Annotated in this window: 48 protein-coding genes (1 of these 48 running past the window's edge); 19 read left to right on the top strand and 29 right to left on the bottom strand. The window is 41.1% G+C overall.

The genetic code is table 11. The features are described 5' to 3' along the window. The 4 genes from AWW72_RS19030 to AWW72_RS05425 form a co-directional block, all read right to left on the bottom strand. A partial coding sequence (locus tag AWW72_RS19030) for an Ig-like domain-containing protein (RefSeq protein ID WP_081410362.1) occupies positions 1-4882 on the bottom strand: 4882 nt, incomplete at its 3' end. A 466-nt stretch (positions 4883-5348) separates the two neighbouring features. After that, positions 5349-6848 (bottom strand): cation:proton antiporter, encoded by a 1500-nt coding sequence (locus tag AWW72_RS05415; protein ID WP_062846658.1) that lies wholly within the window; start codon positions 6846-6848, stop codon positions 5349-5351. A gap of 283 nt (positions 6849-7131) precedes the next feature. Continuing rightward, on the bottom strand, positions 7132-8025 hold the full coding sequence (gene ypfJ / locus AWW72_RS05420) for a KPN_02809 family neutral zinc metallopeptidase (RefSeq protein WP_062846659.1): 894 nt from the start codon (positions 8023-8025) through the stop codon (positions 7132-7134). A 37-nt stretch (positions 8026-8062) separates the two neighbouring features. After that, on the bottom strand, positions 8063-8986 hold the full coding sequence (locus tag AWW72_RS05425; protein ID WP_004775147.1) for a DUF808 domain-containing protein: 924 nt from the start codon (positions 8984-8986) through the stop codon (positions 8063-8065). A 165-nt stretch (positions 8987-9151) separates the two neighbouring features. On the opposite strand from AWW72_RS05425, the gene trpS reads away from it, so the two are divergent. The 3 genes from trpS (at position 9152) to AWW72_RS05440 (ending at position 12968) form a co-directional block, all read left to right on the top strand. Continuing rightward, positions 9152-10165 carry a tryptophan--tRNA ligase gene (trpS, locus tag AWW72_RS05430; protein WP_004775149.1) on the top strand — a complete coding sequence of 338 codons (1014 nt, stop codon included), beginning with the start codon at positions 9152-9154 and terminating at the stop codon, positions 10163-10165. Between the two features lie 415 nt (positions 10166-10580). Further along, positions 10581-11225: a YqiJ family protein gene (locus tag AWW72_RS05435; RefSeq protein WP_062846660.1), complete on the top strand. Its 645-nt coding sequence runs from the start codon at positions 10581-10583 to the stop codon at positions 11223-11225. Positions 11226-11255: 30 nt separating this feature from the next. Further along, a complete protein-coding gene (locus AWW72_RS05440; RefSeq protein WP_062846661.1) occupies positions 11256-12968 on the top strand; it encodes a flotillin family protein in 1713 nt (570 codons plus the stop codon). A 56-nt stretch (positions 12969-13024) separates the two neighbouring features. On the opposite strand, the gene AWW72_RS05445 is transcribed toward AWW72_RS05440, so the two are convergent. From AWW72_RS05445 to sdhC, 13 genes are all read right to left on the bottom strand, one after another. Continuing rightward, positions 13025-14083: a fimbrial protein gene (locus tag AWW72_RS05445; protein WP_062846662.1), complete on the bottom strand. Its 1059-nt coding sequence runs from the start codon at positions 14081-14083 to the stop codon at positions 13025-13027. 2 nt (positions 14084-14085) lie between these two features. Then, the gene (locus tag AWW72_RS05450; protein WP_062846663.1) at positions 14086-16641 is read right to left on the bottom strand and encodes a fimbria/pilus outer membrane usher protein; all 2556 of its coding nucleotides are present in this window, start codon (positions 16639-16641) and stop codon (positions 14086-14088) included. After that, positions 16642-17370, bottom strand: coding sequence for a fimbrial biogenesis chaperone (locus tag AWW72_RS05455; RefSeq protein WP_062846664.1), 729 nt, complete (start codon positions 17368-17370; stop codon positions 16642-16644). 41 nt (positions 17371-17411) lie between these two features. After that, positions 17412-17957, bottom strand: a complete 546-nt coding sequence (locus tag AWW72_RS05460; RefSeq protein ID WP_062846665.1) for a fimbrial protein — start codon at positions 17955-17957, stop codon at positions 17412-17414. Positions 17958-18484: 527 nt separating this feature from the next. Then, the gene (gene sucD / locus AWW72_RS05465) at positions 18485-19375 is read right to left on the bottom strand and encodes a succinate--CoA ligase subunit alpha (protein WP_003655479.1); all 891 of its coding nucleotides are present in this window, start codon (positions 19373-19375) and stop codon (positions 18485-18487) included. Positions 19376-19387: 12 nt separating this feature from the next. Then, on the bottom strand, positions 19388-20554 hold the full coding sequence (gene sucC / locus AWW72_RS05470) for an ADP-forming succinate--CoA ligase subunit beta (RefSeq protein WP_004640348.1): 1167 nt from the start codon (positions 20552-20554) through the stop codon (positions 19388-19390). Positions 20555-20688: 134 nt separating this feature from the next. Beyond that, positions 20689-22122, bottom strand: a complete 1434-nt coding sequence (gene lpdA / locus AWW72_RS05475; protein ID WP_004775161.1) for a dihydrolipoyl dehydrogenase — start codon at positions 22120-22122, stop codon at positions 20689-20691. Between the two features lie 132 nt (positions 22123-22254). Continuing rightward, on the bottom strand, positions 22255-23445 hold the full coding sequence (gene odhB, locus AWW72_RS05480; RefSeq protein WP_004775163.1) for a 2-oxoglutarate dehydrogenase complex dihydrolipoyllysine-residue succinyltransferase: 1191 nt from the start codon (positions 23443-23445) through the stop codon (positions 22255-22257). Continuing rightward, positions 23445-26285 (bottom strand): 2-oxoglutarate dehydrogenase E1 component, encoded by a 2841-nt coding sequence (locus AWW72_RS05485; protein WP_004775165.1) that lies wholly within the window; start codon positions 26283-26285, stop codon positions 23445-23447. Before AWW72_RS05485 ends, odhB begins: the two co-directional genes overlap by 1 nt. Before the next feature lie 743 nt (positions 26286-27028). After that, entirely contained in the window at positions 27029-27739 is a 711-nt protein-coding gene (locus AWW72_RS05495; protein ID WP_004664446.1) for a succinate dehydrogenase iron-sulfur subunit, read from the bottom strand. A 14-nt stretch (positions 27740-27753) separates the two neighbouring features. Continuing rightward, positions 27754-29649 (bottom strand): succinate dehydrogenase flavoprotein subunit, encoded by a 1896-nt coding sequence (gene sdhA, locus AWW72_RS05500; protein ID WP_004775167.1) that lies wholly within the window; start codon positions 29647-29649, stop codon positions 27754-27756. Positions 29650-29661: 12 nt separating this feature from the next. Beyond that, positions 29662-30027 (bottom strand): succinate dehydrogenase, hydrophobic membrane anchor protein, encoded by a 366-nt coding sequence (sdhD, locus tag AWW72_RS05505; protein ID WP_004775170.1) that lies wholly within the window; start codon positions 30025-30027, stop codon positions 29662-29664. Continuing rightward, entirely contained in the window at positions 30027-30428 is a 402-nt protein-coding gene (gene sdhC, locus AWW72_RS05510) for a succinate dehydrogenase, cytochrome b556 subunit (RefSeq protein WP_050560019.1), read from the bottom strand. Before sdhC ends, sdhD begins: the two co-directional genes overlap by 1 nt. An 896-nt stretch (positions 30429-31324) precedes the next feature. Here sdhC and gltA point away from each other — a divergent pair. Both gltA and AWW72_RS05520 read left to right on the top strand, forming a co-directional pair. Continuing rightward, positions 31325-32599: a citrate synthase gene (gene gltA, locus AWW72_RS05515; RefSeq protein WP_004775175.1), complete on the top strand. Its 1275-nt coding sequence runs from the start codon at positions 31325-31327 to the stop codon at positions 32597-32599. A 118-nt stretch (positions 32600-32717) separates the two neighbouring features. Continuing rightward, a complete protein-coding gene (locus AWW72_RS05520) occupies positions 32718-34481 on the top strand; it encodes a DKNYY domain-containing protein (protein ID WP_062846666.1) in 1764 nt (587 codons plus the stop codon). Positions 34482-34539: 58 nt separating this feature from the next. Here AWW72_RS05520 and AWW72_RS05525 read toward each other — a convergent pair whose 3' ends face one another. Further along, positions 34540-35037 (bottom strand): DUF1289 domain-containing protein, encoded by a 498-nt coding sequence (locus AWW72_RS05525; protein ID WP_004775178.1) that lies wholly within the window; start codon positions 35035-35037, stop codon positions 34540-34542. A 109-nt stretch (positions 35038-35146) separates the two neighbouring features. On the opposite strand from AWW72_RS05525, the gene trhO reads away from it, so the two are divergent. Together trhO and AWW72_RS05535 are read left to right on the top strand one after the other, a co-directional pair. Beyond that, on the top strand, positions 35147-36079 hold the full coding sequence (gene trhO / locus AWW72_RS05530; protein WP_062846667.1) for an oxygen-dependent tRNA uridine(34) hydroxylase TrhO: 933 nt from the start codon (positions 35147-35149) through the stop codon (positions 36077-36079). A gap of 146 nt (positions 36080-36225) precedes the next feature. Then, the gene (locus AWW72_RS05535; RefSeq protein WP_062846668.1) at positions 36226-36843 is read left to right on the top strand and encodes a DedA family protein; all 618 of its coding nucleotides are present in this window, start codon (positions 36226-36228) and stop codon (positions 36841-36843) included. Between the two features lie 40 nt (positions 36844-36883). Here AWW72_RS05535 and AWW72_RS05540 read toward each other — a convergent pair whose 3' ends face one another. Beyond that, complete coding sequence (locus AWW72_RS05540) at positions 36884-37762, bottom strand: LysR family transcriptional regulator (protein WP_062846669.1); 879 nt, start codon at positions 37760-37762, stop codon at positions 36884-36886. 102 nt (positions 37763-37864) lie between these two features. On the opposite strand from AWW72_RS05540, the gene AWW72_RS05545 reads away from it, so the two are divergent. Then, positions 37865-38470, top strand: a complete 606-nt coding sequence (locus AWW72_RS05545; RefSeq protein WP_062846670.1) for a LysE family translocator — start codon at positions 37865-37867, stop codon at positions 38468-38470. A 143-nt stretch (positions 38471-38613) separates the two neighbouring features. Here AWW72_RS05545 and AWW72_RS05550 read toward each other — a convergent pair whose 3' ends face one another. Continuing rightward, positions 38614-39138, bottom strand: coding sequence for a YecA/YgfB family protein (locus tag AWW72_RS05550; protein ID WP_005227080.1), 525 nt, complete (start codon positions 39136-39138; stop codon positions 38614-38616). Positions 39139-39214: 76 nt separating this feature from the next. Further along, entirely contained in the window at positions 39215-39421 is a 207-nt protein-coding gene (locus AWW72_RS05555; protein ID WP_004775189.1) for a PA3496 family putative envelope integrity protein, read from the bottom strand. Between the two features lie 347 nt (positions 39422-39768). Here AWW72_RS05555 and rpoD point away from each other — a divergent pair, with 347 nt between their 5' ends. The 6 genes from rpoD (at position 39769) to AWW72_RS05585 (ending at position 46329) form a co-directional block, all read left to right on the top strand. Then, entirely contained in the window at positions 39769-41655 is a 1887-nt protein-coding gene (gene rpoD / locus AWW72_RS05560; RefSeq protein WP_004775191.1) for an RNA polymerase sigma factor RpoD, read from the top strand. A gap of 129 nt (positions 41656-41784) precedes the next feature. Next, positions 41785-42072: a YbeD family protein gene (locus AWW72_RS05565; RefSeq protein ID WP_004775193.1), complete on the top strand. Its 288-nt coding sequence runs from the start codon at positions 41785-41787 to the stop codon at positions 42070-42072. Between the two features lie 148 nt (positions 42073-42220). Then, the gene (gene lipB, locus AWW72_RS05570) at positions 42221-42874 is read left to right on the top strand and encodes a lipoyl(octanoyl) transferase LipB (protein ID WP_062846671.1); all 654 of its coding nucleotides are present in this window, start codon (positions 42221-42223) and stop codon (positions 42872-42874) included. An 81-nt stretch (positions 42875-42955) separates the two neighbouring features. Then, entirely contained in the window at positions 42956-43489 is a 534-nt protein-coding gene (locus AWW72_RS05575; protein ID WP_004775197.1) for a hypothetical protein, read from the top strand. Position 43490: 1 nt separating this feature from the next. Beyond that, the gene (locus tag AWW72_RS05580; protein ID WP_005259214.1) at positions 43491-44675 is read left to right on the top strand and encodes an iron-containing alcohol dehydrogenase; all 1185 of its coding nucleotides are present in this window, start codon (positions 43491-43493) and stop codon (positions 44673-44675) included. A 256-nt stretch (positions 44676-44931) separates the two neighbouring features. After that, positions 44932-46329, top strand: coding sequence for an APC family permease (locus AWW72_RS05585; RefSeq protein WP_004775199.1), 1398 nt, complete (start codon positions 44932-44934; stop codon positions 46327-46329). A gap of 59 nt (positions 46330-46388) precedes the next feature. On the opposite strand, the gene AWW72_RS05590 is transcribed toward AWW72_RS05585, so the two are convergent. Further along, positions 46389-46943 (bottom strand): flavodoxin family protein, encoded by a 555-nt coding sequence (locus AWW72_RS05590; RefSeq protein ID WP_004775200.1) that lies wholly within the window; start codon positions 46941-46943, stop codon positions 46389-46391. A gap of 117 nt (positions 46944-47060) precedes the next feature. Between AWW72_RS05590 and AWW72_RS05595 the strand changes: the two genes are divergently transcribed. Both AWW72_RS05595 and AWW72_RS05600 read left to right on the top strand, forming a co-directional pair. Then, a complete protein-coding gene (locus tag AWW72_RS05595) occupies positions 47061-47444 on the top strand; it encodes a winged helix-turn-helix transcriptional regulator (RefSeq protein WP_005259219.1) in 384 nt (127 codons plus the stop codon). A gap of 17 nt (positions 47445-47461) precedes the next feature. Next, complete coding sequence (locus AWW72_RS05600) at positions 47462-47842, top strand: VOC family protein (RefSeq protein ID WP_062846672.1); 381 nt, start codon at positions 47462-47464, stop codon at positions 47840-47842. A gap of 9 nt (positions 47843-47851) precedes the next feature. Here the strand turns inward: AWW72_RS05600 and AWW72_RS05605 are convergent, their stop codons facing one another. From AWW72_RS05605 to rplU, 7 genes are all read right to left on the bottom strand, one after another. Beyond that, entirely contained in the window at positions 47852-48322 is a 471-nt protein-coding gene (locus AWW72_RS05605) for a tRNA (cytidine(34)-2'-O)-methyltransferase (protein ID WP_004669235.1), read from the bottom strand. A gap of 65 nt (positions 48323-48387) precedes the next feature. Further along, positions 48388-49779, bottom strand: a complete 1392-nt coding sequence (cysG, locus tag AWW72_RS05610) for a siroheme synthase CysG (protein WP_062846673.1) — start codon at positions 49777-49779, stop codon at positions 48388-48390. 67 nt (positions 49780-49846) lie between these two features. Next, the gene (serS, locus tag AWW72_RS05615) at positions 49847-51118 is read right to left on the bottom strand and encodes a serine--tRNA ligase (protein WP_005259226.1); all 1272 of its coding nucleotides are present in this window, start codon (positions 51116-51118) and stop codon (positions 49847-49849) included. A gap of 108 nt (positions 51119-51226) precedes the next feature. Then, positions 51227-51991: an RsiV family protein gene (locus AWW72_RS05620; RefSeq protein ID WP_032863965.1), complete on the bottom strand. Its 765-nt coding sequence runs from the start codon at positions 51989-51991 to the stop codon at positions 51227-51229. 123 nt (positions 51992-52114) lie between these two features. Next, positions 52115-52819 carry an outer membrane lipoprotein periplasmic chaperone LolA gene (lolA, locus tag AWW72_RS05625; protein ID WP_004775207.1) on the bottom strand — a complete coding sequence of 235 codons (705 nt, stop codon included), beginning with the start codon at positions 52817-52819 and terminating at the stop codon, positions 52115-52117. A 278-nt stretch (positions 52820-53097) separates the two neighbouring features. Further along, on the bottom strand, positions 53098-53352 hold the full coding sequence (gene rpmA, locus AWW72_RS05630) for a 50S ribosomal protein L27 (RefSeq protein WP_004640422.1): 255 nt from the start codon (positions 53350-53352) through the stop codon (positions 53098-53100). Positions 53353-53370: 18 nt separating this feature from the next. After that, positions 53371-53682, bottom strand: coding sequence for a 50S ribosomal protein L21 (gene rplU, locus AWW72_RS05635; protein WP_004652230.1), 312 nt, complete (start codon positions 53680-53682; stop codon positions 53371-53373). Between the two features lie 448 nt (positions 53683-54130). Here rplU and sdsA point away from each other — a divergent pair, with 448 nt between their 5' ends. The 3 genes from sdsA to AWW72_RS05650 form a co-directional block, all read left to right on the top strand. Continuing rightward, positions 54131-55108 (top strand): All-trans-nonaprenyl-diphosphate synthase, encoded by a 978-nt coding sequence (gene sdsA / locus AWW72_RS05640; protein ID WP_004775209.1) that lies wholly within the window; start codon positions 54131-54133, stop codon positions 55106-55108. 14 nt (positions 55109-55122) lie between these two features. Next, on the top strand, positions 55123-57171 hold the full coding sequence (locus AWW72_RS05645; RefSeq protein WP_062846674.1) for a site-specific recombinase: 2049 nt from the start codon (positions 55123-55125) through the stop codon (positions 57169-57171). A 496-nt stretch (positions 57172-57667) separates the two neighbouring features. Then, on the top strand, positions 57668-57671 hold the 5' portion of the coding sequence (locus AWW72_RS05650; protein WP_004775212.1) for a phosphatase PAP2 family protein. 647 nt of this gene lie beyond the right edge of the window; 4 of the gene's 651 nt are visible here — the first part of the coding sequence; the start codon lies at positions 57668-57670; the stop codon falls past the right edge of the window.

The following is a 57671-nucleotide window of genomic DNA, read 5'->3' on the forward strand; positions in this document are numbered from 1 at the left end:
CTGCAGTCACATCATCAATCGTTAAGGCGGCGCCAGTGTTATCTGGTGCTGTGATATCTACAGTATAAGTTTGTGTATCGGTGACTGTGCTACTGTTACCTGCTGCATCGGTGAAGGTTGCAGTCGCATCAATAGTCTTGTCACCATCAGCCACTAAATCACTACCTGCCACATCTGCAGTCCAGTTACCTGTCGCTGCATCAACAGTTGCGGTGTAAGTCACCCCATTAATAACGAGAGTCACCACCGTGGTTGCTGCATCTGCAGGGATACCGGTTAAGGTACCTGTCACAGTCACTGTGCCAGTTGATTCTGCGGCATTCAACACGTTGTCTGCAGTCACATCATCAATCGTTAAGGCAGCACCAGTATTATCTGGTGCTGTGGTATCTACAGTATAAGTTTGTGTATCGGTGACTGTGCTGCTGTTACCTGCTGCATCAGTGAAGGTTGCAGTCGCATCAATAGTCTTGTCACCATCAGCCACTAAATCACTACCAGCAACATCAGCAGTCCAGTTACCAGTTGCTGCATCGACAGTCGCGGTGTAAGTCACACCATTAATCAGTAAAGTGACAACAGTCGTTGCTGCATCGGCTGGGATATTCGTTAAAGTACCTGTGATGGTCACAGTGCTTTCTGATTCTGCTGCATTCAATACATTATCGGCAGTTACGTCATTAATGCTTAATACCGAACCTGTTGTATCTGGTGCATCCGTATCTACTGTATAGCTTTGATCAGCATTGATTGGTCCAACACCAGTAACTTCAACCGTTACATTGATTTTACTGTCCGTATCTGCTGTCAATTCACTACCTGGAACAGTCACACTCCAGACACCGCCTGTTTGTAAGGTAGTCGTGTAATCTGTGCCATTAACATTGACAGTGACTTTATCTCCAACAGTAAAGCTTCCAACTACTGAACCACTGATGGTTTGATCAACACCAGCTTCAGCTGCATTGACGACGTTATCCCCAGCAATCGGGTTAATCACTACAACTGGTGTGGTGATATCTACGGTGTAAGTAAGGTCTGCTGTAACATTACCAACGTTACCTGCTGCATCTGTTGCCTGAATAGTTACATTAATGGTTTTATCTGCATCAAGTGCCAGTTGACCACCGTCGACTGTAATACTCCATACACCACCAGTCTGAACTGTTGTAGTGATATCTACGCCATTGACATTGACAATAACGACATCACCAACTTTATATTCGCCTGTTACGCTACCACTAATCGTTTGATTTGTACCAGCTTCTGTTGAGTCCAGAATATTGTCACCAGCAACAGGATTAATCGTAATCGTTGTTGTACTGTTGTCAGGTGCTGTTGTATCAACCGTATAAGTATGATCTGCAGTAACTGTACCAACGCCTGTTACATTTACAGTTACATTAATGGTTTTATCTGCGTCCAATGTAAGCTCAGCGCCAGTAACCTCAATACTCCAGTTTCCGTTGTTATCTAGAGTAGTGGTGTAGTCTGTGCCATTGACATTGACAGTGACCTGATCTCCAACAGTAAAGCTACCAACCACTGAACCACTGATGGTTTGATTGACACCAGCTTCTGCTGCATTCAGAACGTTATCACCTGCAATTGGATTAATTACAACAACAGGTGTGGTGATATCGACAGTATATGTTGCATCAGCAGTTACATTACCTACATTACCTGCTGCATCTGTTGCCTGAATAGTCACATTAATGGTTTTATCAGCATCAAGAACCAACTGACCACCGGCAACTGTGATACTCCATAAACCACCCGTCTGAACAGTTGTCGTAATGTTTATGCCATTCACATTAACAGTGACTACATCACCAACACGATACTCCCCTGTGACTTTACCACTGATGACCTGATTAGCACCTGCTTCTGTTGAATCAACAACATTGTCACCCGCAATTGGGGCAATTGTAATTGTAGTCGTGCTGTTATTTGGTGGAGTTGTATCTACAGTTTCCGAGCCTGGTGCAGATGGGTTACCTGCTGGATCTGTAGCAATTGCTGTAACTGTATCACCATCTTTTAAACCGCCAGGATTAGGTACTGTCCATTCACCTGTAGTTGGATCTGTATCAACCTCAACAGTTGAACCGTTAGGGAAAGTGACTGTGACCGTTGAACCTGGTTCTGCTGTACCCTTAATTGGGTCAGTGCCGTTGATCGGATCAATCTCTGGCGCTGCCGGTGCAGTCACGTCAACAGTATAGCTTTGGGTATCGGTGACTGTGCTGCTATTACCTGCAGCATCTTTAAAGGTCACTGTTGCATCAATAGTTGTATCACTGTCAGCCTTTAAATCACTACCTGCAACATCCGCAGTCCAGTTACCTGTGGCGGCATCGACAGTCGCTGTATAAGTCACACCATTGATCACAAGTGTCACAACCGTGCTCGCAGCATCGGCTGGTACACCTGTTAATTTACCTGTAATTGTGACAGTCGAAGTCGATTCTGCAGCATTAAGAACATTATCTGCTGTGACTGGATCAACGCTAAATTCAACGTTATCCGTATTTGGAGGTGTGGTATCAATAACCACCGTTTCTGAACCTGGTGCAGATGGGTTACCCGCTGGGTCTGTGGCAATTGCTGTAACTGTATCGCCATCTTTTAAACCGCCCGGATTAGGTACTGTCCATTCACCTGTGGTTGAATCAGTAGGAACCTGAACGGTGCTACCATCAGGGAAAGTGACTGTGACCGTTGAACCTGGTTCTGCTGTACCCTTAATTGGGTCAGTGCCGTTGATCGGATCAATTTCTGGCGCTGCAGGTGCAGTCACGTCAACAGTATAACTTTGAGTATCGGTGACTGTGCTGCTGTTACCTGCCGCATCTTTAAAGGTGACTGTTGCATCAATGGTCGTATCACTGTCAGCCTTTAAATCACTTCCTGCGACATCAGCAGTCCAGTTACCTGTTGCTGCATCGACAGTCGCTGTGTAAGTCACACCATTAATGACGAGTGTCACAACCGTGCTCGCAGCATCAGCTGGTACACCTGTTAATTTACCTGTAATTGTGATAGTCGAAGTCGATTCTGCAGCATTAAGAACATTATCTGCTGTGACTGGATCAACGCTAAATTCAACGTTATCCGTATTTGGAGGTGTGGTATCAATAACCACCGTTTCTGAACCTGGTGCAGATGGGTTACCCGCTGGGTCTGTGGCAATTGCTGTAACTGTATCACCATCTTTTAAACCGCCCGGATTAGGTACTGTCCATTCACCTGTGGTTGGATCAGCAGGAACCTGAACGGTGCTACCATCAGGGAAAGTGACTGTAACAGTTGAACCTGGTTCTGCAGTACCCTTAATTGGATCGGTACCATTGATTGGATCAATTTCTGGCACCGCTGGTGCAGTCACGTCAACAGTATAACTTTGAGTATCGGTGACTGTGCTGCTATTACCCGCAGCATCTTTAAAGGTGACTGTTGCATCAATAGTCGTATCACTGTCAGCTTTTAAATCACTACCTGCAACATCAGCAGTCCATTTTCCTGTTGCTGGATCTACAGTTGCAGTATAAGTCTTACCATTAATGACGAGTGTCACAACCGTGCTCGCAGCATCGGCTGGAATACCAGTTAATGTACCTGTAACCTTAACTGTCGAAGTTGATTCTGCTGCATTGAGGACATTATCGGCAGTAACTGGATCTATATTAAATTGAACTCCATCCGTATCTGGAGGTGTTTTGTCAATAACAACTGTTTCCGTACCAGGTGCTGATGGGTTACCTGCTGGGTCTGTGGCAATAACTTTGATGGTATCGCCATCTTTTAAACCGCCTGGGTTAGGTACGGTCCATTCGCCTGTCGTTGGATCAGTCACAACATCAACGGTTGTGCCATCCGGGAAGGTTACAGTCACCGTTGAACCTGGTTCTGCTGTACCCGTGATTGGATCGGTACCATTGACCGGATCAATCTCTGGCGCTGCTGGTGCAGTCACATCCACGTTATAAGTTTGGGTATCAGTGACTGTGCTGCTGTTGCCTGCTGCATCGGTGAAGGTCGCTGTCGCATCGATAGTTTTATCACTATCAGCCAGTAAATCACTACCTGCGACATCAGCAGTCCATTTGCCTGTTGCTGGATCTACAGTTGCAGTATAAGTCTTACCATTAATAACGAGTGTCACAACCGTGCTTGCCGCATCGGCTGGAATACCAGTTAATGTACCTGTAACTTTGACGGTCGAAGTTGATTCTGCTGCATTAAGAACATTATCCGCTGTGACTGGATCTACATTAAATTTAACTGCACTCGTGTCTGGAGGTGTGGTGTCTGGATTATTATTTCCCCCATTATCACGCCCATGACCATCGCTGCCTCCGCTTGCTGCCGCAATGATACCGCCAGCGACTAAAGGAACCGCCCATAACCATGGATTCATTCCACCATCATGGTAAAGCAAAGGTTCTACAGATTGAATGGGTTGATAGACAACATCTGAAACTGGAACTTCTGGAGCAGCCTCTGGCACAACAGCTGGAGTCTCTTCTAAGTATACAGCCCCTTCAGTGTCAGCATCTGCATCCGCATCCGCGTCACTATCTGCATCCGCGTCATTTTCAGCATCTTTGAAACGTGCCCAAATGAGTTGACCATCTTCGCCCTGAAAAACAAGGCTATTATCTAAATTCGCTCCTTCATTAAAGAAGTTTTGAATAACAATCTGCTCGCCATTTTTCAGTAAAATAACGGCATTAGAACCATCTCTTTTTACTGCTGAGATGTCGTTTACTGGTATTTTCACCAAAACGACTGTGGCCTCAGATGGTAAGGACGCTGTTTTTCCCGTCGTATTTGCAAGGGTTTTATGGCTTTCCTTGGAAATAATTTGTATTTCAGACATGATTATATTCCTCAATTATATATTATTAATTTCAAATCAATTTCTAATTACGTTATTACTGAAGTTAAAATTATTTTTTCAAGTGATAGAGTTCACGACATTACTTTAAATCAAACCGAATAAATGTTAAATAGCTCACAAAACAAAGAAAATAAACTTACATTGAAATAATTTATGACACTTACACAACATTATGTTTTACAACAACAAAAAAAATAAAAATTACTTTACAAAATAAAAAAGTTACACTTTTAAACAAATAAATTTACAATGAAATAATGAGTTCCTAAAAAGTATTTTAATTAAATTAAACAAACTTTTTAAATATATTATTTAAATTAAAATAAAAACCATTCCCAATACTTTAATTAAATTAAACACACCATTTAACGATATTATTAATTTAAAAACAAAAAAGCCTTTTAAAATAAAAAGGCTTTTTTGAACAAATGAAAAAAATATACAATTAAAAGTTATCAGGATTTTCTAACCGTTTAACTTCTTCTCGTTTACTTGGATGATGCATCGTAGCCACCCCATCATCGGTTTTCTGATCCAATAGAATCTCAGGGTTATAGATGGTAATCGTTTCTCGCCCTAAAGCATCCTCACCAATAATATATTTAAAGCCACGACGGTTCATCTTGTTACACATGCGTTGATAGAGGCCTTTTAAACCTTCCTTCTCTTCATTTGGATTGTAGTAGAAAGCATTCATCACCGCAGGCAAACCGAGCCCACACACCACACCAGACAGCAATACACTAATAAAGGTATAACCAATCAGAATACTACTGTACTGGCTCAGCTCAGGAATGTTTGCAACAGCAAGGATCAAGGCAAGTGAAATACCACCACGCACCCCTCCCCAAGATAGAATCGCCAAGCTACCGTTATAGCTTTTATTACGGAACGATGGGAATAGAGCAAAAGCAGCAAAGTTGGCAGCAAAACGAGAAAGATGCAGGATAATAAAGGCAATAATCCCGCCAATAATCAGGTTAGCGCTAAGATCAAGAATAAAGAGTTCCAAACCAATTAATGTGAACAGGAAAGAGTTAATAATCCCTTCAACCGTATGCCAGAAGTGATTCACCTCACGTATTTCACGCTGTTCACGAATTTCTTGCCATTTATTACCGACAATCAGACCACCAATAACACAGGCAATTGGCGCTGACGCATGGGCAAATAGCGCAACCAGATAAGAACCACTGGCAAGCAAGGCTGTGGTTAAGATTAGCGATTCCATCTCATGTTTACCGCGTAATAAACGTAAGATTGCAAAACCGAATCCAAAACCGATAATCACCGCCACAAAGATTTCATAAAGTAAGGTTTCAACTGTTGCCAGTAAGGAAAAATGTTCACCTTGTAAAACTTTTAACAGCGTCATAAACAATGCAATACACATAGCATCATTAAATAAAGACTCACCTTCCAGCTTTACCATGAGATGGTGTGGTGCTCGAATTGAACTGAGCACCCCTTTAACCCCAATTGGATCTGTCGCCCCAAGTGCTGCGCCTAATAACAATAAAACGCCAATCGGGACTGGATAGCCAACCAACCATTGAAATAAATACAATAAACCTGCATAAAATCCTGCACATAACACCAGTGCAATGGTGGCTAAAATACCAATAGGTTTCCAGTAATTTCTTAAATCTGAAATTTTAAATTTGAGTGCGGAAGAGGTTAAAATAAAGCAGATAACACCATTAATTAAAAAATCATAAAAATCAATATTTCTTACAGCTGCTTCAATATTATGAATATTAATGGTAATAAACTGATTACCATTTAATAGACTTGCACCCCACTGTAAAATAAAGACAAAAATTGCTGAAACAATAGGAACACCAATCGCTTGAGGAAACCCAAGTATTCGCTTATTAAAAATGGTCGTGGCAATGGATAATGCAAAAATTACCGTTAATGCTTGTAAAAGAAAAAAATTACCCATACAACCTCTTTATTTATTTCAATTTTCAACACATATCATTTATTTAAACTTTAAAACTCAATGAGACATGAAGTTTAAAGTTCTTTGTTTTTGCAATTGAATAAAGAAGAAAGGTCTATGCTGCAGTTTTACTCACCGATTATTTATTTTTTATACACAAGTGATTTAGATGCAGTAATAAACCAATCATCCTCAATTCAGCATAGACATGTTATTTTACGTTAATTCTTCTTAGGCTTCGTATATCTTCCGTATAAAAATCAAGGACAAAAAACATCCACGCTTATGACTTAAACGTGTTGCATTGGTTGACATCACCTGATTTTAAACCAATCTGGAACCACTGCATGCGCTGCTCACTGGTACCATGAGTAAAACTATCGGGCACAACCTGTCCTGTTGCACGGCGCTGTAGATAGTCATCACCAATTTTTTCTGCCGCATCCATCGCTTCTTCAATATCCCCTTGCTCAAGGAATTGAGTACGCTGCTGATTTTGATGCGCCCAGATACCCGCAAAACAGTCAGCTTGTAATTCCAGACGCACAGAAAGTTGATTGCCCTGCGCTTGGCTCGCCTGAGCACGGGCTTGCTGTACCTGATCTGAAATACCTAACAGATTCTGGATATGATGTCCCACTTCATGCGCTATCACATAAGCTTGAGCAAAATCTCCTGCCTGATCCTGACGGGAAAGCTCTGTCTGGTTCTGCTCACCAGAAATGCCCATCTGCTGACGCATATCTTTAAAGAAAGAAGTATCAATATAAACCTTTTGATCTGCTGGACAATAGAAGGGTCCTATTGCAGCTTGTGCTGTACCGCAACCAGATCTGACCACGCCACTAAAGAGTACCAGACGAGGTGGCTTATAAGTCATTCCCAATTGCTGGAAAATCGGTGTCCAGCTATCTTCTGTATCTGCCAGCACCGTACCGACAAAATCACTCGCTTCTTTCTGCTCAGCCGTTAAGCTTTGCGGCGCACTACCTTGCTGAGAAGATTGTGCTGTCACAGCTTGCGTAGCCTGATATGCCTGTTGCGGATCGACGCCAAAGAATTTCCAGGCAACAAACGCCACAACCAGACCCAATATACTGATACCACCTGCTTTTGCTCCGCCACCACCACGACGGTCTTCAACATTGGTACTGACTCGACGACCTTTCCAGCGCATAACGACCTCACATAATTTTGATGATGACGATTCGGGTTTAAGTTGATGCCTTTGGCCAAACTTTCTGAATCAAGCTGACAATAAGCAATACAATTGCTCCAGCTACCAGTCCAATTCCAAGATTGATTAATGTTGGTGTCAATGCACCAATGATTGAACCTACACTTGGAATCAGCTCTAAATGATCAACTGTTTCTTCGGTAAAATGATGCAGTAATGGAATGGTATGCGAGATAATACCGCCACCGACTAAAAACATGGCAATTGTTCCAACAATTGAAAGTGTTTTCATCAAAATTGGAGCAAAACCAAGTAAACCACGTCCTATTTTATTCTTAAACTCAGAAGCCTGCTGGGTTAAATATAAACCTAAATCGTCAATTTTCACGATCATTGCAACCAGACCATACACCCCGACCGTCATGACAATTGCAATAATACTTAATACTGTCACTTTAGTCGTAAATGCTGCTGTTGCAACTGTACCTAACGAAATCACCACAATTTCAGCAGAGAGAATAAAGTCGGTACGAATCGCACCTTTTACTTTTTCCTTTTCAAATTTCGCCAGATCAACTTCGACTTCCTGTAAATCTTCACTTGCCTCTTCTGTTGTTTTGGCTTTTTTATGCTTCAAGGTATGAACGACCTTTTCGACACCTTCATAACATAGAAACAGACCACCGATCATCAGTAAGGGATTAATGAGCCACGGCGCAACCACACTGATGAGCAAGGCTAATGGCACCAGAATTAACTTATTAACAAATGACCCTTTGGCAACACTCCAGACAACAGGCAACTCACGATCTGCACGCACACCACTGACCTGTTGTGCATTCAGCGCCAAGTCATCGCCCAATACACCCGCAGTTTTTTTGGCTGCCATTTTGCTCATTACAGCAACGTCATCCAGAATCGTCGCGATATCATCCAGTAATAATAATAAACCACTCGCCATTTTTATTTCCTAATTTGTATTTATGTCGCTATTGTAGATTCCCTCAGTATATTCACAATATTATTTTTCAGAAAAAGTTAAAATTATCGCTGACGAAAAAAATTTATTTCTCGTACAATAATATCAATCTTATATCTATGAAATAACTGAATCTTGGAACATATCATGAGTAATATTGATCAACGTCCAATCATTTTGACAGGCGACCGTCCAACTGGACAACTTCATCTTGGACACTTTGTCGGTTCATTACGATCTCGTGTAGGTCTACAAGACAGTCATCATCAACACCTATTATTGGCTGATGCTCAGGCAATGACAGACAATGCCGATAATCCAGATAAAGTCCGCAACAACATTCTTCAAGTTGCACTAGATTATCTGGCAGTCGGCATTGACCCAACCAAAACCACAATTTGTGTGCAATCTTGCTTACCTGCACTGAATGAATTGACCATGCTTTACCTCAACTACGTGACTGTTGCACGTTTAGAGCGTAACCCAACCATCAAATCTGAGATCCAGATGCGTGGTTTTGAGCGTGATATTCCAGCGGGCTTCCTGTGCTACCCGATTGCGCAAGCGGCAGACATCACTGCATTTAAAGCAACTGTTGTGCCTGTGGGCGAAGATCAAATTCCAATGATCGAGCAAACTAACGAAGTGGTTCGTCGTGTCAATCGTCAAATCGGCCATGACCTGTTACCAGAATGTAAAGCACTCTTATCTAACATGGCGCGTTTACCAGGTTTTGACGGTAAAGCAAAAATGTCTAAATCATTAGGCAATACCATTGTGCTGAATGCTTCTGACAAAGACATCAAGAAAGCCGTCAATGCAATGTATACCGACCCGAATCACTTGCGTATTGAAGATCCTGGTCAGGTTGAAGGCAATATCGTATTTACCTATTTAGATGCTTTTGATCCAAATAAAGAAGAAGTGGAAGAATTAAAAGCGCATTATCGTCGTGGTGGTTTAGGTGACGGTACAGTGAAAAAACGTCTGGAAGGTGTATTGAAAGAGCTGATCACGCCAATCCGTGAACGTCGTGCCGAGTTAGAAAAAGATCCTGATTACATTATGGATGTACTCAAACAAGGCACTGAAAAATGTCGTATCATCACTCAACAGACCTTAGATGAAGTGAAAGATGGCTTAGGATTATTTAAATTCTAATTTATGTTATTTTTCACATAAAAAGCCCGATCACGGGCTTTTTTAATATAAGCATTTGATTTAAGTTTAATTTTAGAACTTCCCCATAAAATATAAAACTAACACTTTTTGTCACTTATTAACATGTATTAACAGTTATTAACATGAATACCTATGAACTTAGTCGGGATTTTAAATATTATTGCGTTGTAGATTAGCAAACACTAATCTCATGACATTTCTCCTTTCAACCGAAACTGTTTTAAACAGATTCGTTGTTCAACGCAATGACAACCCCAATCATTGCGTTTTTTTTCGTCTGTAAGAATGTGAACGATTTAGGTTGAAATTCAATCGCGTTAGATTTATTCTTATAACTGTTTTATTTTTATAAAAAATTTATTAATTATCTCTAAAAGAAATAAGAGAAACACTGATGATCTGGGATCTATTAACACACCCTTCTAATCTTATTTTTAGCACTGCCTTAATGCTATGTTTATTTATCGGTGTACTGGAATTCATCTTGCTGTTATTCGGTGGTAGTTCAAGTTTTCTGGAACAGTTTCTCCCTGATAGCCTGACCGATATTGACCATGCCGATGTTTCACTTGAACAGTCGGAAAATCTGTTCACCCAGCTTTTAGAATGGCTCTATCTGGGCAAAGTCCCTTTACTAATCTGGTTAATTATTTTCTTAACTCTTTATGCATTAACAGGCTTGATTATTCAGGACCTTTTTTTCCAGTTTACAGAACAATATGTATCGGCATGGATCATTGCACCTGCCAGCCTGTTTTTGGCCATGCCACTGGTACGTTATAGTGCAGCGCTGATTGCCAAGATTATTCCTAAAGATGAAACCACAGCAATTCAGCATGATGATCTGATTGGTCGTACCGCTCACATTATCTTAGGGGAAGCTAAGCCAAACTCCCCTGCACAAGCCAAAGTAAAAGACCAATTTGGTCAGACCCATTACGTCTTGGTTGAACCCGAATTTGATACGGTTTTCCATCAAGGTCAAGACGTTATTTTAACGCAAAGAACCAAAATTGGATTCCAAGCGATTGTTTCTTAGTTTTTATATTTATTACATGAGGGTGTTTAAATGTTGAGTTCAGCATTGACTGAAATTCTAATTATTACAGGTGTTATTTTTGCGGCACTGGTTTTCATCGGTATTGTTATCGCTCGTCTATATACGCGCTCAAGCAAAGAAGTCTCTTTCGTACGTACCGGTTTTGGTGGTGAAAAAGTCATTTTAAATGGGGGTGCAATCGTGCTGCCTGTTTTACATGAAATTATCCCAGTCAACATGAATACATTGCGTCTGGAAGTGAAACGTGCCGCGGATCAGGCACTGATTACCCGCGATCGTATGCGTGTCGATGTGATGGCAGAATTCTATGTGCGTGTTAAACCGATTGCAGAATCCATTGCAACGGCGGCACAAACCTTAGGTCGTAAAACTATGTCTCCACCAGAGTTAAAAGATCTGGTGGAAGGTAAATTTGTCGATTCACTTCGTGCCGTTGCCGCTGAAATGGCGATGGAAGAACTACACGAAAAGCGTGTCGATTTCGTACAGAAAGTTCAGCAAGTGGTCTCGGAAGATTTATCCAAGAATGGTTTAGAGCTTGAAACCGTTTCTTTAACGGGTCTCGATCAAACCAGCTTTAAATTTTTTAACCCGCAAAATGCGTTCGATGCAGAAGGTTTAACCAAACTGACTGAAACGATTGAAGATCGTCGTAAAAAGCGTAACGACATTGAACAAGATGCTGACTTGGCGATCCGTGCAAAAAATCTTGAAGCTGAACGTGCTCGTTTAGAAATTTCGCGTGAAGAAGAATATGCAAAGTTACAGCAAGAGCGTGAAATCTCGATTCGTAAAGCTGAACAAACCGCAGAAATCGCCTCTCAAGAAGCAGGTAAAAAACGTGAGGCTGAAGAAGCCCAAATTGCTGCTGAGCGTGAAGTGGAAATTAAACGGATTGCTTCGGCACGTGATGTAGAGAATGAAAATATCCAAAAAGCTCAGCTCATTCAAAAAGCACAGGTTGAACAGAAGAAAACTATTGAGCTGGCTGAGCAAGACCGCGCCATTGCCATTGCTGAAAAATCGCGTGCTGAATCAGAAGCCAAAGCGCAAGCTGACAAGGCCCGTGCCGAAGCGGTAAAAGCAGAGGAAGAAGTTGTGACCGTGCGTGAAACCCAACGCGCTGAACGTCAAAAAGCGGTTGAACTGGTTGCAGCAAAACAGGCTGCTGAGAAAGAAGCGATTGCGATTACCGTTGCTGCGGATGCAGGTAAAAAAGCCGCTGCCGATGAAGCAGAAGCGGTACGCATTGCGGCAGAAGCTGACGCTGAGAAAATACGCTTAAAGGCCAAAGGTGAAGCAGATGCGAAAGTGCTGCTGGCTCAAGCCCTAGAGAAACAATATCAAGTCGATGCAGAAGGTGCACGTGCAGTTAATGAGGCAGCCAACACCCTTTCTGCTGAGCAAGTAGAAATGCAGATTCGCTTGGCGTTATTGAAGCATTTACCAGAGATTATCCGTGAAAGCGTGAAACCGATGGAAAATATTGATGACATCAAGATCTTGCAAGTTAATGGTTTAAATGGCTTTGCTGGTGGTTCTGCAACTTCAGGTGAAGCCGTTGAAAACGGTTCAACCTCATTGTCTGATCAAGTGGTGAATAGCGCCTTACGCTACCGTTCACAAGCACCTTTAATTGATAGCCTAATGAATGAACTCGGTCTGCAAGGTGGCGACATCAATGGCTTGACTCAAAGTCTAAATAAACCAAAAGCAGAATAACTCCGATATAAATAAAAAAAAGAGTCTTCATTGTAAGGCTCTTTTTTATTGCACTTTTATTTGTAGTTCACCATGACGGTCGCCTGCGCATTGACACTCCCCGCGACGGCGGCAACATTATCTTTCTTATAATATTTTGCATAGAAATTTTTAGTTAAAGCTGGATTTGATCCTGTGCCCAACCGACCAAATGAATATTCTGTGCCATAGTTAATCGCTGAATTATTAGATACATCATACACTCGAATGCCGACATTACTGGTTGCAGCATTGCTATTGCTCAATACATTAGTGCTATTCGCGACATTGGCATTATCACTCATCGTAAAGTACAACAAGGTATTGGCTAAGCCATTACTACAAGTCGCCGTGATTGAAAAAGGGGTTTTCCCTCCAGCTTCTGTACCTGCTGTTGCTAAAGCGCTGGTTGCAATCGTGGGTAAAGTCACAATCGGATTGTTTAAGCTACAAGTCTTGGTATTTTCTGGATTCAGTGTTAGTTGCACAAAGCCCGATTGACTATCGATATAACGGTTCGATCCTTCGGTCATATCCACAGTGACCTTGCCTAAATCAAGCTGCACTGCTGGCGTACTTTCGGTCAATCCTGAAGTAAAATAAAACTTCAAATTAACAATATTGACGCCTTGGGTCGCAGACTCCCCTGTCGCATTGTTATACAAGCTCACCGTCTTGGCTAAAGCAACAACGGGCTTTCCAGACTTGGTATCCTGTATTTGAAAAGTCACATACGCATATTGATTAAAATAAGGACTACTGCTGTTGACGATTTTGTAATAAGTCGAACCGGCATAAGTGATCGTTTGATCAAAGTTGACGTTACTTCCCACTGTAGTGAAAGATGTAGTTTTTCGGTCAGGGAAATTATCCGTGATTTTGTTTGAACAATTTACCAAAGAATAAGCCGCAATCGATGTGGCAAAGTTGGTGACAAGTGTCCAGTTTGAAGTTGAGTTTGTAATACTGCTGGTATTTGTTGCCAAAGGCTGAGTTGGATTCGAAGTACACACGCCATTATCCGTAGCATAAGCATGTTGTCCCAGAGCCATGCCTAAAACAGTAAATAAGAGCGTAAATCCATATTTTTTTAGCATGATTATTTACACTCCACATCGATCATCTGTATACGATTCGGTTGCTTACTTTTCGGAAGCAGTTTTTCTGGCGTATCAATACGGCAACTATAAGATTCACTCATTCCCCATTGCACATATAGATCTTGTTTTAATAATTGTGCTTTTTCTATAAATAGCTGATTTGACTGACCAAACATGCCTGCGACTTGTCCTGCCTGATTCACCGCTTGTACACCAATCGGGATCTGCTGATTTACACCCTTAACCTGTACATTTAATAAAATATTTGAGCTTTGCTCGACGTCAAATTTGATTAAGGTTGAGCTATAACGACGTGGAATCACTTCTGCCTGATTCGCAGTTAAATTCACATCCAGAGGCAAATGCTTGGTATCTAAGCGGATGGTATTGGCTTCATAAGGAGAAACATTGGCATAAATCGCATTGCCCCAATAATCGATTTTACTTCCCCATGCATTAACAACATCAGCGCCATGCGCACCCTTTGCATGAACAATGGTAAAAGTGTCCGATAAATTATTGGTTGCAGTAATTCCATAAGGATGAGCGACAATGGCTCCTTTCGCACTGAAACCATATTGGGTCTGATCATCACTCCAGCCCGTCACAGCACCCAGTTGTATTTGAGGTAAGCTATAATTCATATTGGCTGAAACAGCAGAATTATTTTTTCCATTGTTCCAGTTCTGAGTCGTGGTTAACCCATAATTGAATTGATTATTTTCCCCTAATGTTCCCGTGAGACCTACATTCGCTGTGGTTGGATGACCGACGTTATCTGCATATTGAATATTCGAATATAAATTTGCCTGCTTTTTACGCCACTCTAAAGGTAAAGAGAAGCTCAGATATACCTTATTTTCTTTTCCAAAATCATTTAACTGATTATTATTTTGACTATAACCGATAGAATAGCTCAATCTATTCCAGCGATTACTATAGTTAATACTATACTGCACATAGTCTTTATCTGTATTCCAGTATTTATTTTGAGTTGCATTTAAATAAACAGAGCCAAAACCCTCTTTAAAGTTTTGATAAAGCGAAATATTAAATTGCTGTTTTAATAAATAGGTGAGGAAAAGACTATCGATTTCAGCTTGATTCAAATCATTAAAATTTCGTAAAGACATAGTATTACTTAATGTCATATATTCACGATCTTGATATTGTGCTGAAACGTTCAAAAAAGTATTAAGCGGACTATAGCTATATTGATAAGCAGCTTTATACCGCCAACCCGCATAGTCATTTTTTGCTAAGGTCGCATTTGATTTTTCCGCATCAAACCTTAGTCCACCTAGCCTTGTATTTTGTCCAAAACCGAATAAATAACTCTGAAAAACATGACTGAGATTGCTGCCAAGATATAAGCTGGAATAGTTGCTCAAGCCATATTCCGCACTGAGCTGACCAATATAATCATCTGATGTTTTATTGTTGATTTTGTATTGCCCAGAAGCAATGTTGTAATTTAATTGCCCCATTCGAACAAGGTTCATATTGCCTTGCATCGGTACAATAAAGCTATGTTTTTCCCCACCATTTTCAGTGACCTGAACAGTTAAATCACCATTGTTATTGACCGCTGTGAGATCATTAAACTCAAACTCACCTGCAGGTACGGTACGTTCGTAAATTTTTCGGCCATTCTGAAACACAGAAACCAAAGCATTGGTGTTGGCCAAACCACGAATCAAAGGTGCATAGCTACGTTGCGACATCGGAAGCATACTAATATCGGAAGCAAGCTGTAAGCCTCGTATTTGCGCCGAATCAATCGCATAAGTCTGGGTATTAAAGTCCCCCATTTCCAGCCGCGCTTTCAGAGCAGGAATATCTGTAGACAATACATTCAGATAAGATTGATAACCGCCGAGTTGCGTTCCATCTGAGTCAAAACTTCCAGCATGACGAAAGTTAAAACGACTGAAATTGAATCCACCGGTTAAATTCAGATAATTGCTGCTAACTTGTTCTTGCTGGTTCAATTTACTGGTGTAACGATTAAAATCATAACCGATATAAGCAGCAGTAACCCCCTGCTCAAATCGTTCAGGTGCAATATAACCTTCTGGCCGTTGATTAATAATTGCTAAAGGTAAAGAAATATCCAGACTTAATGCCGACATATCCAGATCATAGTAGGCATCTGGATTGAGCTCTTTAATTGTGAGACATGGTTTTTTAGGTAGTTTTTCCAAGACTTCTGGACGTAAATCCAGTCGTTTCAACAATTGCTCATCAATACATAGCACCGCCGTCAGCTCGGCATTCAAATGATCGAATTTAAGCGTAAGCTGACCCAATGAGCGATGATTATTAATACTGGTATTGAGTGAGTACACACCCGCAGCAACGCCATTGGTCTGGCGGAATGAAGTTAGATCAATGTCCTGATTGCGTCCGCCAAACAATGCACGTGCATCAAAGGTATAAATTCGATTATTTGATCCATCTCTCGCTTGCAATTTCTGATTTATATTTTCATTTTCTGCTGCGTAAGTACCCTGCATGCATAAAATAATAATGCTATATCTTAATGCATATTTCATTTATTCTTCGCCATTTATGACGGCTTGATAAGCCTGATTTCCACCATAATCATTAATCAGTAAATAGCTAATTTTTTGAGGCTTAAATTGAATTGCCGGTTTAAAACTCTCCTTAGAATAAGGTGCAACCATTAAAGGATCAGCATAAACAAAATTCTCTTTTTCCGGATTCAAACTGACATTATAAAAATTTACATAATAAGGAGATGGGTTATTCACCGTTACGCTTTTATTAGTTTCATTATATTTAAAGGTAACACTGGAAAATGCTTTTTCCTGTGTTACCTTTAAATTGACAGGACGATAAAATAGTTTAATACGTGAACGAATCGACACCTGTAATTTATTTTTTTCTGCTGTCTCTACCTGTTCAGATGCAGGCATATCCAAAATATTAAACCAATATAAGCTTTCTCTATCCTGAGGCAAAGCTGAGGTATCTTTCGCAATTAGGCGAAGCATTTGACCTTTGTTTGAAGCAATCTGGGCCAAAGGAGGCGTTAAGATAAACGGAATCTTATCCGCCTCTGGGATCTGATGCGGGTCACCATTGTCTAACCATGCCTGAATTAATGCAGGACGATCGTCAGGATTATTCAATTGAACAGTGACCGTATTCTGGTTGGAAGGAAAAATAATACGCGTCCCTGTAATCGTCACTCCTGCAAATGTTGCAGTAGAGATTGAACTGAGCATTGCAATGCGAAAGGCAATCGATGAGATACGCATATTTTTATATTTCCCCTGAACCAACCAAAATAAAACTACAATTATTTATAAATAATGCTGTAGCTTACTGATGACGTTACTGCACCAGCAGTTGTCGTACCTGTTGCGAAATAACGAGCAAAGTAATTGAAGTCATTGCTATTTGTACCAGCAGCAACACCTACACTGCTCGACTGAGCTGGTGCTGGTGCATTTACATCAATAACAGTCTGGTTATTCGTCAACAACTGGATATCAACCAATGTTGCGCCGCTTGTAGCCGTATTAATTAAGCGACCTGCTGCATTAACTTTAGCAACTTCTGATTCGAAGTAAGGCGTTGCATTTAAGCTGCTTGCTGTACAACCCGTACCCGTTAAGTTGATTTTAAATGCAGTAGTACCCGCCGTTGCATTCGCAGCGCCCAAAGCAGCCGTATTCACAGTTGGTAAAGTTACAGATGCGGATGCATTGCCACTTCCAGCAACGTTAGCACTACAAGTTCCAGCAACAAGCTGACCAGTAAAAGTGATCACGCCAGTTGCAGCAAAAGTCGTAGATGTTGCACATACAGCCAGGAGAGCAAGCCCTAAACTTAATTTTTTCATTTGAGAGTATCCATAAAAATTTGATTGATTTTTCATTACTTAGCTTCACCCCAAATTGTTTAAAATCTTTGTAAAAAAGCTATGCAATTCAGAAACAATAATATACACAAAAACAACATTTTCAATAAAAATTTGCAAACCAAGTCACACTTTCACAGGTTAATACACAATAATACGAGTTTTGTATTTTTCATGATTTAAAACATAAACTTAAAAATACCAGAGATTAAAATCACTCTTTTTTATGCTTTTCCTTTTTGGTCAGAAGGTGAATATTTTTGTCACTTTGGTACAAGTTATTGAAATTTAAACAACTCATCTGAATTTTGAAAATGTATAAAAAATAGACAAACACACAATGATTTATTCTTCTTTTTTGACTTGTGCGCTTAATTTTAATTTTTACTTATGAATGGTTTCTTTCGTCAAAATCTACTTATATTTATAGATCTCATCCAAATTTTTCGGACAATAAAAAAACCCCAATGTCTCCATTGGGGCTTTTTAAAGATTAAAAATCTAACGTATTACGCTAAACCTTTCTCTTTTAAAACTTGCAACATCGTTGAACCAAGCTCAGCTGGGCTACGAGTGTAAGCCATTCCCGCACGTTCAAATGCAGCGAATTTCTCTTCAGCAGTACCTTGACCACCAGAAATGATCGCACCAGCGTGACCCATACGCTTACCTTTAGGCGCAGTTACACCAGCGATGTAACCGACTACAGGTTTAGTCACGTTAGATTTGATGAATTCAGCAGCTTCTTCTTCCGCTGTACCACCGATCTCACCGATCATGATGATAGCATCAGTATCTGGATCGTCTTGGAACAATTGAAGCGCTTCGATCTGGTTCATACCTGGGATTGGGTCACCGCCAATACCGATACAAGTAGACTGACCTAAACCAAGCTTAGTTGTTTGAGCAACAGCTTCATAAGTCAATGTACCTGAACGTGAGATGATACCAATACGACCTGGTTGGTGAATGTGTCCAGGCATAATACCGATCTTACATTCGCCTGGAGTGATCACGCCTGGGCAGTTAGGACCAACTAAACGAGTACCGTTACCGTTAGTTTCCAAGTAGCGTTTTGCTTTAAGCATGTCGATTGTTGGAACACCTTCAGTGATCACCACGATTAGGCCAACACCTGAATCAACCGCTTCAACGATTGAGTCTAAAACGAATGGAGCTGGTACATAGATTACAGATGCATCAGCATTTGTTTCACGTACAGCTTCTTTCATTGTGTTGAATACTGGTAGGTCAAGGTGAGTTGTACCACCTTTACCTGGAGTAACACCACCAACAACTTTTGTACCGTAGTCTAAAGCTTGTGCAGAGTGGAAAGTACCGTTTTTACCAGTAAAACCTTGTACCAATACTTTAGTGTCTTTATTAATTAATACGCTCATGATTGATACTCCTTACGCTTTAACTGCAGCTACAACTTTTTCTGCGGCATCAGATAAACCGTTCGCAGAAATTAATTTCAAACCAGATTCATCAAGTAATTTAGCACCTAACTCAGCGTTGTTACCTTCTAAACGAACAACAACTGGAACAGTTACGTTTACTTCTTGAACCGCTGCAATAATTGCTTCAGCAATCATGTCACAACGTACGATACCACCGAAGATGTTGATTAAAACACCTTGTACAGAAGTATCAGCAAGGATGATTTTGAACGCTTCGATTACGCGCTCTTTAGTTGCACCGCCACCAACGTCAAGGAAGTTTGCAGGCTGACCACCATAAAGTTTAATGATGTCCATAGTTGCCATTGCAAGACCAGCACCGTTAACCATACAACCGATGTTACCTTCTAAAGCAACATAGTTAAGATCAAATTCAGATGCTTTTAATTCACGCTCATTCTCTTGAGATTTGTCACGTAAAGCAGCAACTTTAGGTAAACGGTAAAGCGCGTTAGAGTCGATACCTACTTTCGCATCAACACATAAAATATCGCCATTTTCACGAACTGAAAGTGGGTTAATTTCAAATAATGCAAAGTCATTTTCTACAAATGCTTGGTAAGCAGCGCCCATAATTTTTACAAATTGGCTAACTTGCTTGTCTTTCAAACCTAAAGCAAACGCAACTTCACGTGCTTGGAATGGTTGTAAGCCAACTAATGGATCAACTTCAACTTTGATAATTTTTTCTGGAGTTTCTTCCGCAACTTTCTCGATTTCTACACCACCTTCGGTAGAAGCCATGAAAGTAATACGACGGCTAGAACGGTCTACAACCGCGCCTAAGTAAAGCTCACGCTCAACTGGGTAAACGTCTTCAGCAACGATGATGCTGTTAACTGGTTGACCATTTGCATCAGTTTGATACGTTACAAGACGAGTACCAATGATGTTGTTAGCAAATTCGATGACATCTTCTTTAGATTTTGCAACTTTAACGCCGCCAGCCTTACCACGACCACCAGCATGAACTTGCGCTTTCATTACAGCGAATTTACCACCAAGCTGTTCAAATGCAGCAACTGCTTCGTCTGCATTTGTTGCCAAGATACCTTCTTGTACTGGCATGCCATATTCTTTCAATAATGCTTTAGCTTGATACTCATGTAAGTTCATTTAGTTACCTACTATGTTGTTTGTGTGATACAGCTAGATCTTCTTAAAATCAGGCTGCTACATATTGAATAAATGATTGCCCGAACCAGACAATCATCATCATTCAAAAAAGTGTGGCGAACCACACTTTATATTTATTTACGCTTGCGTTGAATCGCGTGGATTGCACGACCATCTACAGCAAGTGCAGCTTCATGAACAACTTCAGAGAATGTTGGATGACCAAATGTCATTAACTGAAGATCTTCAACAGAAGATACAAATTCAAGAGCGATCATACCTTGGTGTACGATATCAGATGCAGCAGGCCCAATGACATGCATACCTAATAAACGGTCAGTTTTTGCATCAGCAACAAACTTAACAAAACCAGCACCTTCACCCGCCGCTAAAGCACGACCATTTACAGCAAAACCGAATTGACCAGTTTTAACTTCATGACCTTTTTCTTTAGCTTGTTCTTCAGTTAAACCAACCCATGCCGCTTCCGGATGTGTATAGATAACAGAAATGATTGTGTCGTAGTTCACTTGAGCTGCATGACCGTGGATACGTTCAACAGCCATTACACCTTCTTCCATTGCTTTATGAGCAAGCATTGGACCACGAACTAAGTCACCAATCGCATATACACCTTCTACAGAAGTTGCACAGTGATCATTTACTTCAACTAGACCACGTTCAGTTAATTTAATGCCTGAATCATCAGCCAATAAACCTTCTGCATAAGCTTTACGGCCTACACAAACGATTAACTTATCAAAAGTCTGAGTTTTTTCTTCGCCACCTTGAGTGTATTTAACAGTCACTTCACGACCATTAACTTCTGTACCAGCAACTTTAGCGCCAATACGAATATCAAGACCTTGCTTAGTTAAAAGTTTTTGGTAGTCTTTTGCCAAAGCTTTATCAGCCATTGGTAAAAATGCATCCATTGCTTCAAATACAACAACTTCAGCACCAAGACGACGCCAAACAGAACCAAGTTCTAAACCGATTACACCAGCACCAATAACACCTAAACGTTTAGGTACTTCTGGGAAGTTTAATGCGCCAGTTGAATCAACAATAATATCTTGATCTACAGGAGCTACTGGAATATTTACAGGTACAGAACCAGACGCAAGAATTACGTATTTAGGTTCTAAAACTTGAGTCTCACCTTCATGTGAAACAAACTCAACTTTTTTACCAGCAAGTAATTTACCAGTACCTTTTAACCACTCAATACCATTGCCTTTAAGCAATTGATCGATACCACCAGTTAATTGGTCAACAATTTTGTCTTTACGAGCAAGAAGCTTAGCAAGATCAAAATTCACTTCACCAGTCGTAATACCGTGATCAGCTAAATGATGCACTGTATCTTCATAACGATGTGAAGAGTCAAGTAATGCTTTAGAAGGGATACAACCTACGTTTAAGCATGTACCACCTAAAGATGGCTTACCGTTGTGAATACGTTTTTCGATACAAGCGACTTTGAAACCAAGTTGAGCTGCACGAATCGCCGCTTCATAACCACCAGGTCCACCGCCAATAACAACAAGATCAAACTGTTGAGACATCTTTATCTCCAATGAATCTCCCCTATCTTCTTTTATCAGAGAAGAAATTTTCACAAACCTTGAAACTGATCAGACTTGTGAAAGTCCCTCTTGTAATTCAAGAGGGACTTAGGGGGATTTTTAAATAAAAAATTATAGGTCAAGAATGAGTTTAGCTGGCTCTTCTAACAATTCTTTGATTGTTACCAAGAAACCTACAGCTTCTTTACCATCGATTAAACGGTGGTCATAAGAAAGCGCTAAGTACATCATTGGCAAGATTTCAACTTGACCATTCACCGCCATAGGACGCTCTTGGATTTTGTGCATACCCAAGATTGCAGTTTGTGGCTGGTTTAAAATAGGAGTTGAAAGCAATGAACCGAAAGTACCGCCGTTCGTGATTGTGAACGTACCGCCAGTCATGTCTTCGATGCCTAACTTACCGTCACGTGCTTTGAAAGCATAATCACGGATACCGTTTTCAACTTCAGCATAGTTCATACGGTCAGTATCACGAAGCACAGGAACAACCAGACCACGGTCAGAAGAAACTGCTACACCGATGTCATAGAAACCGTGATAAACGATATCGTCGCCATCAATAGATGCGTTTACAGCTGGGTAGCGTTTTAACGCTTCAGTTGCTGCTTTAACGAAGAAAGACATAAAGCCTAAACGAGCACCATGACGTTTTTCAAACGCATCTTTATATTGCTTACGCATTTCCATGATTGGCTTCATGTTAACTTCGTTGAATGTTGTTAACATTGCAGTTTGTTGTGTAGCCGCCAATAAACGCTCAGCAACACGCTTACGTAAACGTGTCATTGGAACACGTTTCTCAATACGCTCGCCTACAGCAACGCTTAATGGTTGAACTGATGTACCTGGCTTATGGTTCACAACATCTTCTTTAGTGATGCGACCACCACGGCCTGTACCTTGAACGTCAGCAGCATTGATACCAGTTTCAGACAATGCTTTACGTACTGCAGGTGCTTGGTTTTGATCAACAGGTTGAGTTGACGCAGCAGCCGCAGGTGCAGACGCAGCAGGCGCCGCTTCTGCTGGTGCAGCAGCTTCAGGAGCAGCCGCAGAAACAGCACCAGCTTCGAATTGAGCAATCACTTCGTCAGAAAGAACTGTGTCGCCTTCATCTTTGATGATTGCAACTAAGCTACCATCAGCTGGAGCAACCACTTCTAAAACAACTTTATCGGTTTCAATGTCACAGATCACTTCATCACGTGATACAGGTTCACCTACTTTCTTGTGCCAAGTTGCGATCGTACCGTCAGCAACTGACTCTGGAAATACCGGTGCTTTAATTTCGGTTGCCATTATTTAGAATCTCCTGATTGTTCAACTTCAATAGCAAGTGCGTCATTGATGAGCTGAGCTTGTTGTTTTGCATGCAAGTATGGCGAGCCACAAGCAGGTGCGGCAGATGCTTCACGACCAGCATAGCTAATACGGATTTGTTTACCAGATTTAAGAACGTCTTCATACAAACGAGGAACGATGAATAACCAAGCGCCTTGGTTCTTCGGCTCTTCTTGTGCCCAAACAAGTTCTTGAATGTTTGGATAAGCAGCCATAACTTCAGCTAGGCGTTGCTCTGGGTATGGATACAATTGTTCGATACGAACGATCGCAACATGGTTTAAACCAAGCTCACGACGTTTTTCGAGTAAATCGTAATAAACCTTACCACCACAAAGCACTAAGCGAGTTACGTCAGCCTTGTTGATTTGATCAATTTCATCGATCACAGTTTGGAATGAACCGTTTGCCAATTCATCAAGTGTTGAAGTCGCAAGTTTATGACGTAATAACGATTTTGGTGACATTACGATCATTGGCTTACGAATCGGACGAACTGCCTGACGACGTAACGCATGGAAAATTTGCGCTGGTGTCGTTGGTGTCATCACTTGCATGTTGTCTTCAGCACATAGCTGTAAGAAACGTTCTAAACGTGCAGACGAATGCTCTGGACCTTGACCTTCATAACCGTGTGGTAACAACATTGTTAGACCACAAACACGCTCCCACTTGGTTTCACCCGAAGCGATGAACTGGTCAATTACAACTTGTGCACAGTTTGCGAAGTCACCGAATTGAGCTTCCCAAACGATCAAGCTTTTCGGTAAAGTGGTTGAGTAGCCATATTCAAATGCAAGAACAGCTTCTTCAGACAATAAAGAATCATAAATCGCAGTACGCGGTTGATTTTCTTTAATGTGGCAAAGTGGAATATAAACAGAACCATCAGTTTGGTTATGTAATTTCGCATGACGGTGTGAGAATGTACCACGACCAACGTCTTCACCTGTGATACGCACAAGGAAGCCATCATCAAGCAAAGTTGCATAAGCTAAGGTTTCAGCAGCACCCCAGTTAAGTGGCATTTCACCTGTTTGCATTTTCGCACGGTCATCAATTACTTTTTGAACTTGACGCTGTAATACAAAACCTTCTGGTAATGTATTCATCTTCTGACCAAGCTCTTTCAAACGATCGATGCTGAATGAAGTATCCCAAATGTCTGTATATTCATGGCCCAAATATGGCGTCCAATCAACAAACATTTTTTTGTTCGGTTCACGAACAAGCGCATTGGCAACGTGGTTACCTGCTTCTAGATCAGAACGATAGCCTTCAACCATTGCATCGGCACTTGCACGATCAAGAATTTTTTCTTGAACCAGTTGATCAGCATATAAAGTACGTGTTGTCGCTTTCTTGCTGATGACTTGATACATCAATGGTTGTGTTGCAGACGGCTCATCCGCTTCGTTATGACCACGACGACGGTAGCAGAACAAGTCTAGGATAACGTCTTTACGGAATTCATGACGGAAATCATGTGCGATTTGAGTCGCAAAAATAACAGCTTCAGGATCATCACCATTTACATGGAAAATTGGTGACTGAATCATTTTAGCTACGTCAGTACAGTATTCTGTAGAACGCGTGTCACGTGGGTCAGAAGTCGTGAAACCAACTTGGTTGTTAATCACGATATGAACAGTACCACCTACCGTGTAACCACGAGTTTGTGACATCTGGAAGGTTTCTTGGTTCACACCTTGACCTGCAAATGCAGCATCACCATGAACGATTACAGGAAGAACGTCATCACCGCCAATGTCTTTACGACGTACTTGACGCGCACGAACCGAACCTTCAACTACTGGACCAACGATTTCTAAGTGCGATGGGTTAAACGCCAATGCCAAGTGAACTTCGCCACCTGGAGTCATTACGTTTGAAGAGAAGCCTTGGTGATACTTAACGTCACCAGAACCTTTTTTATGCAGGCTTTTGCCTTCGAATTCACCAAAAAGGTCAGCTGGGTTTTTGCCCATGATGTTGACAAGAAGGTTGAGACGACCACGGTGTGGCATACCAATCACAACTTCTTTACAACCTACGCTACCCGCACGTTGAATGATTTCGTTCATCATAGGAATAAAAGACTCACCGCCTTCTACACCAAAACGTTTAGCACCAACGAATTTATTACCAAGATACTTTTCCAAGCCTTCAGCAGCGGTCAAACGCTCAAGGAAGCCTTTTTTCTGATCATTGGTATAATTGAATTTGCCGCGAACACCTTCTAAACGCTGTTGAATCCAACGCTTTTCTTTAGTGTCAACGATATGCATGTATTCTGCACCAATTGAACCGCAGTAAGTTGCTTCCATGGCTTCAACCATTTCAGACAATGTTGCTTCTGCTTTTCCAATTGCGAGGTTGCCTGTATTAAATACAGTATCGAGATCTGATTTAGTTAAACCGTGAGCAGATAAATCGAGGTCAGGAACTTCTTCGCGTTTCGCAAGACCTAATGGATCGAGTTTAGCTTTTTGATGACCACGGTTACGGTAAGCAGCGATTAATTGTAATACACCAATTTGACGACGCTCATGTTCTGTACTTACAGTGCTTTGAACAACAGGTTGAACTCGGCTTGCATTACGACCCAGAAGGAGGAATTGCTCGCGCACACTACCGTGTGGTTGATCACCTTTAGGGTATTTATCGAAATATTCACGCCAATCCTCTGACACTGAGGTTGGAGAAGTTAGGTACTGTTCGTATAGCTCTTCAATATACGCTGCACTATCAGCGGAAAGTTCAGTGTCAAGACGCAATGCGTCAGCAACTTCTTGCATTTTTGGACCCATTTCCTATTGCAAAAAATAATACAGGCTGCCTTTTAAGCACACCCATGATTCATAGTGCCAAATTGGTAACACGACACTACTACCCAAGGTAATCCAACCTTGAGACATTATTACTACACATCAGGAGTATTTCCCTTTGATGTAACAAATGAGCCATGCACCTTCAATTCAAGACACATAACTCATTTTTCATACTCGATGAAATCGAGCAATTTTTTGCAAATCATTTTAGAAAAATTAACTAAATTTTTAACTTTTCTAAATTGACTTTTTCAATGAAATCTGTACAAATCTTGAAGGCTTTCTTTAACGATAAGCTCAAGAATCTGCTTATTTTTTGATTCCAGTTGTGGCAGAAATCCTAACATGTTCTCAAGCTTGGATTGATTTTTTTGACACATACCATCTATAAAGCAGCGAAATACACATATCAAATTATATTCTAATATACCGCCCTTTTGATAAAAGTTGCACTCCAATCGATCAAAAATAAACATTCTCTACAAATATTGCACAAAGCGCGCTCAGTTTGATTAAAAATAAATCAACCCATTCACCATATCGATTTTGATGATTTTAATTAACAACAAAACCCATAAATATTTAAGGTCAATTTTTTAAAATTCAAGCCTCACTTTATTCAAGCAAACATTTTTCAACCAATTTTGATGATTTCGAAAAATAAAAAAGAAGCCCCTCTCGGGGCTCCTTTCTTGCCTAGAAAAAACAGATTAGCCTGCTTGATCTAACAGCATGTTACGAATGTGACCAATTGCCTTTGTCGGGTTCAAACCTTTAGGACATACAGATACACAGTTCATGATCCCTTTACAACGGAACAAAGAGAATGGGTCGTCTAAACGCGCCAAACGCTCTTGTGTTGCTGTATCACGAGAGTCAATGATAAAGCGGTATGCATTTAACAATGCTGATGGTCCAAGGAACTTATCAGGGTTCCACCAGAATGATGGGCATGAAGTTGAACAACATGCACAAAGAATACATTCATACAAACCATCTAAGTGTTCACGTTCTGCTTGGGACTGTAAACGCTCTTTCGCTGGTGCTGGCTGGTTGTTGATCAAGAACGGTTGAATCTTGTCATATTGATCATAGAACTGGTTCATGTCTACAACCAAGTCTTTTACAACTGGTAAACCAGGTAAAGGACGGATCACAATCTTCTCTGGTAAATCGTTCAGGTTCCACAAGCACGCTAAACCATTTTTACCATTGATGTTCACACCATCCGAACCACAAATACCTTCACGGCAAGAGCGACGGAATGTTAATGATTCATCCTGCACTTTCAACGCAAGTAACGCATCAAGCAACATACGGTGCTTATCGGTTAACTCAAGTTTGAAAGTTTGCATGTACGGCGCTTTATCCTTATCAGGATCATAGCGGTAGATTTCGAATGTACGAGTGCCTCTACTCATCTTTGTTCTCCCGATTAGAATGTACGTGGTTTAGGTTCAATTGCTTCAACCGTTAACGGGCTGAAACGCACTGGCTTATATTCAAGACGGTTGTCTGCCGAATACCATAATGTATGCTTCATCCACTCATCATCACGGCGACCGTAAGAGTAAGTTGGGTGATCCGGTGCTAACTCATAGTCAACAACGGTATGCGCACCACGACATTCTTTACGTGCAGCAGCAGAAATCAAAGTTGCCTTCGCTACTTCATACAAGTTTTCAACTTCTAACGCTTCAACACGTGCTGTGTTAAATACGCGAGACTTGTCTTTCAAATGAATGTTACGAACACGAGATTCGATCGCAAGGATTTCTTTTACGCCTTTGTCAAGCAATGCTTGAGTACGGAATACACCTGCGTGATCTTGTACGATGTCACGGATCGCATCAGCAACTTCTTGTGCATTTTCGCCAGCAGTTGATTCATCCAGTTTACGTACACGTTCTAAGGTATTTACCAATACATCTGTTGGAAGCGGTGCATAATCATCGCCATGATGCTTGGTTACATAATCAATGATGTGCTCGCCCGCTGCTTTACCAAATACCACAAGGTCAAGCAATGAGTTAGTACCTAAACGGTTTGCACCATGTACAGATACGCAAGAACATTCACCAATCGCGTAGAAACCTTTTACAGGCTTCACATAGTCACGCGTACCTTTATAAGAATACTCTTTAGTATCTTTATCATAGTGAGCAGAGAATTCACCCTCTTCCACACCATGCGGCACAACCACTTGACCATGAATATTCGTTGGAATACCACCCATTTGATAATGGATTGTTGGTACAACTGGAATTGGCTCTTTCGTACAGTCAACGTTTGCGAACTTCTTACCAATCTCAAATACAGATGGAAGACGTTTCATAATCGTTTCAGCACCCAAGTGAGTCATATCAAGTAAGATATAATCCGCTTTAGGACCACAACCACGACCTTCTTTAATTTCCTGGTCCATTGAACGTGATACGAAGTCACGTGGCGCCAAGTCTTTCAAAGTTGGTGCATAACGTTCCATGAATGGTTCGCCGTCTTTGTTACGAAGGATACCACCTTCACCACGACAACCTTCAGTTAACAATACGCCTGCGCCCGCAACACCCGTTGGGTGGAATTGCCAGAATTCCATATCTTGTAATGGAATACCCGCACGAGCAGCCATACCAAGACCGTCACCAGTGTTGATATAAGCATTGGTTGATGCACGGTAAACACGACCAGCACCACCTGTAGCGAATAAAGTCGCTTTCGCTTGGAATACGGCGATGTTACCAGTTTCCTGATCGATCGCTGTCACACCAAGAACATCACCCGCTTCGTTACGGATCAAGTCTAATGCAATCCACTCAACGTAGAACTGGGTGCCCATTTTTACGTTGCTTTGATATAAGGTATGCAACAACGCGTGACCTGTACGGTCAGCAGCAGCACACGCACGTGGAACAGCTTTTTCGCCGTAGTTTGCAGAGTGACCACCGAATGGACGCTGATAGATCGTACCATCTTCGTTACGGTCAAAAGGCATACCCAAGTGTTCAAGCTCGTAAACAACTTTTGGCGCTTCACGGGTCATGAACTCGATTGCATCCTGATCGCCTAACCAGTCAGAACCTTTAACCGTGTCATAGAAGTGATAGTGCCAGTTATCTTCTTGCATGTTACCTAACGACGCACCAATACCACCTTGAGCAGCAACTGTATGCGAACGTGTCGGGAATACTTTGGTCAATACCGCAACTTTTAAACCAGCTTGAGCAAGTTGGTAAGCAGCGCGCATACCAGAACCACCACCACCGACGATAACCGCGTCGAAAGTGAGGTTTTGAATATTTGAATAATCTTCTTTAGGGTTAATTGCGCCCATGATCTCTTCCTATCAATTTGCCCAGAAAATCTGGATACCCCAGATTGCGTACACGATCACTGAAATAATGACAGCAGAAGTCAGTACAAGGCGTAAACCTGAAGCTGAAGGACCCATTTGACGAGTCGTTACATAATCAGTAAAGACTTGCCACATACCAATCCAAGCGTGTGCAACGAGCGATAACACTGCTAATAAAGAAAAAATCTTCATTGGCAAAGTCAGCATAAAGCCAGCCCACTGTTCATAACCAAATCCGCTATTGCAAAGGATCCAGCCTAATAAAACAATAGTGTATGCAGCCAACACCACAGCACTAACACGCTGGATATACCAATCGCGAGAACCTGAACCTGTTAAACCTGTAGCACTTTTCATCAGAACATAATCCATACGAATGCTGCGACAATACCAACCGCAGACAAGATCAATGAAACTGTAGCTGCGATACGACCGCTTTGTAATTCTTCAGCAAAACCGAGGTCAGCAAGCAAGTGCTTGATCCCTGCGATAAGATGGAAAATTAATCCTGCTACAAATACCCATACGACGAAACGTACAATGATATTTCCGAAAACGACATTTTTAACGTAGTCAAATCCTTCTGGTGAAGATAAAGATTTATCCAAAATCCATAAAAGAACAGCGACTAATAAGAAAACGATTACACCTGATAGACGGTGTAGAATTGATGCAATAGCCACGGGTGAGCGTAAATTTACCGCTAACACCTGACCCATGGACAAATTGACAGGTCTGTTGCTTTTCACAGCGGGCATCCTGTAGGTAGAAACTCCATCCGGAGTTTGTTTGAATTAATTCAAAGGAAAGCTGGCATTGTTAGGCAAGCACAGCACATGCCTAACCTATAAACGACATCGAATTATAAAACGTGAAATATCAAAATACAAACAATCAGCTTTCGCTTTAGTCGAAAAAAACTTTAAATAAGAATCATTCACACGCATAATAACGACCAAAAATCCATCAAGTTCAGCCAAAAAACACTATCTAATTGTTTTGTAATGATAAAAATAAGATACTATTTTTTATAGATACTTTCTAATTTATAAATTCTTTTCTTATATTTTCTCAAAATAATGCGTTTTTAAGTTTTTATTTGTCCAAATAATCACACTTTACGCATGCTTTAAAATAATACTGCTCATTTATATATTAAATATAATCAATTAATAATCTATTTTTATATTTCAACATCCAAAGCCAATGAGTCATTTTTTATACAATCAATTGCACCAAAATGAATCAAATATTAGTTTACATGTAAAGTTTTTAACCATTTTTTAATGACCAGTAAAGGCTAAACCTAGAGAACTACAGGCTTTTGAAAAGTGATAAGTATTTATTTTATAAGCATCAAAATATAGGCAATCTAAAAATTTACTTACAATTGTACTGATGCTTCATTTTTTTTATGCACCTAAAACTTGATTTGACATATTATACTCGACCGGTGCTGTGATTTTACTCAGTTTTTTCTTCGATACTGAATGACTAATTGACTGTAGCAACGTCATTTTTTATCCCTAAGTATAATTGACAAAATTTTAGTAGCCACTAATCTTATAGCAAATTTTGACACCGTCTGATTCGCACATGACAAGATTAGTATTTCGAGTCAGATAATCATTCACCAGGACAGGAGATCTATTGAATGTCTGCAGCAACTGGCAAAAAAGCCGTATTACAGCTTGATGGCAAAGAAATTGAATTACCAATTTACAGCGGCACATTGGGCCCAGATGTAATTGACGTTAAAGATGTATTAGCATCAGGTCACTTTACTTTCGATCCTGGTTTTATGGCGACAGCGGCTTGCGAATCTAAGATCACATTCATTGATGGTGACAAAGGTGTGTTATTACACCGTGGCTATCCGATTGATCAATTAGCGACTCAAGCAGACTACTTAGAAACTTGCTACTTATTATTAAATGGCGAGCTTCCAAATGCTGAACAAAAAGCAGAATTTGACGCTAAAGTACGTAACCACACAATGGTTCACGATCAAGTAAGCCGTTTCTTCAATGGTTTCCGTCGTGATGCTCACCCGATGGCGATAATGGTTGGTGTTGTTGGTGCGTTATCTGCGTTCTATCACAATGCATTAGACATCGAAGATGTAAATCACCGTGAAATCACTGCGATTCGCTTAATCGCAAAAATTCCTACGCTTGCAGCGTGGAGCTACAAATACACTGTAGGTCAACCATTCATTTACCCACGTAATGACCTTGGTTATGCAGAAAACTTCTTACACATGATGTTTGCTACGCCTGCTGACCGTGATTACAAAGTAAACCCAGTTCTTGCTCGCGCAATGGATCGTATCTTCACGCTTCATGCTGACCACGAACAAAATGCGTCTACTTCTACAGTTCGTCTCGCTGGTTCTACTGGTGCGAATCCGTATGCATGTATCTCTGCTGGTATCTCAGCACTTTGGGGACCTGCTCACGGTGGTGCGAACGAAGCTGTACTTAAGATGCTTGATGAAATTGGTAGCGTAGAAAACGTTGCTGAATTCATGGAAAAAGTGAAGCGTAAAGAAGTTAAACTCATGGGCTTCGGTCATCGTGTTTACAAAAACTTCGACCCACGTGCGAAAGTCATGAAACAGACTTGTGACGAAGTTCTTGAAGCTTTAGGCATCAACGATCCACAATTGCAACTTGCAATGGAACTTGAGCGTATCGCACTTAGCGATCCGTACTTCGTAGAGCGTAAGCTTTACCCGAACGTAGATTTCTACTCAGGTATCATCTTAAAAGCGATTGGTATCCCAACAGAAATGTTTACGGTAATCTTCGCGCTTGCACGTACAGTAGGCTGGATCAGCCACTGGTTAGAAATGCACAGCGGTCCATACAAAATCGGTCGTCCACGTCAGCTTTACACAGGCTCGACTCAACGCGACATCAAACGTTAATTCATATTAGCGTTGATAAAAAAGGATGCTTATGCATCCTTTTTTTGTTTTATCCGTTATGCTTGAAAAAAATAACACCTACATACCTTTATATACGTCCCACTAAAACATTGAAGCAATGAATAAAAAGTCCGCTGTTTTATACGAAACAACAATCACAGCATATGAAATGAAGATTCCATCATTTGTGCTGTTTTTGGCACTGATCGTACTCAGCTGGTTATTTTTGGTTTATTGCCTCTACGATTTTAGCCTTTATTATTTTTATCAAATTCTTCCCCTCTTTGCTCAACTGCTTAATATTGCGTTGATGTTGGGTCTATTGATACCTGTTCTTTATCTTTATAACCAGCTTTATCAAAAATGTTTTAGGCAAACAATTACGCTTAAACTCTATCGGCAAGGTCTTGGTCTAGAAAAATCAGCGCAGACTTATTTTTATCCTTGGCAAGATTTGATTCATATTCAACTGCGGCAACATCATACCCAGATCCATAGCTTAAACCTGCTGACCAAAACAGCACCTTATCGGCAATATTTTTATTTCAATTCATGGATGTGGCCTGCCACTTTAACCCAACAACACAGTGAGTTGTTACAGTTTTGGAAAAAACTGGAATCTCTGGCTAAGCAGCAACAATTACAACGTACCAGCAATGCTAGTATCAACAAGAAAACCCATGTTGACATCATGACCTTGATCGCCGATCCACAGGCACAAACTGCATTTCAACGTAAACAAAAGTGGATTTCCACAGCGTTTATTCTTGGTATTTTAGCGAGTTTCAGTACGTTTATCGCTTTATTACTCTGGCATGAATTTGATGATGGCAGTGTCAAGTTACCCAGCCAACAAACATCGTCGATCTCTGGGACAAATTTTGAAACTTTTCAAAATCAGGTCTATATTTTCAAACAAGGTCAAGGCACATTTCTACTTCCCGCTGCGAGTGCCAATCAATTTACAGGCTTGGCTTTAAGTCACCTTCCTGATCGTGCCGATGAACTCTATAGTAATGTCGGCAAAACACCTCAACAGGTTTACTGGCAAGATCATGTGCTCACTCAGCTAGATCCAGCCCACACGCATTATTTAGGGAATGATTACACCAAAGATCAACAACACGTTTACTTTCAGGATAACCCCCTAACCAACGCAAATGCAGCTGGTTTTACTGCGATATTACATCCACAATTTAATGCACTCGGCTATTTCTATGCAAAAGATGACCGACAGGTCTATTATAAAACACATGCTTTAACCGACTTAAATCCACAACAGAGCACGGCTTTTCCCAACAGCAATGAATATATTCATGATCAGCAATTTGTCTATTTTCAAGATAAAAAGTTAGACAGGCTCAATGCGCAACACACCCAGATTTTTAGTGGCAGCAACCGTTTTAGCCAAAACCTGAACTTAGCCACAGATGATCGATCTTTTTATTTAAATGAGCATCCTCTCCCCCATGTGGCTGAGCATAAGCTTTGGGGAACTACATCAGTCGATACAGCACATTTACAGCTGCTTGGCTATCAAAGCAGTGAACCTTATCCCGGAAATTTCAGCTATCTTTTCGCAGATCAGCAACACATTTATGTTTATGATGAATTTTATCAAAGCTTAAAAGTGCTCTATCGCTTTCCGCAGCCTGTCCACTTAAAAGTTTTAGCTGATCGCCGTTTTAGTGATGGTGAGCATATTTATATCATTCATGAAAAACTGTACCGCACAAAAGGCCGATCTTCCGGATCGACCTCTCATGGTTTTCGCATCAATTTAATTCGTGAGTCAGATCAGCAGCACTTAGCCAAATATTTTGCCCGCAACCCAAGCTCGTTAAAACTGTCTAACCTGTTTCAACCTAACCATACTAGGTAGCACATGGACTAAATCTATTCACCCTCATCAAAGTGAATCTTTACAGCTAAAATCTTTGTTAAATCTCGTCTTCTTCTAATTCTAATGCACGCAATAAGGTGTTACTGATGCCATCTGCACGTAACCATGCCAGCTCATAGCTCGCTTTCGCCAAAGCCAATACACGACGTTCAAACTCATCCCAGATCGGTTTAACCTGAGCATCACCAATCCCAAGACCGCTCTCATGCGCCAAGTGCTTATTCTTCTCACAAATCTTTAAGGCATGATAGAGCTTACGACCTTTACTAGCGCTCTCTAACACCCTGATCCGCTTATTCTGAATAAAGCCTTCAATATGCTGCAAGTTCGCATGTGGCAACAAAGGCACAAGAATTTGATCGAGCTGTGCATCTAAACGCTTCCACACCATCAAACGTTGCTCGGCGGTATAGGTATTCCACTGAATCACCTCGTGATTAAAGCGACGACAACCACGACAGACCAGATCACCAAATACCGTTGAACAGCGCCCTGCACATGGGGTCAATGATGGAATTCGACGATCATTACTCAAAACCAACTCCTATAAAACCATATTTATTTTATGGTTTTCTCGCTTATTTTCAGATTTCACGCTAAGATATGCGCCTTATTTTCCTATCTTAATACATTTGGAGTTATCCATGAACGCTACTGTAGAACAGCTTGCACCTGTAGAACAGCAAGCGACCAATAATTGGGTTGTTGCAGCACTATATCAATTTAAAGAAGTTTCAGATGCAGCCGATCTGCAACAACGTCTTTTGGACTTAGTGAATAGCATCAATTTATGTGGAACTCTGATTGTCGCTTCTGAAGGAATTAACGGTACGGTTGCGGGTGACCGTGCTGCCATTGATGCGCTTCATCAATTTCTTTTAAACGAAGGTTTTAACGCAATGGAATATAAAGAGTCTGAAAGCTCTGACAAACCATTCCGTAAAATGAAAATCAAACTCAAAAAAGAAATTGTAACTTTAGGTGTAGAAGTGAAGCCACGTGATTTGGTTGGCCACTATCTTGATCCTAAAGAATGGAACGAGCTAATTAGCCGTGATGATGTGATTCTGATTGATACCCGTAATGACTATGAATATAAAGCGGGTACATTCAAGGGTGCAATCGATCCTAAAACAGAAACTTTCCGTGAATTTCCTGAATACGTAAAACAAAACCTTGAACAGCATAAAGACAAGAAAATTGCGATGTTCTGTACTGGCGGTATCCGTTGTGAAAAATCGACCTCTCTCCTTCTTCAAGAAGGTTTCAATGAAGTCTATCACCTGAAAGGCGGTATTCTTAAATACCTAGAAGAAACTCCTGCTGAAGAAAGTATGTGGGAAGGTGAATGCTTTGTATTTGACGGACGCACTGCGGTTACTCACGGCGTTGAAGAAGGCGAAAATATCAAGTGTCACGCGTGTGGCTGGCCACTCACTAAAGTTGAAGCTGAGCTTCCAAGCTATGAACATGGCGTGTCTTGTGTTTACTGTATTGATAAAACCTCAGACAAACAAAAAGCAGGCTTCCGTATGCGCCAGTCACAAATTGCGGCTGCTAAACGCAAACGTCTGTAAAACGCCAAACAGACTGTATTCAAGCCATAGTTAAACTATGGCTTTTTTATGACAATAATAAAATGATGTAACGATTCGCTGCTTGAGCATTGCAACAAGCACAACTATGCTAAAAACAACAATCAAATGAATCATATAAGGGCGTTATGGGACTGGAACAATGGGTTCTATCTATCATGGAGAAACTGGGATATTTAGGTATCGCATTTTTAATGTTTCTGGATAACGTTTTCCCGCCTATTCCTTCAGAAATTATTATGCCCTCAGCGGGCTACACAGCATCGAAAGGTGAACTCACTCTCATCGGTGTGATTATGGCGGGCAGCGCAGGTTCAATTCTCGCAGCGATGCTGTTGTATTGGATAGGACGGAAAGTTCCTCAGCAACGCTTGTTTAAACTAACCGAACGCTACGGCAAGTATTTACGTATTCAAGTGTCTGACTTAGAAAAAGCGCTGGACTGGTTCAACAAGCATGGGCATCGTATTGTCTTTTTTGGCAGAATGATTCCTGCGGTACGGTCTTTGATTAGTATCCCTGCTGGCATGAGTAAAATGCCTTTTGCAAAGTTTATGTTTTATAGCATTGCAGGCACCTTAATCTGGACCAGCTTTCTGGCTTATTTAGGTTTTCATTTTAGTCAGAATCAGGCATTGATGAGCCTGATCATGCAACGTATCAGCACCATCATTTTAGTGATCGTTATTCTATATCTCTTGTGGTGGGCGATTAAGAAATTTTATCTCAACAAATCCAATCAATAACCCAAACCCTACGGTATTCAATCGACAATTCTCAAGATCACTAATTTAAAGTAGCCAACCATAACTGGCTTTGCTGCATCTGATCTCTTAGCCAATCTCTCAACAATAGCTTTCGAACATCCTCTTCAAACGGTTGTGCCGATAAAAGATAGTAAGATGAACCATCGGCATAGCCAGAGGCCACCTGTTGCAGCAAATGATATTTAAGTTCTCTTTCAACCATATAAGCCGAAACAACAGTTGTTCCCAACCCTGCCAGACAAGCTTCAATACATAAATAAAAATGCTCAAGAGAAACAGCTTTCATCTCCTTGAGTTGCGCTTGATGATGACGCTTAAATTGTTGCCACAATTGAGGCCTAGACTTGGAAATAAATACCTGATTTCCCGTAGACTGTGTGTGCTTAGCTTTTACATAGAGGATATGCTCATCTGCAATTTTTTCACTGTAGACCGCAGTGCCCCAATCAAAATCATCTCTCCGTAAAGCCAAGTCAATATTTTGCGCCCTGAAATCGACCTCTCCTCCCGCAGTTAACAGACTGACCTCAAACTCAGGATAAAGCTGTTTAAATTGCGCTAAACGAGGAATCAGCCATTTCATTGCAATCGTCGGCTCACAAGACAACACAAGATTCTTTTTTATTCCCGTCTGTTGTTGTAATTGTAATAAGCATTGATCAAGCTGCTGGAACACTTGCTGGCAACAGTCAAATAAAATCTCACCTTGTTGGGTTAATCGTAATTTTCGTGCTTCCCGAATAAATAAAGCAAAACCGAGCATCTCTTCCAGACTTTTAAGCTGCTTACTCACTGCACCTTGTGTCACAAATAAGCGTTCTGCGGCAATCGTCATGCTTTCATAACGAGCAACATAATAAAAAAACTTAAGAGAATTCAAAGATAAACGCTCAATCATTCCAAAAACTCATGCATAGACAGGAATTAATTTCGTTTTTAAATATAACAAGAATATGAAAAATATAGAAATTGTTAAAATGATTAGCTTAGGAATAGATGAGTGAATGAAATAATTACGGTAGGCCTGGTCACCTTATTGGCAGTTATTAGTCCAGGTGCAGATTTTGCCCTCGTGAGCCGAAATAGTTATCTTTATGGTCGATCTTTGGGGCTCTGCACTGCTTATGGTATTGCTTGTGGTGTCTGGGTACATGTTGCATATAGCGTGATTGGATTAACGTTTTTGCAGCATCATATTCCCAGTTTAATTCATATTATCCAGTATATTGGAGCGACCTACCTGATTTATATTGGCTATAAGATATTCACTCAAGCGCCAGTTAGATTGAATTCAAACAATATTGATCTGACCCGCTGGCAAGCATTTAAACATGGCTTTTTCACCAATAGTCTAAATCCTAAAACCACATTATTTGTCATGAGTATTTATTCTCAACTCATCAGCACCGAAAATAGCAATATGACACTTCTCGGCTATGGGCTTTTTATTTCTGTAAGTCACCTCGCATGGTTTTGTATGATTGCCATTTTTTGTGCTACCCCAATGATTCGAAATAAGATTTTATCCAAGCAGAAGATTATTAATCGTGTGATTGGTGCTGTACTCAGTGGATTAGGGCTTAGTTTATTTTTTGCCACATTTTAAGGTTTAAAATAATAATCATCGCGATATATATACCCTGATCTGATTTTAATCATAAAAATCCACCGATAAAAAAACGTCCTCTAGGGACGTTTTCATATTTATTTTTTCTAGGGCAACTTTTTTAAGCTGCTCCAGATGTAGCATTACGCTGGCGTATGATACATCAAATAGAGTTCATTCAAGTTTTCAGGGATTTCTTCTGCCAATTCATCCATTAGCTGGCCATTACGGCGGAAAGATTCCATTTGTGGATCTTCTTCATCAATTCCGCTAAAGACCATGATTGGTAAGGTTAAGTCAATCAACTGTTCTTCAAACTCAGGTGCAAACCACGCATCTTCATTGAGGAACATCGCATCAACAAAACCAACACTCCAATCGCCCAAGCTTGACTCAACATCAGCTTCTTCGATTTCAAATGGAAACTCGATTCCATTTTCATTGGCTAAATCCTGACGAATAGATTCCAACCAAAGCTTCACCTGCTCAAGTACTTCAGCAGGAAGTTTTTTATGGTTACCTTCGAAAAGTTCATCTAACCAACGATCAAATTGTGGACCAACGGCAATTGCACACAAAAAGCCATGAGTCGCTGCAAAATCTAGACCGTATTCGTTTTGATCACCGTCAAGATAATTACTCAATAAGTCTAAATCTAACGTGCTCATTCTTTGTTTAATCCAATTTTAAAAATACATCGGCAACAGCATAACATTTTCGGGCGTGAAGTCTTAGCAATTTCGCTTAGTCTTCGTCGTCAAGGTCATCATCGTCGAAATCATAGTCAAAATCTTTTAATTCTCGTTCTAAACGACGTTGAGCTAAAAGGTCATCAATTAAACGGCGCTTTTCTAATGATTCTTTAGCGCTGATTTTTCCTGATGACTCATCAAAACCAACATCATCTTCACCGTAGTTATCATCATCTAGTTCAAAATCTGTAGAAGACACTAAGTACCTCTAATGAAAAAATGTTAATGGGTCTAGCCGCTATTTATCGGTCTTGGCCCACCTTGTCAAGTTTTATTTGTTTTTTTTACCATAAAACCGTGTTTTGTACTTTTTTTCGGCAGTTTTTTTGTGTATTTATAATCCAGGGACATCAACAATGAAAAAAGTTCTTTAAACAGGAATTACGCTTGAAAAATTATGACTTAACCCCATATTCAATGAACAAACGTGAAATCAAATCTATTTTTTATTTAGAGCAAACGGATCAAATCCAAAACATTCATCGTGAATTGTGCTATCATGCACGGTTTTTCACCGCCACAGATTCAACAAAAGAGTAAGCAAAGATGAGCGATATGAATTCCCCTACTTCGCAAGTAGCGGCTCTGATTAGCCGAGGCAAAGAGCAAGGTTATTTAACTTACGCTGAGGTTAACGATCATCTACCAGACTCAATTACGGAAAGTGAGCAGATTGAAGACATCATCCAGATGCTTCAAGACGTTGGTATTCCAGTGCATGAACGTGCGCCAGAAACTGATGACACCATGTTTGGTGAATCAACCGAAGCTGCTGACGAAGTTGCCGAAGAAGAAGCTGCTGCCGTATTAGCATCGGTTGAAAGTGAGCCTGGTCGTACCACTGACCCTGTACGTATGTATATGCGTGAAATGGGTACAGTTGAACTTCTTACACGTGAAGGCGAAATTAGCATTGCAAAACGCATCGAAGAAGGTATTCGTGACGTTTTACATTCGATTGCTTACTGGCCAAATGCTGTTGAAGTTGTTTTACAAGAATATAATGATTTTTTAACGGGCGAACGTCGTCTTGCCGATATTCTTTCTGGCTATTTAGATCCGGAAACTGACGAAGAAATTCCAGAAGTTCTGGAAGAGGCTGAGATTGAAGAAGAAGATGAAGAGAAAGATTCTTCTAAAGCCAAAGACGTCAAACTTGATGATGATGACGAAGAAGAAGAATCTGAAGGTGATGATGACTCTGAAGGTGATTCAGGTCCAGACCCAGAAGTTGCTAAAGTTCGTTTCTCCGAATTAGAAGCGGCTTGGAACGAAACAAAAACAGTTGTGGCAAAACACGGTCGTAACAGTGAAGAAGCGAAAGCGGCTCTCGAAGCGCTTGCTGCTGTGTTCATGATGTTCAAATTTACGCCACGTCTGTTTGAAATCATTTCAGAAATGATTCGTGGTACACATGAACAAATCCGTTCAAATGAACGTGAAATCATGCGTTATGCAGTGCGTCGCGGCCGTATGGACCGTAACCAGTTCCGTACCACCTTCCCTGAGCAAGAATCAAATCCTGCATGGTTAGACGAACAGATTGCAAAAGCACCTGCTGAAACCAAAGCACATTTGGAAAAAGTACGTCCAGACGTATTGGCATTCCAGCAAAAGATTGCCGATATCGAGAAAGACCTTGGCTTAAACGTTAAAGACATCAAAGAGATTTCTAAGCGTATGGCTGTGGGCGAAGCGAAAGCACGCCGTGCCAAAAAAGAAATGGTTGAGGCCAACTTGCGTTTGGTAATTTCGATTGCGAAAAAATACACTAACCGTGGCTTACAGTTCCTCGATCTTATTCAAGAAGGTAACATCGGTTTGATGAAAGCCGTAGACAAGTTTGAATATCGTCGTGGTTATAAATTCTCGACTTATGCAACTTGGTGGATTCGTCAGGCAATTACCCGTTCGATTGCGGATCAGGCACGTACCATTCGTATTCCAGTACATATGATTGAAACGATCAACAAGATCAACCGTGTGTCACGTCAGCTACTTCAAGAAATGGGCCGCGAGCCTACACCTGAAGAATTAGGTGAACGTCTGGAAATGGACGAAGTTAAGGTTCGTAAAGTACTTAAAATCGCAAAAGAACCGATTTCGATGGAAACACCGATCGGTGATGATGAAGATTCGCATCTTGGTGACTTCATTGAGGACTCAAACATCACTTCTCCAGTAGATGCTGCGACCTCGGAAGGCTTGAAAGAAGCGACGCGTGAAGTGCTTGAAAACTTGACTGAACGTGAAGCGAAAGTATTGAAAATGCGTTTTGGTATCGATATGCCAACCGATCATACTTTAGAAGAAGTAGGTAAACAGTTTGACGTAACACGTGAACGTATTCGTCAGATTGAAGCGAAAGCATTACGCAAGCTTCGCCACCCTTCTCGTTCTGAACACTTACGTTCATTCTTGGAAAACGACTAATCTTTGGGACATCTTGAGTGAGGGCTAAAGCCCTTATTCAAGACTTGAAGTTCAATACTTCACCCCCATCTATGTATTAGATCAAAAGCGCCTGCACTGATGCAGGCGTTTCAAATTAAGAGGTTGCTCATGTTAGACCGCACTCCTTCTCGTGAATTACAAGAACATCTTTGGGTCTTCCCAATGGACTATCCAATCAAATTGATTGGTAATGCAGGGGATGAACTTCGAGTCGCTGTTGTTGATATTTTGCAGAAGCACTTCCCTGAATTTGATGGCAACTCGGTAAAAGTTCAGCCTTCACGTACAGGTAAATACCACTCTTTAACAGCCCAATTACGCTTTGAAGAGCTGGAACAAGTTCATGCGTTATATGCTGATCTTGCAGCCTGTCCTTTAATCAAGACAGCGCTTTAATAGAGAAATCCAAAATGCGAAAGTGTTTTGGATTTTTTTTGCGTAAAAATAATATCCTTCCTGTTGATAAATCGCTATTTATCTTCTCAAAATCATTACATAATTACGCCACTGACCCATTAAAAATTGCAAAGGAAATTCTGTTGTAATGAGTGCTGTAAAACCCACCTTAATCATACGTTGTTTCAATGATCTACAAGATTACACGACTCGTTTTGAAGCCATGAAAGACTTCACAACCCATCGTGATGAAAACACCCCTGATGAAGTCTGGTTATTACAACATCAGGATGTTTTAACCCAAGGTCAAGCAGGTAAAGCCGAACACATCCTCATGCACAGTAACCTACCAATTGTTCATACAGATCGTGGCGGTCAAGTGACTTGGCATGGCAAAGGCCAGCTGGTTGCTTATTTTCTTCTGGATCTAAATCGCTTGAAATGGCATGTCCGTACTTTGGTGAGTTTTGCTGAACAAGCCATGATTGACCTGCTCAAACAGTACAATATCGATGCCTACGCCAAACCCGATGCGCCTGGAGTTTATGTGGATGGACGAAAAATCGGTTCACTAGGCTTTAAGATTCGTCGTGGTCGTAGCTATCATGGTCTTGCACTCAATATTGACTGTGACTTAACAGGCTTTCAAACCATTAATCCATGTGGCTATGCAGGTTTAGAAATGGTGCGCCTGCAAGACTTACTTGAAGATTATCCAAGCTTTGAACAACTCTGCGATACTTTCGTTACTTATCTAAAAAATACCGACTTCTTTAATGACCTTGTAGTCAAATCTGAATAATTTGCTTTTCAATCCCGATAAAATAAATTAGAGTAAAAGCTCTAAATTAGCTTTTGCATAATTTTAATAAGGGATGAGCAAGTGATTTCAACCAAAGCAGTGAAGCCCACTTTGCAATTTGCCTATGTCAAACTCATGATGGATGTCGTGGGTCGTGGCCTCGTAATGGCAAGCCAAGTGGATCGTGAAGTACAAGAGGAAGTGTCCAAGTTTCCTGTTGGTTTTATCCTTTCAATGAATGTTTTTCCAAATGGGCCAGCATTCATTGCTCGAGTGACCGAAGAAAAACAATTAGAGCTTCTGCCAAACTACAAAGGCAAGCCAGATTTAACCATTACTTTCAAACATCTGACCCATGCCTTTCTGGTATTTTCATTTCAGGAAAGTACAGCTCAAGCCTTTGCCAATGACCGTATGATCGCTGATGGTGATGTCTCCAGCGCCATTCGTTTAGTGCGTTGCCTGAATAAAATGGAAGCTTTGATCCTACCAAAATTGATCGCTTCACTTGCTGTGAAACGCTACCCTGCTGAATTGACATTAAAAGAAAAATTCGCAGGTGCAAAAAATATTTATCTTAAAGTCGCAAAATCATATCTGAAACGGAGCGCATAACATGGCTAAGCCTTATTACGAGTTTTTCTGTCCTGTAAAAGTCATTGCTGGTAACGCTGCGTTAGAGCACATCCCTTTTGAACTAGCGACTTTAGGCGCAAAACGCCCAATGATCATTACCGATAAAGGCGTGCGTGCCAATGGTTTACTCAGCCCAATTGAAGCTGCTTTCAGCACAACTGATGCAGTAATTGGCGCGATTTTTGATGATGTGCCACCCGATTCAAGTCTGGAAGTGGTTCGCCTAGCTGCTGAACTATATCGCAAGCAAAAATGTGATGCGATCATTGCGATTGGTGGAGGTTCCGTCATTGATACCTCTAAAGCAACCAACATCTTGGTGTCTGAAGGCGGCGATGATCTGTTGCAATATTCAGGTGCGCACAACCTGCCAAAACCACTCAAACCATTCTTCGTGATTCCAACCACTTCTGGTACAGGTTCAGAAGTGACCATGGTGGCTGTGGTTTCTGATACGCAACGCAATGTAAAACTGGCTTTTGCCTCTTACTATTTGATGCCACATGCTGCGATTCTGGATCCACGCATGACCCAAACCTTGCCACCGCATTTGACAGCTATGACAGGTATGGATGCACTGACACACTGTGTTGAAGCTTATACCTGTTTGGCAGCCAATCCGCTTAGTGATGCCTATGCAAGCGCAGGGATTAAAAAGATCAGCGAAAACCTGTTTAAAGTTTTAGACAATCCTAGCGATGCACAAGGTCGTCTAGAACTTGCTCAAGCATCAACAATGGCTGGGATCGCTTTCTCAAACTCAATGGTTGGCTTAGTCCATTCACTGGGTCATGCGCTTGGTGCCGTTGCTCATCTGCCGCATGGATTGTGCATGAACCTATTCTTGCCATACGTGCTCGAATATAACAAAGAGATCAATGGCGACAAGATTGGCGAATTACTGCTTCCACTTGCAGGTGCGGATATTTACGCACAAACACCTGCTAATCTCCGTGCAGATAAAGCCATTGCCACAGTGCTTGCCATGCGTGATCGCTTATTTAGTCTAACCAAGTTACCACGTACCTTACGTGAAACTGGTAAAGTCACCGAAGCACAACTGGATGAAGTGGCTGAAAAGGCATTGAATGATGGCTCAATCATTTACAATCCAAAAGAAGCAAACCTGCAAGATATTCGTGCAATCCTGCAAAAAGCATGGTAATACATTGAATTAAATAATTTTAATTGAAATAAAGCCTCAATTTTGAGGCTTTATTTTATTTCAGTGAATCTTTATTCATCTTTTTGTTTACCCTTTTGGCAAAAAAGTTGCTAAAAAAAGTGTAAAAGTACTGCCAATTTATAGCGTTTTACGATAGATTGGCGCACTTCGTTTTTTCTGTAGGGGGGATCATTTCGTCTCAAATGATCCTTAAACCATAGCTGATCCTTGATCAACGATTATGAGGATAACGCCGTTGACAAATATCTCTGGGACTCCATCGGTAGCTAAGCTGCAAAAGACACTGGGTCTTTGGCACATTATCATTATTGGTTTAGCTTACATCCAACCCATGACTTTGTTTGACACTTTCGGATTGGTTTCGGAAGAAAGTCATCACCATGTTCCGACCTCCTATATTGTTGCCCTGATTGCAATCTTATTTACTTCAATCAGTTATGGTCACATGATTCGTCGATACCCATCATCAGGATCGGCTTATACCTATGCACAAAAATCAATTCATCCCAATGTAGGTTTCATGGTGGGTTGGTCATCTTGGCTGGATTATTTACTTTCACCGATGGTCAATATTATCTTGGCGGTAATTTATCTAGAAGCCTTGTTCCCAACGGTGAATCATTGGGTCTGGGTAGTTGTGCTCACGGCATTTATGACAGGGATCAACTTACGTGGTGCCCGTTTTGTCGCCAACTTTAATAGCTGGATTGTACTGGTACAGTTGATTGTGATTGCAACATTTACCTATCTAGTTTATGACAAATTGCAAATGGGGATCAATGCGGATGGTGCGATTACGGCTGAAACCCGCTATCAGTTATGGAGTATGGAACCCTTCTGGAATGAACTGACCTCGGTTGGTGCATTAATTACAGGTGCAACCCTACTCTGCTTCTCATTTACAGGTTTTGACTCTCTCAGCTCTTTGGCAGAAGAAACCAAAGATACAGAAAAAACCTTACCGAAAGCAATTTTCCTGACTGCATTATTTGCTGGTGTTATTTTCATTATTAGCACTTACTTTATGCAGATTTACTTCCCGAATGATCCTAAGTCGTATTTCACCAATATTGCTGAAACTCAACCTGAGATTCTGCTTTTGGTCGGCGGTTCATTATTCCAGTCTTACGTACTTGCTTTTGCAATTGTAACGGTCATGGCATCAGGGATTTCTGCACATGCAGGCGTTTCTCGCTTAATGTACGTGATGGGTCGAGACGGCGTGATCAACAAGAAGATTTTCGGTCATATTAGCCCGAAGACTTTTACACCGTCGTATAACATTATCATTGTCGGTTTAGTCGCATTGACTGCTGGCTTTATGGATCTGGATATTGTTATTTCAATGATTAGCTTTGGTGCACTGACAGCATTTACCTTTGTAAACCTGTCTGTTATTTCTCGATATGCATTACGAGATGGCCGAACTAAAAACCTGAAAGACATTATCAGCTTTGTGATTATTCCTTTGCTCGGCTTTATCAGCATCTTTGCAATGTGGCTTGAAATTGAAGAGTCGGCATTGAAGTTCGGTTTATGGTGGGCAATGTTTGGTATTTTATACTTGGGTTATAAAACCAAAGGCTTTAAATACAACGCACCACAACATAATGAATTTGATGACAAGCACTAATCTTCATCTGATTTAAAATAAAAAAGGCGCTCAATGCGCCTTTTTTATTATCTTTCATTTTAACCATGCAACTTTTCAACAATTGCTTTCACACGTTGAGCATAAAGCTTCGCAGTCTCTAAATCACCTGTTGGAATCTCATCGACACTGGCATCTGACGGTGACTGAACCAACAAACCAACTGAACCACCCAAATTATTAATATCCTCGCGTTTAGCCGCTTTAGTATTGGCTGGCAACAAGCCCAAGCTCACCCAAATGCCACCGTGCTGTGACGCCAAAGTTTGTAACTGGATTAAGGTAACTTGCTTATCACCATTCAAACTCGCACTGTTGGTAAAGCCCGCAAAAACCTTATCTTGCCAGCCGCGGGTAAACCAGATTTTAGAAGAAGCATCAGCAAATTTCTTAAACTGCCACGGCGTTGCTGCCATATAAGTTGGTGCACCAAAAACAATACCTTGTGCGTCATTAAGCGTTTGCCAGTCTTGTTCAGTAATCTCACCATTCTGATCAATTTCAATCAGAGAGGCATCAATTGCACCAGCAAAGGTTTCAGCAATCACTTTGGTGTGACCATAGCCAGAGAAATATACAACCGCAATTTTTGTCATGGATTTATCCAGAATTTTTAAAAAGTTCGATTTAATGATATATTTTAGAAACTAGGTGTCAATTAGTTACCATTTGGTAACTAGGGATCATCAGTTGAAAAATTTGAGGGTTTTAAAATGAATCAGGCATTAAAATATGATATTTATCAACAACATTGTCCTGCACGTTTATTTTTTGAAAAAATTGCAGATAAATGGGTTTTAATGATTATCAATGTGCTTGCCCGAGAGACTCAGCACTTCAATTTACTGAAAAAAAGTATTCAAGGCATTTCGCCTAAAGTATTGTCTCAGAAGCTCAAAATGCTGGAGCGTGATGGCTTTATTCAACGGCAAGTCCAGAATACCGCACCGATTCGGGTTGATTACTCACTCACTCCACTCGGCTTAGAAGTTGCAGAAATGGCGTATCAATTAAAAGATTGGGCTGAAAGTAATATCGAACAAGTCATCTATGCTCAACAACATTTTGATTCGATACAAGAACAAGAAATCGAATAACACAATGAGGTACGAATATGTATCCACAACCTTTAATTGCAGTAGCAGATGTTGAGAAAACCAGTCAGTGGTACCAGACAATACTTGGCCTAGAAAGTGGTCATGGCGGCAAAGAATATGAACAGTTACTGTTTGAACAACGTATGGTGTTGCAGTTGCATCAATGGCAAGCACATGAGCATCCACATATTGGTGATCCCAAGCGACTGATTGGCAACGGCGTTTTATTGTGGTTTGAAAGCAATCGATTTGATGAGATTGTACAAAATCTACAAACCCATCAAGTCGAAATTTTAGAAGGCCCTAAATACAATCCCAATGCACATCATCGGGAGATCTGGTTTAGAGACCTCAATGGTTACACGCTGGTGGTTGCAAGCCCTTATGGTGATCTCTAAGCTGCGAACTTAAAGTTGTTTAAAACCTTGTTGTCTCCATGCTTCATAGACAATCACGGCTGTCGCATTGGAAAGATTCAAGCTTCTTGAGTTTTCCGCCATTGGCAAACGAATCCACTGCTCTTGCGGGAACATCAGGCGTACCTGTTCAGGTAAACCACGTGTTTCAGGCCCCATCAATAAGGCAACTGGACGATTCAGATCGACGGTATGCGGTGTCGCACTGCCTTTAGTCGTCAATGGGAAGACATGCTCCACCCCCTTCGCTTTTAAATCAGCAAGGCAAAGCTCGATATTGTCCCAAATTTGCATTCTTGCCCATTCGTGGTAGTCCAAACCTGCACGTTTCAACTTTTTATCATCCAGCTCAAAACCCAAAGGTTTGACTAAATGTAGTTGCGCACCTGTATTGGCACATAGACGAATGATATTACCTGTATTCGCTGGAATTTCAGGCTCGTATAGGACGACATGAATCACAAATTTTCTCTACTTTAAAATCTCCCCTAGCCCCTCTTTTTTAAAGAGGGGGACTCCTCCCTTTTTTAAATGGAGGTTGGGAGGGATTGCCATTTTAACTGTTCACGTAGACTGACCACTTCACCAATAATGGTTAAAGTTGGCGCTACGATTTGATGTTCAGATACCTTAGTTGCAATATCCGCCAATGTACCCACCACTACTTTTTGATCAGGTGTGGTGCCTTTTGAAATTAAAGCCACAGGCATAGTTGGACGCTGACCATGTGCAATCAATTGCTCACAAATGCGCTCCAAACCGACCAGCCCCATATATAGAACGAGCGTTTGGTTCTCATAGACCAGTTCATTCCAAGGTAGCTCAGGCGAGCCTTCTTTTAAATGTCCTGTCAAGAAACGTACACTTTGCGCATAATCACGATGGGTGAGTGGAATGCCTGCATACGCAGAACAGCCCGAAGCTGCGGTAATACCGGGAACGACCTGAAAAGTCACATTGGCTTCAACCAGTTCCTGAATCTCTTCACCACCACGACCAAAGATAAATGGATCACCACCTTTTAAGCGGCATACACGTTTACCTTGCTGTGCATATTCCACCAATAAAGCATTGATGCCATCTTGTGGAACCGAATGATTAGAGCGAGCTTTACCGACATAAATCTTTTCAGCATCGCGGCGGCACAAATCCAAAATGGCCGCAGATACGAGACGGTCGTAAATCACCACATCCGCTTGCTGCATTAAACGCAATGCTTTCAAAGTCAAAAGCTCAGGATCACCCGGCCCCGCGCCGACCAAATACACCTCACCTTTCGGTGCCGTCCATTCAGTCAAAGCTTGCTGAATCAGATCATTGGCAACATCAAGATTGTCATTAAAGACCTGCTCTTTCAGTGGGCTGGCGTACAGGTTTTCCCAAAAGATACGGCGCTCATCAGGATTGGCAATTTTGGCTTTGACTTGCTTACGCCATTGACCAGAAAACTCAGCCAGTTTGCCCATCCCATGCGGCACAATGGTTTCGATTTGGGTACGCAATTGTCTGGATAAAACAGGCGATGTGCCATTGGAAGCCACTGAAATCACCAAGGGCGAACGATCAATAATCGCAGGCACCATGAAACGACAATGTGGAATATCATCGACACTATTCACCAGCAGATTGCGCTGTTCACACTGTTCAAATACGCTTTTATTAACGTCAGGCTGATCTGTTGCCGCAATCACTAAGCGATAGGCTGTTGTCAGAACATTTTCAGAGAAAGGCAATTGAATATATTGCCCTATCGATTGCTCAACAAGCTGATGTAATTCAGGAATGATGTCAGGTGCAATAACATCAACAATTGCACCTGCTTTGACCAACAAGTTTGCTTTGCGGTATGCAATATGCCCACCACCTACAATCAGACAACGTTGCTGTTGCAACTTTAAAGAGATTGGGAAAATTTCCACGTGACGCCTCTATATTTTCAATCTGATTGAGCTAAAGCAAAAACTATGCACAAAATCGATGCAAAGTTTAGTCGATGTAGCTAACACCGCCCATATATGGACGTAAAACTTCTGGAATCTCGATTGAACCATCAGCACGTTGATAGTTTTCCATCACTGCAAGCAAGGTACGACCAACTGCCAAGCCAGAACCATTTAAAGTATGCACCAATTCGATCTTCTTCTGATCAACACGGTAGCGCGCTTTCATACGACGTGCTTGGAAATCACCCATATTTGAGCAGCTTGAGATTTCACGATAAGTATCTTGGCTCGGTACCCATACTTCTAGGTCATACGTTTTAACCGCACCAAAGCCCATGTCACCACCACAGAGCAAAATCTTGCGATAGGGTAATCCAAGTGCCTGCAAAATGCCCTCTGCATGTGCAGTTAAGTCTTCAAGTGCCTGCATAGAGTGCTCTGGTTTTACGATTTGCACCATTTCAACTTTGTCGAATTGGTGTTGACGAATCAAACCACGCGTATCACGGCCATAAGAACCCGCTTCACTACGGAAACATGGCGTATGTGCAGAATATTTCAGCGGCAAACGATCCGCATCGATAATTTCATCACGTACAAAGTTGGTAATTGGTACTTCCGCAGTCGGAATCAGGTAATACTCTTTTTCACCCTGAAGCTTAAATAAGTCTTCTTCAAACTTTGGTAATTGACCTGTGCCACGTAGCGTATCAGCGTTAACTAAATACGGTACATAGGCTTCGGTATAACCATTTTTAAGGGTATGGGTATCGAGCATGAACTGAGTCAAAGCACGTTGTAAACGCGCCAAAGGTCCTTTCAATACGCTAAAACGTGAACCTGTCAATTTGGTCGCTGTTTCGAACTCAAGACCACCCATCATTTCACCAAGATCGGTATGGTCTTTGATCTCGAAATCAAATTGACGTGGTGTGCCCCACTTCAAGATTTCAAGGTTATCGCTCTCATCTTTACCAAATGGAACAGACTCATCTGGCAAATTTGGAATTGCGAGAGATTTTTGCTCAAGTTCAGCTTGTAACTCAGCCAAAGCAACTTCAGCAGCTTTGATTTCATCACCAATGGCAGCCATACGCGCCATAATTTCAGAAGCATCCCCACCCGATTTTTTGATTTGACCAACCTGTTTAGCACCAGCATTACGCTCTGCTTGTAAGTTTTCAGCTTTGGATTGCAAATCTTTACGGCGAGCTTCTAAATCAGCCCATTCTTGCACATTTAACTGAATACCACGTTTTGCCAAAGCAGCATTGACTGCTTCGATATTATTTCTAAGTAATTTTGGGTCGATCATAATCAATCATGAATAGAGGAAAAAACTGGCTATAGTGTAAGGCTTAAACCTAAAAAAATACAGCGCTTGTGCAGCCTCTAGACACGATATGTAGAGGCTGCACTCAAACTAGCCCGCATCTTTTGGCAAGCTCGGCAAGTATTCTGCTTTCACAAACTCTTTGGCAGCGTAATATGGCAAGGTCAATTCACTCATTCCCTCAGCATAAGAAGCCAGCTCATACAGTGGGTAAACAAAGACAATCCCGTTCACGCCATAGTAATAGTTATCGCTAACCTGCAATTGTTCTTTCTTGATGTTATGTTCTTCTAGCCAGTTCTGATTTGCGGCATACAGTTCATCACGCAGCTTGGTATTCATATCAGGTTTAAGCAGCTCATTCACCGTGATATGTTTTTTATTGGTCAAATCAAAGTTCACAAACTCTTGATGTGACATGCCATGTGCTGCTCCTGCTGAATAAGAGTAGCTTTGAATCGCAAATGTCGCCAGATTATAGTTCTGACTTACAAAACGCACATAAGTACTGCTCTCATTCTGTGCCGCCTCGTCCGCAGGCGCCTTAACAGGCTGATCCGTCAAGTTTGCAAATGCATTCGGTTCAGCTTTTTTCATGCGATTTACAAAATATTCATCAATCCATTTCTGATTGGTTTCAACCGTTTGCAAGTCATAACTGGTACAGCCATCTTCCAGACAGACTTTTTGCTTTGGAAGTTTGACCGGTACTACTTTTGCATGAATCAATGGAATATCCACTTTTTCTGTCGTCGCTTTCTGCTCTTGTTTAGGTTGACAGCCAGCCAATGCAACAACGGTCAGAATAGGGAGAATTGGAACAAGTTTTGATAATTGTGAAGTATTCATCGTTATGCATGTCTCAGATGTTTTCCTTCACTATACAAAGCCTTGCTGTCAGAAGAAATTAAGAAATGTATCCAGCTTTCCCTTACATAAAAAAGCCGCAACATGTGCGGCTTTTCTCGGTCTCAGTGATTACTGATCAATAATGTCGGTGCCCTTAGGCGGTGTGAAATTAAACACCGAGGCTGGAATCGACTGATTCACTTTAATATTGCTGAAACGCACATACGTCGTTTGGCCTAAAGAATCTTGCAATACCATCAAGTTCGGCGCTTTATTGGCACCAAAACTAATCGTTAAGCTCTGGAATGCACCATCTTCCTGTTTTGGATATAAGGTGTAATACAGTTTGCTACGATCTGGCTGAGTCACGCGATAAGACTGCATAATCTGGTTGGTATTGCCCGACAACAACAATGCAGGTGTGTTTGCAATTTGGTCATCCAGACTTTGACGTACAGCTTGCTGTAAATCAGGATCGTAAATCCACACCACTTTACCTGTGGTCACAATGGTTTGTTTTGCAGGACTTGTTGTTTCCCAATAAAACTTTCCTGGACGTTCAACTTTCATCGTTCCTTTAAAGGTCTGATTCATATGTTGAGCGGTCAAACCTTTTTTCTGTGTGGCTTTATTACCGTTGCTGTTTGCAACTTTTGTATTTTGTTCAAAATCTGCGGTGAAACGTTGCAAGCCAGATAACTGTTGAACCAGACTGTTTGTTGCTTGCTGAGCCGATGCCGCGACAGGTGCAGCAAATACCTGACTACTCACAACAGGAGCAAGTGTGATTGCACTTAACGTTGCAGCATAAGCCATTTTTTTTACGAAATTCATAAAAAGAACCTTCTATCAGATTTCTACTGTTATGCCGACATCTTACTGTTTTTGATCATTAAAAAAATGAAGAAAAGAACGGGTTTTGTGTAGTTCGTGTCGCAAAGTTCTGCATTATGTATGAAGTTGCGACCTTTATGTAGAGATTGTAAGGATCAAAAAGCAACTTTTTTACTTATTTTCTTGTTTCAGCCCCCAGCCTAACTGAACTTTAATATTTCCCATAAATCGCCCATAAAAAAACCCGCTAAAAGCGGGTTCTTCTGAACTATTAAAACTTAAGCTTCAACAGTTACATAGCGACGGCCAAATTGACCTTTCACTTCAAATTTTACTACGCCGTCAGCAGTAGCAAATAAAGTATGGTCACGGCCCATACCAACATTTGCACCAGCGTGGAACTCAGTACCACGTTGACGAACGATGATGTTACCAGCAGTTACAGTTTGACCACCGTAAACTTTAACACCCAACATCTTAGGATTCGAATCACGACCGTTCTTCGTCGATCCACCGGCTTTTTTAGTTGCCATGTCTATTTACTCCTCGTGTTAGCCTGCAATACCAGTAATTTTCAACTCGGTAAACCATTGACGGTGACCTTGTTGCTTACGGTAGTGTTTACGACGACGCATTTTGATGATGCGGATTTTGTCGTGACGACCATGGCCAACTACTTCTGCAGTTACTTTTGCGCCAGCTACAACTGGAGCACCGATTTGAATGTTGTCACCGTTAACAACCATTAATACGTCATCAAACGTAATAGTCGCGCCAGTTTCAGCTTTCAATAATTCTACTTTAAGGGTTTCACCCTCAACAACACGGTGCTGTTTACCACCGCTTTGGATTACTGCGTACATAATGTACTCCAACTTGCCCGTGTCGTCGTGCCGATAAAGGGACATATCGATCTTAAGACGAACGCCACTGGGGTTATACAAGGGGACAAATTTTAAGTGAAAATTGCTCAAACAACAAGTTATTTTGCATAAATGCCCACATATTGATAACTTGCTTGGATTTTCAAGTAAAATCAATTAGATTGATGGCGGACTTTTTTGATTGATTCCCGTCAAAATTTGAAATACATTTTTTAAAACAAATTATGACAATAACAAACTGTGTTTTGTACCGTCGTGAGTAAAGTAATGGCACTTGGTGGGAACAGCCCTATTTCTGTCTAATTTAAGATCAAAGAGTTCATGATCGTGTTTTAAATAGCGGATTACACAGTCTATATAACAGTTTAGTCATAGATTAATTGCTACACTTGGCAGCATTACCCATCTATACGAGGTTTTTCTTCATATGGTTATCGATTTTAAGCAAGACATTCTCTCCCCTGTTGCGACAGATTTTGCTGCGATGGATCACCTGATCAATGAAGGAATTAGCTCTAAAGTCGGATTGGTCATGTCAGTCAGTAAACATGTTGTTGAAGCTGGCGGCAAACGCATGCGTCCAATTATGTGTTTACTTGCAGCTCGCGCCTGTGGTTTAGCCAATATGCAACAAGCACAGCATCTGGCTGCGGTAATTGAAATGCTACATACCGCAACTTTGGTACATGATGATGTGGTGGATGAATCAAGCCTGCGCCGCGGCCGCCCAACTGCTAACGCGACATGGAATAATCAGACTGCCGTTTTAGTGGGTGATTTCCTGATTGCACGTGCGTTTGATCTATTGGTCGATTTAAATAACATTACCCTACTCAAAGATTTCTCAACAGGTACTTGCGAAATTGCTGAAGGTGAAGTGCTACAACTTCAATCCCAGCATCAACCAGAGACCACTGAAGAAACATATTTAAGAATTATTCACGGCAAAACATCACGTTTGTTCGAACTTGCGACCGAAGGTGCAGCAATTTTGGCAGGTACTGAAGAATACCGTGAACCATTACGCCGCTTCGCAGGTCATTTTGGCAATGCCTTTCAAATCATCGATGATATTCTGGATTACACCTCTGATGCAGAAACATTAGGTAAAAATATCGGTGATGATTTAATGGAAGGTAAACCGACTTTACCGTTAATTTCAGCATTAGCTCATTCAACAGGTGATGATCATGCGATTATCCGTCGCAGTATCGCAACGGGTGGTGTTGAGCAACTGGACAAAGTGATTGAGATTGTTCATCACTCTGGTGGCCTGGAATATTGTCAAAAACGTGCTCAGCAAGAAACAGATGCTGCTTTAGAGGCATTGAAGGCGCTACCAGATAATGAATATCGCCAAGCACTGATCAATTTGACGCTCATGGCTTTACATCGACTACAATAATTTTCTGACTGCTTATGCATTTAACTTTATCTGATCTTTTTTTAAAAATGCAGGAACAGCTTGACCAACCTCAAGCTGTTCTTGACGAAAATCTCCTGATTGAACTGGTCAATCGTATCCGCCCAGAAAACCCAAATGATGCGGATGAAGTCAAACAACGTATTCATGCACTAATCAAAATATTATTACTCACCCCGACTTCAGCAATTCTGCTACAAAACTTTTTACTCAAACTGATTAGCCAGTACAAACAGATTAGTTTATATGCCGATAGCGGTATTCTTTCACTTGATGGTTTCTGGAATCAGCTAGGGCAACGTTTAGGTGCGCATTTCCTTCCCTTAGTTGAAGATGGACAACAACTCAAAACCTTGGTGGGTAAAGTCTTCCATCAGGAAAATGATAGTGAATGGCTTGATCTGATTGATGATCAGGACTGGATTAGCTTATTTAATTTACTGGCTGAGAGTCAAAGCAATACCATTGCAAAGCAAATTTCCAAAAATGAGCTGATCAAAGCCATTACTGTTTTGTCTTATCGAATTAGCGGAATTGGCCTGTATCCTGAGTTTATTAATGCTCAGCCCGATATTACCGAATATGAATCGCCTTTTCTGGTACAAAACCGCGACATCATTGAGTTTATTGAAAAATATAAAAAACAGATTGAAGATCAGGATGCAGTTGTCGTTTTACCGCCACCCGATGCATCACAAGCTTTTGTTATGCTGGATCAATGTCGTGAGGTGGTATTAAAAATACGCCGTGCGACCAAGCGCATCGGGGTCAGTATCAGTTTGACCTATCTCCTGTCCTTACTTGAACAGTCGCTCGATCGGATTGAACTTCTGCTGACCCTGTTGGCCAGCAAAACTGAAGCACGTTATACCGCACTTGGCGAATTGATTATCGATTTGACCAAAGCCCACTATGAGGGCAAAAGTGTCCGTCATTTATTAAGCTCAACCAGTGAACTCATTGCCTTACAGGTGACTGAAAATGCCAGTAAAACTGGTGAGCACTATGTAAGTACGGACAAAGCAGGCTTCTTTGGCATGTACAAAGCAGCGGCTGGGGCTGGCGTGATTATCGCCACGATGGCAACTCTTAAAATTTTGACTGCTCGCTTGGTTCTTGCACCTTTAATGCAAGCCTTCCTGTTCAGTATGAATTACTCACTGGGTTTTTTGCTGATTCATGTGTTGCACTTTACGGTTGCAACCAAACAGCCAGCCATGACGGCTGCCGCACTTGCCACCACGGTACAGCAACAAAAAGGCAGTAAAACCGCCCAGATTGCTGAGTTGGCGGCATTGATTATTAATATTATCCGAACCCAGTTCATCGCGATCTTGGGGAATATTTCAATTGCGATTCCAACGGCTGCACTCATTACTTTCTTATGGCAATACAATCTGGGTGAGCCGCTACTTAACCACGCCAAATCGGCAAAGCTTTTACACAGTCTCAACCCCTTCACTTCTTTAGCAGTGCCTCATGCGGCGATTGCAGGTGTGTGTCTATTTTTATCAGGTCTGATCGCTGGCTATTTTGATAATCTGGCAGTTTACCGTAAAGTAGGGCCACGTCTACGACAGCACCCACGTCTAAAACGCTGGATGGGACAAAAACGCTTAGATAAATTTGCCAGCTATATTGAAACTAATTTGGGTGCCTTGGCGGGTAATTTCCTGTTCGGGATCATGCTGGGAAGTATGGGAACAATCGGGTTTATCCTCGGCTTACCATTGGATATCCGCCATATTGCCTTTGCTTCGGCGAACTTTATTCAGGGTTTGATGACCATTGGTAATCCAGATATCGGTCTGATTATCGTGTCATTCCTCGGCGTCATGTTGATTGGTTTAACCAACTTATTTGTCAGCTTTACCTTAACCATTATTGTTGCGTTACGCGCACGCCGTGTTCGTTTTGCGCAATGGACACCACTGGCTAAATTAGTGTTGACTCACTTCCTGACCCGACCAAGTGATTTTTTCTGGCCGCCGAAGCAACCGGTTGAAGTGGCAGAACAGCCTAAAAACACCTCATCATCTCATTAACTTTGTACAGAAAAGTAAGCAAACTACAAGTCTAACATTTGAACTATTTTTGGATATAATCAAGCCGCCAAAAATAGTTTTAATGGACTGATTTCCCCCAACCTTAATTGCTAAATAAGAAATCATTGCTCAGTTCCAATATCAATGTTTCTTCTGGATGAGATGATTCAGATCTGAACTGGATTTTTTAGATTAACTTAAGTTTGGTAGAAAGAAGACTGCCCTTTTATGACCTATTTTTTAAAGATGTAATGTCAGAATTTATGGGTTTTGATATGGTCAAAAAATAGAGAAAGGACTGTCAAATGCCAAATAATCACTTAAAACCCAAAATGAGATATACATCAAATTTTGTTATGTTTTTTTACTGAACCTTAAAAAAACATCAAAATGAAATTATCATAAAATTTCAAGACTTGACCAAAAGTGTACTCGCGAGTACACTTTCCAACACTCAACAACCCTGAATAATGGTTAAGCAAATAATGAGTAGCGCATGC

The organism is Acinetobacter sp. NRRL B-65365, from assembly GCF_001605865.1.
GTDB lineage: Bacteria > Pseudomonadota > Gammaproteobacteria > Pseudomonadales > Moraxellaceae > Acinetobacter > Acinetobacter vivianii.

Excerpts from the sequence above, each read along its gene's own strand:
- AWW72_RS05415 (WP_062846658.1), bottom strand. The coding sequence starts at position 6,848 with ATGGGTAATTTTTTTCTTTTACAAGCATTAACGGTAATTTTTGCATTA.
- ypfJ (WP_062846659.1), bottom strand. The coding sequence starts at position 8,025 with ATGCGCTGGAAAGGTCGTCGAGTCAGTACCAATGTTGAAGACCGTCGT.
- AWW72_RS05425 (WP_004775147.1), bottom strand. The coding sequence starts at position 8,986 with ATGGCGAGTGGTTTATTATTATTACTGGATGATATCGCGACGATTCTG.
- trpS (WP_004775149.1), top strand. The coding sequence starts at position 9,152 with ATGAGTAATATTGATCAACGTCCAATCATTTTGACAGGCGACCGTCCA.
- AWW72_RS05435 (WP_062846660.1), top strand. The coding sequence starts at position 10,581 with ATGATCTGGGATCTATTAACACACCCTTCTAATCTTATTTTTAGCACT.
- AWW72_RS05440 (WP_062846661.1), top strand. The coding sequence starts at position 11,256 with ATGTTGAGTTCAGCATTGACTGAAATTCTAATTATTACAGGTGTTATT.
- AWW72_RS05445 (WP_062846662.1), bottom strand. The coding sequence starts at position 14,083 with ATGCTAAAAAAATATGGATTTACGCTCTTATTTACTGTTTTAGGCATG.
- AWW72_RS05450 (WP_062846663.1), bottom strand. The coding sequence starts at position 16,641 with ATGAAATATGCATTAAGATATAGCATTATTATTTTATGCATGCAGGGT.
- AWW72_RS05455 (WP_062846664.1), bottom strand. The coding sequence starts at position 17,370 with ATGCGTATCTCATCGATTGCCTTTCGCATTGCAATGCTCAGTTCAATC.
- AWW72_RS05460 (WP_062846665.1), bottom strand. The coding sequence starts at position 17,957 with ATGAAAAAATTAAGTTTAGGGCTTGCTCTCCTGGCTGTATGTGCAACA.
- sucD (WP_003655479.1), bottom strand. The coding sequence starts at position 19,375 with ATGAGCGTATTAATTAATAAAGACACTAAAGTATTGGTACAAGGTTTT.
- sucC (WP_004640348.1), bottom strand. The coding sequence starts at position 20,554 with ATGAACTTACATGAGTATCAAGCTAAAGCATTATTGAAAGAATATGGC.
- lpdA (WP_004775161.1), bottom strand. The coding sequence starts at position 22,122 with ATGTCTCAACAGTTTGATCTTGTTGTTATTGGCGGTGGACCTGGTGGT.
- odhB (WP_004775163.1), bottom strand. The coding sequence starts at position 23,445 with ATGGCAACCGAAATTAAAGCACCGGTATTTCCAGAGTCAGTTGCTGAC.
- AWW72_RS05485 (WP_004775165.1), bottom strand. The coding sequence starts at position 26,285 with ATGCAAGAAGTTGCTGACGCATTGCGTCTTGACACTGAACTTTCCGCT.
- AWW72_RS05495 (WP_004664446.1), bottom strand. The coding sequence starts at position 27,739 with ATGAGTAGAGGCACTCGTACATTCGAAATCTACCGCTATGATCCTGAT.
- sdhA (WP_004775167.1), bottom strand. The coding sequence starts at position 29,649 with ATGGGCGCAATTAACCCTAAAGAAGATTATTCAAATATTCAAAACCTC.
- sdhD (WP_004775170.1), bottom strand. The coding sequence starts at position 30,027 with ATGAAAAGTGCTACAGGTTTAACAGGTTCAGGTTCTCGCGATTGGTAT.
- sdhC (WP_050560019.1), bottom strand. The coding sequence starts at position 30,428 with ATGCCCGCTGTGAAAAGCAACAGACCTGTCAATTTGTCCATGGGTCAG.
- gltA (WP_004775175.1), top strand. The coding sequence starts at position 31,325 with ATGTCTGCAGCAACTGGCAAAAAAGCCGTATTACAGCTTGATGGCAAA.
- AWW72_RS05520 (WP_062846666.1), top strand. The coding sequence starts at position 32,718 with ATGAATAAAAAGTCCGCTGTTTTATACGAAACAACAATCACAGCATAT.
- trhO (WP_062846667.1), top strand. The coding sequence starts at position 35,147 with ATGAACGCTACTGTAGAACAGCTTGCACCTGTAGAACAGCAAGCGACC.
- AWW72_RS05535 (WP_062846668.1), top strand. The coding sequence starts at position 36,226 with ATGGGACTGGAACAATGGGTTCTATCTATCATGGAGAAACTGGGATAT.
- AWW72_RS05540 (WP_062846669.1), bottom strand. The coding sequence starts at position 37,762 with ATGATTGAGCGTTTATCTTTGAATTCTCTTAAGTTTTTTTATTATGTT.
- AWW72_RS05550 (WP_005227080.1), bottom strand. The coding sequence starts at position 39,138 with ATGAGCACGTTAGATTTAGACTTATTGAGTAATTATCTTGACGGTGAT.
- rpoD (WP_004775191.1), top strand. The coding sequence starts at position 39,769 with ATGAGCGATATGAATTCCCCTACTTCGCAAGTAGCGGCTCTGATTAGC.
- AWW72_RS05565 (WP_004775193.1), top strand. The coding sequence starts at position 41,785 with ATGTTAGACCGCACTCCTTCTCGTGAATTACAAGAACATCTTTGGGTC.
- lipB (WP_062846671.1), top strand. The coding sequence starts at position 42,221 with ATGAGTGCTGTAAAACCCACCTTAATCATACGTTGTTTCAATGATCTA.
- AWW72_RS05580 (WP_005259214.1), top strand. The coding sequence starts at position 43,491 with ATGGCTAAGCCTTATTACGAGTTTTTCTGTCCTGTAAAAGTCATTGCT.
- AWW72_RS05590 (WP_004775200.1), bottom strand. The coding sequence starts at position 46,943 with ATGACAAAAATTGCGGTTGTATATTTCTCTGGCTATGGTCACACCAAA.
- AWW72_RS05595 (WP_005259219.1), top strand. The coding sequence starts at position 47,061 with ATGAATCAGGCATTAAAATATGATATTTATCAACAACATTGTCCTGCA.
- AWW72_RS05600 (WP_062846672.1), top strand. The coding sequence starts at position 47,462 with ATGTATCCACAACCTTTAATTGCAGTAGCAGATGTTGAGAAAACCAGT.
- serS (WP_005259226.1), bottom strand. The coding sequence starts at position 51,118 with ATGATCGACCCAAAATTACTTAGAAATAATATCGAAGCAGTCAATGCT.
- lolA (WP_004775207.1), bottom strand. The coding sequence starts at position 52,819 with ATGAATTTCGTAAAAAAAATGGCTTATGCTGCAACGTTAAGTGCAATC.
- rpmA (WP_004640422.1), bottom strand. The coding sequence starts at position 53,352 with ATGGCAACTAAAAAAGCCGGTGGATCGACGAAGAACGGTCGTGATTCG.
- rplU (WP_004652230.1), bottom strand. The coding sequence starts at position 53,682 with ATGTACGCAGTAATCCAAAGCGGTGGTAAACAGCACCGTGTTGTTGAG.
- sdsA (WP_004775209.1), top strand. The coding sequence starts at position 54,131 with ATGGTTATCGATTTTAAGCAAGACATTCTCTCCCCTGTTGCGACAGAT.
- AWW72_RS05645 (WP_062846674.1), top strand. The coding sequence starts at position 55,123 with ATGCATTTAACTTTATCTGATCTTTTTTTAAAAATGCAGGAACAGCTT.